Annotated in this window: 40 protein-coding genes and 2 riboswitches; of the genes, 16 read left to right on the top strand and 24 right to left on the bottom strand. The window is 45.6% G+C overall.

Translation table 11 applies throughout. From position 1 onward, the window contains the following. Positions 1–193: 193 nt before the first annotated feature. Together DCW36_RS00260 and DCW36_RS00255 are read right to left on the bottom strand one after the other, a co-directional pair. Complete coding sequence (locus DCW36_RS00260) at positions 194–769, bottom strand: protoglobin domain-containing protein (RefSeq protein WP_114783845.1); 576 nt, start codon at positions 767–769, stop codon at positions 194–196. 359 nt (positions 770–1,128) lie between these two features. After that, a complete protein-coding gene (locus DCW36_RS00255; RefSeq protein ID WP_114783843.1) occupies positions 1,129–2,121 on the bottom strand; it encodes an acyl-CoA synthetase family protein in 993 nt (330 codons plus the stop codon). A 74-nt stretch (positions 2,122–2,195) separates the two neighbouring features. Between DCW36_RS00255 and DCW36_RS00250 the strand changes: the two genes are divergently transcribed. Then, positions 2,196–2,747 (top strand): hypothetical protein, encoded by a 552-nt coding sequence (locus tag DCW36_RS00250; protein WP_114783841.1) that lies wholly within the window; start codon positions 2,196–2,198, stop codon positions 2,745–2,747. Between the two features lie 83 nt (positions 2,748–2,830). On the opposite strand, the gene DCW36_RS00245 is transcribed toward DCW36_RS00250, so the two are convergent. After that, positions 2,831–5,239, bottom strand: coding sequence for an alpha-ketoacid dehydrogenase subunit alpha/beta (locus tag DCW36_RS00245; protein WP_114783849.1), 2,409 nt, complete (start codon positions 5,237–5,239; stop codon positions 2,831–2,833). A 185-nt stretch (positions 5,240–5,424) separates the two neighbouring features. Between DCW36_RS00245 and DCW36_RS00240 the strand changes: the two genes are divergently transcribed. Further along, positions 5,425–6,207, top strand: a complete 783-nt coding sequence (locus DCW36_RS00240; RefSeq protein WP_114783839.1) for a DUF1573 domain-containing protein — start codon at positions 5,425–5,427, stop codon at positions 6,205–6,207. Between the two features lie 205 nt (positions 6,208–6,412). Further along, complete coding sequence (gene ald / locus DCW36_RS00235; RefSeq protein WP_114783837.1) at positions 6,413–7,525, top strand: alanine dehydrogenase; 1,113 nt, start codon at positions 6,413–6,415, stop codon at positions 7,523–7,525. Between the two features lie 207 nt (positions 7,526–7,732). Here the strand turns inward: ald and DCW36_RS00230 are convergent, their stop codons facing one another. After that, positions 7,733–8,185 (bottom strand): type I restriction enzyme HsdR N-terminal domain-containing protein, encoded by a 453-nt coding sequence (locus tag DCW36_RS00230; protein ID WP_114783835.1) that lies wholly within the window; start codon positions 8,183–8,185, stop codon positions 7,733–7,735. A 69-nt stretch (positions 8,186–8,254) separates the two neighbouring features. On the opposite strand from DCW36_RS00230, the gene DCW36_RS00225 reads away from it, so the two are divergent. Further along, the gene (locus DCW36_RS00225; protein WP_114783833.1) at positions 8,255–9,028 is read left to right on the top strand and encodes an AMP nucleosidase; all 774 of its coding nucleotides are present in this window, start codon (positions 8,255–8,257) and stop codon (positions 9,026–9,028) included. A 175-nt stretch (positions 9,029–9,203) separates the two neighbouring features. On the opposite strand, the gene DCW36_RS00220 is transcribed toward DCW36_RS00225, so the two are convergent. Genes DCW36_RS00220 through DCW36_RS00210 form a run of 3 tightly spaced genes read right to left on the bottom strand, consistent with a single transcriptional unit; the run spans position 9,204 to position 13,625 of the window. Next, positions 9,204–10,532, bottom strand: coding sequence for an MFS transporter (locus DCW36_RS00220; RefSeq protein ID WP_114783831.1), 1,329 nt, complete (start codon positions 10,530–10,532; stop codon positions 9,204–9,206). 53 nt (positions 10,533–10,585) lie between these two features. Beyond that, positions 10,586–12,091 (bottom strand): hypothetical protein, encoded by a 1,506-nt coding sequence (locus DCW36_RS00215; RefSeq protein ID WP_114783829.1) that lies wholly within the window; start codon positions 12,089–12,091, stop codon positions 10,586–10,588. 49 nt (positions 12,092–12,140) lie between these two features. Continuing rightward, positions 12,141–13,625, bottom strand: a complete 1,485-nt coding sequence (locus tag DCW36_RS00210) for a hypothetical protein (RefSeq protein WP_114783827.1) — start codon at positions 13,623–13,625, stop codon at positions 12,141–12,143. Between the two features lie 312 nt (positions 13,626–13,937). On the opposite strand from DCW36_RS00210, the gene DCW36_RS00205 reads away from it, so the two are divergent. From DCW36_RS00205 to DCW36_RS00185, 5 genes are all read left to right on the top strand, one after another. Next, a complete protein-coding gene (locus tag DCW36_RS00205) occupies positions 13,938–14,141 on the top strand; it encodes a hypothetical protein (protein ID WP_125185500.1) in 204 nt (67 codons plus the stop codon). A 79-nt stretch (positions 14,142–14,220) separates the two neighbouring features. After that, complete coding sequence (locus DCW36_RS00200; protein WP_240675980.1) at positions 14,221–15,936, top strand: ABC transporter substrate-binding protein; 1,716 nt, start codon at positions 14,221–14,223, stop codon at positions 15,934–15,936. A gap of 10 nt (positions 15,937–15,946) precedes the next feature. Beyond that, complete coding sequence (locus DCW36_RS00195) at positions 15,947–17,332, top strand: ABC transporter permease (protein WP_114783825.1); 1,386 nt, start codon at positions 15,947–15,949, stop codon at positions 17,330–17,332. Further along, positions 17,329–18,420, top strand: a complete 1,092-nt coding sequence (locus DCW36_RS00190) for an ABC transporter permease (protein WP_114783823.1) — start codon at positions 17,329–17,331, stop codon at positions 18,418–18,420. The genes DCW36_RS00195 and DCW36_RS00190 overlap by 4 nt, the downstream gene beginning before the upstream one ends. 240 nt (positions 18,421–18,660) lie before the next feature. Continuing rightward, on the top strand, positions 18,661–18,909 hold the full coding sequence (locus DCW36_RS00185) for a hypothetical protein (protein WP_125185499.1): 249 nt from the start codon (positions 18,661–18,663) through the stop codon (positions 18,907–18,909). 99 nt (positions 18,910–19,008) lie between these two features. On the opposite strand, the gene DCW36_RS00180 is transcribed toward DCW36_RS00185, so the two are convergent. Then, positions 19,009–19,350, bottom strand: a complete 342-nt coding sequence (locus DCW36_RS00180) for a hypothetical protein (RefSeq protein WP_125185498.1) — start codon at positions 19,348–19,350, stop codon at positions 19,009–19,011. 556 nt (positions 19,351–19,906) lie between these two features. On the opposite strand from DCW36_RS00180, the gene DCW36_RS00175 reads away from it, so the two are divergent. From DCW36_RS00175 to DCW36_RS00155, 5 genes are all read left to right on the top strand, one after another. Further along, complete coding sequence (locus DCW36_RS00175) at positions 19,907–20,626, top strand: hypothetical protein (RefSeq protein WP_114783819.1); 720 nt, start codon at positions 19,907–19,909, stop codon at positions 20,624–20,626. Positions 20,627–20,949: 323 nt separating this feature from the next. Next, a riboswitch (SAM riboswitch) is annotated at positions 20,950–21,054 on the top strand. Positions 21,055–21,572: 518 nt separating this feature from the next. Beyond that, the gene (locus DCW36_RS00170) at positions 21,573–22,292 is read left to right on the top strand and encodes a phosphoadenylyl-sulfate reductase (RefSeq protein ID WP_114783817.1); all 720 of its coding nucleotides are present in this window, start codon (positions 21,573–21,575) and stop codon (positions 22,290–22,292) included. 38 nt (positions 22,293–22,330) lie between these two features. Continuing rightward, positions 22,331–23,239 (top strand): sulfate adenylyltransferase subunit CysD, encoded by a 909-nt coding sequence (cysD, locus tag DCW36_RS00165; protein WP_114783815.1) that lies wholly within the window; start codon positions 22,331–22,333, stop codon positions 23,237–23,239. A 2-nt stretch (positions 23,240–23,241) separates the two neighbouring features. After that, entirely contained in the window at positions 23,242–24,519 is a 1,278-nt protein-coding gene (locus DCW36_RS00160; RefSeq protein ID WP_114783813.1) for a sulfate adenylyltransferase subunit 1, read from the top strand. A 157-nt stretch (positions 24,520–24,676) separates the two neighbouring features. Further along, entirely contained in the window at positions 24,677–25,117 is a 441-nt protein-coding gene (locus DCW36_RS00155) for an OsmC family protein (protein ID WP_114783811.1), read from the top strand. A 176-nt stretch (positions 25,118–25,293) separates the two neighbouring features. Here the strand turns inward: DCW36_RS00155 and DCW36_RS00150 are convergent, their stop codons facing one another. From DCW36_RS00150 to DCW36_RS00140, 3 genes are all read right to left on the bottom strand, one after another. Further along, complete coding sequence (locus DCW36_RS00150; protein WP_114783809.1) at positions 25,294–26,460, bottom strand: trans-sulfuration enzyme family protein; 1,167 nt, start codon at positions 26,458–26,460, stop codon at positions 25,294–25,296. Between the two features lie 86 nt (positions 26,461–26,546). Continuing rightward, complete coding sequence (locus tag DCW36_RS22975) at positions 26,547–28,082, bottom strand: TSUP family transporter (RefSeq protein ID WP_114783806.1); 1,536 nt, start codon at positions 28,080–28,082, stop codon at positions 26,547–26,549. A 234-nt stretch (positions 28,083–28,316) separates the two neighbouring features. After that, entirely contained in the window at positions 28,317–30,440 is a 2,124-nt protein-coding gene (locus DCW36_RS00140) for a HEPN domain-containing protein (protein ID WP_114783804.1), read from the bottom strand. Positions 30,441–30,813: 373 nt separating this feature from the next. Continuing rightward, a riboswitch (SAM riboswitch) is annotated at positions 30,814–30,919 on the bottom strand. A gap of 452 nt (positions 30,920–31,371) precedes the next feature. Between DCW36_RS00140 and DCW36_RS00135 the strand changes: the two genes are divergently transcribed. Together DCW36_RS00135 and DCW36_RS00130 are read left to right on the top strand one after the other, a co-directional pair. Further along, entirely contained in the window at positions 31,372–33,819 is a 2,448-nt protein-coding gene (locus tag DCW36_RS00135) for a TonB-dependent receptor domain-containing protein (protein ID WP_114783802.1), read from the top strand. Between the two features lie 271 nt (positions 33,820–34,090). Further along, positions 34,091–35,746 (top strand): right-handed parallel beta-helix repeat-containing protein, encoded by a 1,656-nt coding sequence (locus tag DCW36_RS00130; protein ID WP_114783800.1) that lies wholly within the window; start codon positions 34,091–34,093, stop codon positions 35,744–35,746. Between the two features lie 37 nt (positions 35,747–35,783). Here DCW36_RS00130 and DCW36_RS00125 read toward each other — a convergent pair whose 3' ends face one another. From DCW36_RS00125 to DCW36_RS00065, 13 genes are all read right to left on the bottom strand, one after another. Next, positions 35,784–36,617 (bottom strand): hypothetical protein, encoded by an 834-nt coding sequence (locus tag DCW36_RS00125; protein ID WP_114783798.1) that lies wholly within the window; start codon positions 36,615–36,617, stop codon positions 35,784–35,786. After that, positions 36,614–36,793, bottom strand: a complete 180-nt coding sequence (locus DCW36_RS00120) for a hypothetical protein (protein ID WP_114783796.1) — start codon at positions 36,791–36,793, stop codon at positions 36,614–36,616. Before DCW36_RS00120 ends, DCW36_RS00125 begins: the two co-directional genes overlap by 4 nt. Next, complete coding sequence (locus DCW36_RS00115; RefSeq protein ID WP_114783794.1) at positions 36,793–37,878, bottom strand: toxic anion resistance protein; 1,086 nt, start codon at positions 37,876–37,878, stop codon at positions 36,793–36,795. The genes DCW36_RS00120 and DCW36_RS00115 overlap by 1 nt, the downstream gene beginning before the upstream one ends. Before the next feature lie 12 nt (positions 37,879–37,890). Continuing rightward, positions 37,891–38,328 carry a hypothetical protein gene (locus DCW36_RS00110; RefSeq protein WP_164890988.1) on the bottom strand — a complete coding sequence of 146 codons (438 nt, stop codon included), beginning with the start codon at positions 38,326–38,328 and terminating at the stop codon, positions 37,891–37,893. A gap of 473 nt (positions 38,329–38,801) precedes the next feature. Further along, a complete protein-coding gene (locus DCW36_RS00105; RefSeq protein WP_114783790.1) occupies positions 38,802–39,167 on the bottom strand; it encodes a DUF2200 domain-containing protein in 366 nt (121 codons plus the stop codon). 1 nt (position 39,168) lies between these two features. After that, complete coding sequence (locus DCW36_RS00100) at positions 39,169–39,561, bottom strand: DUF1801 domain-containing protein (protein ID WP_114783788.1); 393 nt, start codon at positions 39,559–39,561, stop codon at positions 39,169–39,171. Positions 39,562–39,621: 60 nt separating this feature from the next. Continuing rightward, complete coding sequence (locus tag DCW36_RS00095) at positions 39,622–40,206, bottom strand: hypothetical protein (protein WP_114783786.1); 585 nt, start codon at positions 40,204–40,206, stop codon at positions 39,622–39,624. 276 nt (positions 40,207–40,482) lie between these two features. Continuing rightward, positions 40,483–41,631 (bottom strand): Wadjet anti-phage system protein JetD domain-containing protein, encoded by a 1,149-nt coding sequence (locus tag DCW36_RS00090; protein WP_114783784.1) that lies wholly within the window; start codon positions 41,629–41,631, stop codon positions 40,483–40,485. Beyond that, positions 41,628–44,978 carry an ATP-binding protein gene (locus DCW36_RS00085; protein ID WP_205702843.1) on the bottom strand — a complete coding sequence of 1,117 codons (3,351 nt, stop codon included), beginning with the start codon at positions 44,976–44,978 and terminating at the stop codon, positions 41,628–41,630. Before DCW36_RS00085 ends, DCW36_RS00090 begins: the two co-directional genes overlap by 4 nt. A 47-nt stretch (positions 44,979–45,025) precedes the next feature. Further along, positions 45,026–45,610 carry a DUF4194 domain-containing protein gene (locus DCW36_RS00080; protein WP_114783780.1) on the bottom strand — a complete coding sequence of 195 codons (585 nt, stop codon included), beginning with the start codon at positions 45,608–45,610 and terminating at the stop codon, positions 45,026–45,028. Continuing rightward, on the bottom strand, positions 45,607–47,067 hold the full coding sequence (locus DCW36_RS00075) for a DUF3375 domain-containing protein (RefSeq protein ID WP_114783778.1): 1,461 nt from the start codon (positions 47,065–47,067) through the stop codon (positions 45,607–45,609). The genes DCW36_RS00080 and DCW36_RS00075 overlap by 4 nt, the downstream gene beginning before the upstream one ends. 400 nt (positions 47,068–47,467) lie before the next feature. Next, the gene (locus DCW36_RS00070) at positions 47,468–47,686 is read right to left on the bottom strand and encodes a DUF2905 domain-containing protein (protein WP_114783776.1); all 219 of its coding nucleotides are present in this window, start codon (positions 47,684–47,686) and stop codon (positions 47,468–47,470) included. Positions 47,687–47,733: 47 nt separating this feature from the next. Then, a complete protein-coding gene (locus tag DCW36_RS00065) occupies positions 47,734–48,606 on the bottom strand; it encodes a glycosyltransferase family protein (protein WP_114783774.1) in 873 nt (290 codons plus the stop codon). Positions 48,607–48,814: the final 208 nt, after the last annotated feature.

The raw sequence follows: 48,814 nt of genomic DNA, 5'->3' as shown, positions 1-48,814 counted from the left end.
ATACAGGAAGGAGATTCCTTGTGGTCCATATCACCAAGTGTATGTAGATTCCCTATAGTTACCTTCCTGCATCTGTCTTTTAAAAGTATATAAAATTTGTACTGTATACGCTTGTGGTAAAGGTATGAGATCCCTCCCGGATGACAGGAGAGAAAAATAGTTATATGGAAGCAACTAAATATTAATATCAGGCTTAGAATTCGCCTTTGTTGATATAAGGATGAGTCCAGAGAATGGCCGTAAGGGTAACTGCTTTAAACCAGGCATCGTGCATTTTAGCGACTGTTTCTGCATCGTGTCCTTTTTTGGAGAGGAAGCCTTTGATGGTGGCTGTAATAGGATAGATAAACGCGACGATATAGCGGTAGTGCACGATGGGAGCAGTATCGACATGATCAGTTTTGTTCTTCCTGGTGCTGTGGTGCCGCAAGGCGATCTCATGCTGATAGTTCAGCCACTCCTGGTCGTAGGGGCGGTTGCACAGGTCCAGGATCCACTGCTTAAACCTGGCCCTGACGGCATCCAGGTACTGCGTGTTGGGCTGCCCGTCTTTTGAAAAGTAGTACAGCAGGTGTTCGTTGCTGCCAACGTAGTTATACCACAGATCCAGCACCTGGTCCGTCTGGTCCTTGAGCACGTCACCTGCCATCCGCAGATACTTTTCGTCCTCTTCTGTAAAAAGAACCGTCTTTTTGAGCAGGTTCAGGTCTTCGAGTGTTACGGGGGAGGTACCTACCTGCCCGTATGCATATCCTTTAATCTGATCCATAGTAGAAAATTTTACCGGTTATACCAGATAGTATATACGTGGTTCCATAAAACTATTCCTCCCATTGTCATTCCCGTAGGGGATCTTGTGGGCGAACTGCAACTAAGCTAGCTACTGAAGGCCTTTTAACGGAAGGTACATTTTACTATTTGGTATTACATGCTTTAACTCATAAATTACTGAATAATACGCAGAAAATATTCAGCAGATCACAGAACAGCAAAGAGATTTTTTTAATGTTCGGTAGCACGCCGAGCAGCTGCAGAGGGTGTGGAGGCAGGTACAGCAGAACCTGAAATGCTGCTGTACCCCTGGAAGCAGCTGCAGAGGGTGTGGTGGCAGGGGCTGCAGAAAAAATCTCAGGCAATAAGTAAATTACAGCCCCTGATGTCGGAGTTATCAAACCTTCCCAGCACCTCAAAGCTGCCATCCGGGTAGAGCCGCCCGATGTCTTTTGTCTCTACAAAGGCGCAGGAGTCCACGTTGGCCAGGTCGATCACGTTGATGCCGCCGGAGCGCATGCTGTTGCTTACCTGGAACGGGTCGTTGAGCTCGCGCAGCAGTAGGCGCATGCTGAAGCCCGGCCTGAAAATGCCTTCGCCCAGGGAGTAGCCCTGCGATAACAATTCCGTCATGCCGTATTCGGAGCAGATGCGGCTCACGCCAAAGCCCTGTTTGAGGTGTGCGTGCAGCTCCTCCCGTATCATTTCGCGGTGGCGCCCCTTCATGCCACCGGTTTCCATAAAGATCACATCCGATAAGTTCTCGCTACCCTGCAGTTTCCTGGCCCAGTCCAGCAGTGCATAAGATACCCCTATCAGCAATACCTTCTTTCCTTGCTGCTGCGCCTGCCGGATAGCCACCAGCAGCTTGTTATAATCGTGCAGGAAAAAGCCTTCCTCCCGCTGCCCCGTCAGCTTCATGAAATGAGCCGCCATGGTTACGAGCGAAGAACCGCCCTGCACCAGGTAAGATGGCAGGAGCGCCAGCACCTCGTATTGCTGGAAACTGCCAAAAAAGTCTTCAAAAATAAGTTCGGCCGTGCGCGTGTACCAGGCCAGGTGCGACACATGGTGCCTGCTGCGCGTGGCTTTGGTGGTGCCACTGCTCAGGAATGTTTGCTCCGGCTTAAACGTACCGGTTACAACGGCATGCGATTTAAAAAACTCGATGGGCAGAAAAGGAATCTGCTCCAGGCGCGCTACCTGTTCCGGTAGTATGTGCAGATGAGACAGGTACTCTTTGTAGACCTCGTTGTGCTGTGCCTGGAAGCGGAAAAGTTCCAGCGCCAGTTGCTCAAAGTCGAAGTCTTTCTGGTGCAGCCGCCGGATATGTTCGGTTTTAAAATCCATCCAAATTTAGTTATAACAAATACGACATCTGTTCGTTTGAATTAGTAAATTTAGCTTCAATTTTAGACAACCTCATGAAATACCTTGTAAAGTATTGCGCCTTCCTGGTGTTGTTGCTTGTGCTGGCCGGCACGTCCTGCCGTAAGGAGCCGAACTTTGATCTGAAGCCCCATATCAATTTCGAAGAGATACAGGAAACTATCTTTGTTGACGAAAACAGGCTCAAGCATCACCAGATTACGATCGTGGTTTATTTCCAGGATGGGGACGGAAACCTGGGTCTTTCGCCTGAACCGCCTGCCCCCTTTAACAGTCCGCCCTATGATAAAAACTTTATTGTAAAACTCCTGGTAAAAGAGCCACAACCGGATGGTACAGCTGCGTTCGAGGAATACCAGTTCCCGGTGGCAGGTTTTGATCTCAGTGGCCGTTTCCCCAGGATATCGAACGACGACCGCCCTGAACCCCTGGAAGGTAAAATCAAATATACGTTCGACATCACATCAGAATTCCCGAACCTGGCCGGTAAGGTCGCTAAATTTGATATCTTTATTTACGACAGAACACAGCCTGTTCCGCTTAAAAGCAATACGGTAACAACAAACGAAATTACGTTACTCCGGTAATACGCGTTGGCACTTGAAATCATAAAAAAATCCCTGCAGCAATTCGTTACTGCAGGGATTTTTTTTGAAAGGGTAGCTATTCATCAGTACAGAGCCGGATACGTTTTTGGGTCTGCTTCGTGCATCAGCGAATAAACATATTCAAACACATCCTCTACGTTTGGTTTCGAGAAGTAGTCGCCGTCGGTGGAGTATGGCGGACGGTGTGCCTGTGCCGGCAGGGTTAAAGGCTTGGAGTCCAGGAACTTCCAGGCATCCTGCTCATCTATTACCTGCTGCATCATAAAGGCCGTGGCACCACCGGGCACATCCTCGTCGGTGAACAGGACGCGGTTGGTCTTTTTGATAGAATCGGTGATGGTGTGGTTGATATCGAAAGGCAGCAGGGTTTGTACGTCTATCACCTCGCAGGAGATGCCGAACTCTTCCAGCTGACTCGCAGCCTCCAGCACAATGCGGCACATGGAGCCATAGGTAACCACCGTTACGTGCTCGCCCTTCCGCAGAATTTCCGGCTGGCCAAGCGGTACGGTAAACTCTCCGATGTTGCTGGGCATTGCCTCCTTTAAGCGGTACCCGTTCAGGCATTCGATTATCAGCGCCGGCTCCTCCGCTTTCAGCAGGGTATTATAAAAGCCTGCCGCCTGTGTCATGTTGCGGGGCACCAGCACATGAATGCCACGGATGCTGTGCAGGATCATACCGATAGGCGAACCGGAATGCCAGATACCCTCGAGGCGATGGCCCCTGGTACGGATGATAACCGGCGCTTTCTGGCCCCCTTTGGTGCGGTAGTGCAGCGTAGCCAGGTCATCGGACATGATCTGCAGGGCATAAATCAGGTAATCGAGGTACTGAATTTCGGTTATGGGCCGCAAGCCACGCAAGGCGGCGCCTATCCCCTGCCCTACAATCGTACACTCCCGGATGCCGGTATCGGTAACGCGCAGTTTTCCGTATTTTTCCTGGAGCCCGGAGAAAGCCTGGTTCACATCACCGATCAGTCCAACATCCTCGCCGATAGCAAACACCCGCGGGTCACGCGCCAGCATGGCATCAAAACAGGCCTTCAGTACTTCCCTGCCGTCGACCATAGGCGGCTCCTCGCTGTATTCGGCTTTCACTTCATCCACCAGCAGCACCGAGTCTTCGGACTGGCTATATAAATAAGAGTTGTATCGTTCGGCATTTTCGCCCAACGCCTGTTCCAGCCAACCGGTGAGCTCGCGTTTTGCTTCGTTCCGCTCGTGGGTTACGTAGCGCAGTGCTTTGCGAACTGCTCTTACAGCATCGCTCCGGATGGGGTTAAGGGTTTTGCGCAGCTCTTCGGCAATGGTAGCCAGGGCCGGTATGTGTTCGGAGGCAGCAGCCAGGTTATCGAGCAGTCGCAGCGCCTCTTCATGATCAATTTTTACATCACTGGCAAAAGCATTCCAGGCAAGGCCGCGGGCGGTGCGTACGGCATCTTTGGCTTCGGTTTCAATCTGGTCGAGTTCCTCTACGGTAGCAAAGCCGTTTTCGAGAATCCACTCGCGCATTTTTTTAAGGCAGTCGTACTCCAGCTCCCACTCCAGCCGCTCTTTGGATTTGTAGCGTTCGTGCGACCCGGAGGTAGAATGCCCCTGCGGCTGCGTCATCTCCTCTACGTGCACCAGCACCGGCACATGCTCTTCGCGGCAAAGCCGCACGGCTGCTTCGTAAGTTTCGCACAAGCCGATGTAATCCCATCCTTTTACCCGGAAAATTTCATAGCCCTGCTCGTCGCGGCTGTGGCGCTGAAAACCGGAAAGCACTTCGGAAATACTTCCTTTGGTGGTCTGGTATTCATTTGGCACGGAAATGCCGTAGCCATCGTCCCAAACCGAGATAAGCATGGGCACCTGCAGCACACCGGCGGCATTGATGGATTCGAAAAAAGCTCCTTCGGAAGTAGAGGCATTGCCAATGGTGCCAAAAGCCACTTCGTTTCCGTTTACCGAAAACTGGTGCAGGTGCTGCAGTTCCGGGTTCTGGCGGTAAAGTTTGGAGGCATAGGCCAGGCCCACCAGGCGGGGCATTTGCGCAGCTGTGGGAGAAATATCGGCACTGGAATTTTTAAGTTGACTCAGGTTTTTCCAGTTCCCGTCCTCGTCGAGCAGTCGCGTACCAAAGTGGCCGTTCATGGCACGACCGGCAGTAGAGGGATCAGCCTCTACATCGGTGTGGGCATACAATTGTGCAAAGTATTGCTGAAGTGTAAGCTCACCAATGGCAAACATAAAGGTCTGGTCGCGGTAATAGCCTGACCGGAAATCGCCTGGCATAAAAAACTTAGCCATGATCAACTGCGCCAGCTCTTTCCCGTCACCAAAAATACCAAACTTTGCTTTGCCCATAAAAACCTCTTTTCGGCCAGTCAGGCTGGCCTGCCGGCTCTCCCACCCGATGCGGTAGTCGTTAAGAATCTCCTGGATTGTTAGTTTCTGAGTTATAGACACTTCAGCAGTATGCATGTTTTTCAACTAAGGGCTGTACAAATGTTTGTATCAAAAGTAACTAAATTTACCTTCATTTCAAATCAGGGCCTTTTCCTGAAAAATTGGCATGGTTATGGAAACTATTTTTTTGTAAAAAGTTTTTATATCTTTGTTTGTGTATCACAGGATAAAATAGTATTTTACTATATAAAAAATAAAGTATGAGAAAATCATTATCCCTATTGTTTGCACTGTGTTTTTTACTGGCCGGTTTCAGCGCCAGCGCGCAGGGCGAGCTTAAATTTGAGAAAGAAACCCACGACTTTGGAACAGTACCGGAGGGTGTGCAGGCAACTTACGAATTTAAGGTAAAGAACGTAGGCAACCAGCCGGTTGTGATCGCCAATGTGCAACCCTCCTGCGGCTGTACCACCCCGGACTGGACCAAAGATCCGATTCTACCCGGCAAAACAGGCGTGATCAAGGCTGTATATAATAGTGCAGGTCGTCCGGGCCCATTCCATAAGGCCATTACCGTTACCTCGAATGCGGCTACTCCCAGCACCATTCTTTATATAAAAGGAGAGGTTGGACCAAAAGATACAAAAACAAGTTACACCCCGGAACAAAAGGCAAACTCTCCGCGTTTGGCTGTTGGAACCACCACTTACAATTTCGGAAAACTTGAAAAAGGACAAAAAGCAGTAGCCAAGTTCACCATCAAGAACACCGGTAAATCGGACCTGGTGATCCAGGGCATTAAGTCTGCCTGCAACTGCGTAAGCTACCGTATTTCGGAACAGGGATTAAAACCAGGAAAACAGGCAACGTTGGAACTTATTTATGTACCAACCATGTTAAATGAGCAAAACGAGGTAGTAAATATCTTTTCAAACGACATTATAATGACAGACCTGAAATTTACATTAAAAGCAAATGTAGTTGAGAGTCTGGCTTCAAAAAATATGCTAAGGGAAGGCAATCAGCCGGCACCTTTCAGATAGTTTTTTTCATAGTTTTATTTTGTACTAATGGCAGTGATTATATCGCTGCCTTTTTTCATTTTACCCCCTCCCACTTCTGCCCCCCTTCTTCTTCCGGTACAATTTGCCTGTAAATGTAGTATGCATGCACACTAATTTAGTTAAGTGCCGAAGTTGTGGTATATTTGCACCACTCGAAAAAACTACAATCTACACGCTACATTTTATGATTATTGGTATTCCAAAAGAAGTTAAAAACAACGAAAACCGGGTAGGTGCTACTCCTGCCGGGGTGATCGAGCTGGTCCGAAATGGCCATACAGTGTATGTGCAGTCGGAGGCAGGGGAAGGAAGCGGCTTTACAGACGAAGCTTATGTAAAGGCAGGCGCCCATATTCTTCCTACCCTGGAAGAGGTTTACGCCACTGCCGAAATGATAATTAAGGTGAAGGAGCCTGTGGAGGTGGAATATAACCTGATAAAAGAAGGCCAGCTGCTGTTTACGTATTTCCATTTTGCTTCGCATGAGCCGCTTACCCATGCCATGATCGCCAGCAAAGCAGTTTGCCTGGCCTACGAAACCGTAACCAAAGCCGACAGAAGCCTGCCGCTGCTGGTGCCCATGTCGGAAGTTGCCGGCAGAATGGCGATACAGGAAGGAGCTAAATACCTTGAAAAACCGTTGCTGGGACGTGGCATTTTACTTGGAGGCGTACCAGGCGTGCGCCCCGCTAAAGTACTGATACTGGGTGGCGGTGTGGTAGGTACCAATGCCGCAAAAATTGCAGCAGGCATGGGAGCCGATGTCACGATAATGGACACGAACCTGCAACGCCTGCGCTACCTCGACGACATCATGCCAGCCAACGTAAACACCTTCATGTCCAATGAATATAACATCCGGGAGCTGCTGCCCACCCACGACCTGATTATCGGAGCCGTGCTGATACCGGGAGCAAAAGCGCCCCACCTGGTTACCCGCGACATGCTGAAACTGATGCGCCCCGGAACCGTGGTGGTAGACGTAGCAGTAGACCAGGGTGGTTGTATCGAAACCTGCAAACCGACCACGCACCAGAACCCAACCTATGTGATTGACGATGTGGTACATTATTGTGTGGCAAACATGCCGGGAGCAGTGCCTTATACCTCTACCCTCGCGCTGACCAATGCCACTTTACCTTACGCCATTGAGTTGGCCAACAAAGGCTGGAAACGCGCCTGTGCCGAAAACAGCGAGCTAAAAGCCGGGCTTAACGTAGTACACGGGCAGGTAGTATTCAAAGGTGTGGCCGAAGCTTTTAACCTGGAGCATGCAGACATCGAAAAAGTTCTTTAGCATTTTGATAGCATCATCCTGTAAAACAGCCTGTTGAGATTTATCAGCAGGCTGTTTTTCTTTAAATGTTTATCCAGCCCGGGAGCAGCGGGTGTGGTGGCTGCTGCAGAAGCGTTTTTCGTCCGTTTTTATGCCTGCCAGGGGCTAACTTGTTTTCAGCTGCTGCCACCATTGCCTCTGCAGCTCCACTTTCAAAAGGAAATAATATCAAAGCACCTGATCGTAAGCTGGAATCTCCTGCAGCGGCACAAACCGACGGGTTTCGAAATTAACTTCCCAGCAATAATGCTCCTGCCCGTTTGTGATGACGACGTATTTGGCCCGGAGCGTCTGGTTGTAGGTAGAAACCTGTTTTACGACTTCCTGCGTGATGGGTACATGCGCCGCTTTGCACTCCACGAGCAGGTGCGGGGTGCCTGAGTTATCGTAAATGCAGATATCAGTGCGTTTCTGGAGCCTGTTGTAAGTTGCGCCTCTTTCCACGCTGATGAGGCCTTTCGGGTAATGCAGGCTGTTCCGTAAGTAATGAATAAAATGCTGCCTCACCCATTCTTCCGGCGTTAGTACCACATATTTGCGGCGCAGCTCATCAAAAATCAGGGAATCAGGACCGCTTTGTTTCAGTTTATAAGCAAACGGAGGCAGATTTAACGTATACATATTTCAAAATTACAGGATTTATAGCAGCTCCCCTACTTTTCACGTAGTAACTGATTAGACAAAACTGCCATGAAAACGAAAGAAGAAATTGTGAACGACTGGCTCCCCCGCTACACAGGTGTGCCGCTGAACGAGTTTGGCGAATACATTTTGCTGACCAACTTCATCAACTATGTCAGGATGTTTGCCGATAAGTTTGGGGTGGAGTTGCGGGGTATTGATAAACCTATGCAAACGGCAACAGCCAACAACATCACCATCATTAACTTTGGTATGGGAAGTGCCATGGCTGCTACGGTGATGGACCTGCTGTCGGCCATAAAACCCAAAGCGGCGCTATTTCTGGGCAAATGCGGCGGCCTGAAAAAGAAAACGCAGGTAGGCGACCTGATCCTGCCCATTGCCGCAATCCGGGGCGAAGGTACCTCCGACGATTACCTGCCTGCCGAAATACCGGCGCTTCCCTCATTCCGGTTGCAGCGTGCAGTTTCGTCTATGATCAAAAAGCACGAAATGGACTACTGGACGGGCACCGTTTACACCACCAACCGAAGGGTGTGGGAGCACGACGAGGATTTTAAAGAATACCTGCGCCAGATCCGGGCGATGGGTGTCGATATGGAGACGGCCACTATTTTTACCGTAGGTTTTGTAAATGAAATTCCGCACGGAGCGCTGCTGCTCGTTTCAGACAATCCCATGATACCCGAGGGTGTCAAGACCTCCGAAAGCGACAAACTGGTAACTTCCAATTACGTGGAAAAGCACCTGCTGATCGGCATTGATGCCCTGCTGGAGCTGATCAATTCCGGCGAATCGGTAAAACACCTTCGGTTTGAATAAACTTCAGATGCTAGTGACTGGCTAAGGAGGAGAGGCTCTGGTGGCAGTGGGTGCAGAACAAAACAAGGCAAAAACCAGCTGATATATGCTGTACCCACTGCCACCATTCCTTTACCTGCTGCTCAAAAAAATCAAGCAAACAAATTCTGTTTCAGCAGACTTGAAAGCAAACTTTTTACACCTTTTGCTTCCTTAGCTCATGCTCGCCCTGCCCCTTCACCTGCTTTCCCCGCACAAAAAACAGGAAGAGAAGCCCCACCACGAAAAACAAGCCTAAGGCCAGCACACTGTTCCGCATGTTGCCTGTGTACTGCGCTATAGCACCGTACGCCAGCGTACCTAACACGATAGAAACTTTTTCTGTTACATCATAAAAGCTAAAGTAAGAGGCGTGGTCTACGGTGGTAGCCGGAATAAACTTGGAGTAAGTTGACCGGGACAAGGATTGGATGCCTCCCATCACAGAACCAACAACAGCCGCCAGGATATAAAACTCCTGTTTATCAGAAATAAAATAGGCCCCCACACAAATACCCACCCAGATAAATACAGCCAGAATAAGTGCCCGCACATTGCCAAAACGCTTCGACAAAGCGGCAAAAGCATAAGCACCAGCAATGGCCACGAGCTGTATGATCAGGATAGTGATGATGAGCGCATCGCTGGGCAGGTTGAGTATCTCGATTCCAAAAATGGTGGCAACGTACATGACCGTCTGCACGCCCATGTTATAAAAGAAGTAAGCAACCAGGAAGCGTTTGAGCACCGGCAATTCCTTTACCTGGTTCAGCACTTTCTTCAGCTCCGTAAAGCCGTTCAATATCCAGCTGCCCTGCGGGTTGCGCCTGTAGATGTTGCCTGGTAAATGATAAAAGGTGTACTGCGCAAATCCAAACCACCAGAGCCCCGTCGTCAGGAAAGCAATGCGCGGCGGCAGGCTTTTGTTATCGGGCGCAATGGCAAACCACTCCGGCTTCTGGATCATGGCCAGGTTAAAGATGAGCAGGAGCACGCTGCCGATGTAGCCCATGGCAAAGCCCCGCGCACTCAGGTGGTCGTACTTATCTTCGGTTGCAATCTCGGGCAGGTAGGCATTATAGAATACAATGCTGCCGCTAAAGCCAATCGAAGCCAGCACAAACAGCATAACCGACATGGTAAAAGTTTCCCGCGTAAAAAAGTACAAGCCAATACAGGAAACCGAGCCCAGGTAGCAGAAAAGCTGCATAAACAACTTTTTTCTGCCGCTGTAGTCAGCAATAGCCGTCAGAAACGGACTTAGCGCAGCAATTATCAGGAAAGACGCTGATACGGCATAGGAATATAACACCGAACTTTCCAGCGAAAAGCCAAGAAAATTCACAAGGCTCGTCCCATCCGGTTTTTCAGCAACAGCACTATAATAGATAGGAAATATAGTGGACGTGATGACCAGGGAATAGACCGAATTTGCCCAGTCGTAAAAGCACCAGGCTCTTGTTACAGTTGGATTGTTCTTTTGCATGAGGAAATTTAGTAAAAATCCTGCTGACTGGGCATGGCAGGTGCAAAGATTACCTAAGATTGCAGCGAATTTCGTTCTGCCTTTACCATCAGGCTTAGCGCCAGTTCCCAAAGCTGCTCATAAGGTACTATTTCGACTTCGGCAAAGGCATCTCCCGGAAGAGGGGTATTCTTTAGTTTTTGTAACAGGTAACGGCTTTTTTTCCGGCAAGCACTTGCATCCAGGTTCTCGCGGAACATGAGCAGCACTAACTTAAAAAACAACCGGGGACGCTCTGCTTCCTTTTTAGTAAGATACTTTTGTATGTATTTACGTATCCGATCGCTGTAGTGGCTGGTATCTTCCCACTTGTCCGGCTGTTTTAGTAATTCAAAAATTTCGAGGATGACAATTGATACGTTAAAGCCCTCCTTGTCTCTGATCGTTAGTTTTAATAAGCTTTCTGTTTTTTTGCGTAATGCTTTCTCAGGACAAAATTTTTCACCTGTTATAAGATTATAAAAAGTAATGTAAAGGGCCCATCGCTCCTTCGCGGGATTATTAATTGTATAAATAGCATCAGAAGCAGCAAACTTTTGTAACAGGCCGGCAGCTAACTGATAGTCTTTACTCTGAAGGGCCAGCAGAAAGTAATTTTCCATAAAGGCCGACCAGTTTTTAGAGCCGAACAAAAATTCACTTTCAATATCCTGTGCATATGCCAACCCTACAGTGTATTCCCGTAACTGTAAGAAAGCAAAAACTTTTATGAATTTATTATACCTTAAATCAAACCTGTTCTTTGGTATTACTCCCTCTGCAATGAATTTTTCGGTACTATCTGCACTTTGTATAAGCTGTTTATAATTCCCGATAAATTCATAGTACTGCATTCTGAGTATATGCAGGTATTCATAGATCAGTGGTGAATTCGATTCCTTCCATTTCTTTTCAAGCAGCTTGATGGCAGTTGGCAGTTGATTTAATGCTTCATTACGACCAGCGACAGCCTGTTTTAAACCAAATCTTGCTTTGCGGTAAATGATCAGGGAATCCAGTTCCAGGTTTCTTATATGTCTGTATTTTTCCAGTTCATGCTCACAAGCAAAAAAGGCATCGTTCTGATTGCGTTCGTACAGCATCGCATACTTTAATTCGTAACAACGCAACAGTAATGCAGCCATTTTATATTCCTCTGCAATAGAAATAGCTTGTGAGATTACTTTCAGAGCCAAAACTGTTTCTTCAACCTGGTATAAAATATAGGCTCTGTTAATCAGGTTTTGGCACTGTTGTTCTTCAAATAAATAAGGCTTCAGTAAAGTATCTTTCAACACAATGGTATCAACAATTGCGTAAAGCTTCTTCTTCAGCCGTGACTTTAGCATTTTATATCGTTTCGGATCAGCAGCGGAGCCGTATAAAGCTTCCAGGGCAGCAGCATCATTTTCCACGAGCTTGTCTTTAACTAACTGATACAGTTTTGCTTCTAGACTATCTTGTGAGAAATCAATAAAATTATTTAAAGACTTTTTAGCGCGCTTCTCTACTGTCAGAACCAATCTCTCTAACTCGTTCATTCTAAGAATCAATTTTTATTATACCCCCGCATTCCTGAAATATCGGTAATTATACCTCATCCTTCTCCAGTATGTCCAGTACCAGTTTCCACAAATGTTCATAAGGGATAATTTCAATTTCAGCATATGCGTCACCAGGAGGAGGAGTAGTGATTAGTTTTTCATAGTATTTGTGTCCTTTGAGCCTGCAGGTTTCTGCATCGAAATTTTCTACAACGGTTAAAATCAATAGTTTTAGAAAAAGTCTGCTTCTACTGCTAAATGAGTCTTTTAAATGTACGAGCACATATTTTTTGATGCTTTCTATTCGGTAAAGCAATGCCTCCGCATCCCCTTTCTGCAAATAGTACATGAATTGAAGCACAAGAATGGCAACATTGAAACCCTGCTTGTCTTTGCTATAATCCGGAACTTTCGCTGCAAACTCATTAAATTTGAATGCTTCGCCCAAAAAGTTTGTCGGATGAACAAAGTTCAGATAAGCCCTGTATAAAGCCCAGCGTTCGCGCGCTGCCTTCATAATCTTTTGTAAGGCCGTGTTGTTAAATACTTCTGAAATTAGTTGCTGTGCCTGTTCATACTGATTCGCATGAATGGCCAAAAGAAAGTAATTCTCCATATAAGAGAACCAGTTAGGGAAATTTGGATCAAAATCCTGTTTGTATAAACCTGCATATTTCAATCCATCCTCCAGAAGCTTAGCGCGAAGATGTGCGTATACGATTATAAATTTATGATATCTTAAATCGAACCTAAACTTATTGATCAAACCCTGCTGTAGCCAGGATTCTGTTTTATCTGTTATGGTTATTATTTGTTTAAAATCGCCTGTAAGTTCATAAAACCATAAATTAACTTTATAATACATCTCGAAAGCCACATACGTGTGTGTTGTATTCCACAACTCCTCCAGGCGTAAAAGCATGTCAGGTATTAAGGGCAGAAACTGTTTTCGGGCATTTACAGATTTGTTTAAATTTAATTTAACGGTATAAAATAAGTTCTGAGCTTCTGTTTCATTCAACAATTTTAAATTCCAGTCATCGAGCTCTTCCTTTGTTTTAAGATAATCTTTGAATGTTCCTGTCTCTACTTCAATAACCATCCTGGACCTTAAAATTGAAACCACCAGGTTCGTAAATTCCAGCCTTTTCGAGATCAGGAGGGCTTTGTTTAACAATCGTTTTGAAATCTGGTACTCCCCTTGCCTTATTAACACTTCAGCATGATGCATGAAATGCTTACACTCCTGTTCGTCACGAAAATATCCCTTCAGTTTAGTTTTTGTAAAATCAAAGAAAAAAAGCATTTTGAATAACTTTTTCTTTAACCGATGTTTCAGCATCTTGTACCTAACATCATTCTGATCAGCATCATACAGATCCTGAGCTGCATCAGCATCTGTTTGATATTTACCGGCTACGATATTTGTAATTAAAGTACTTTCTTTTCCTGATTCCTTAAATTCAAAATCTGTGAAATCATTTTGCTCACAAAATGTTACTATTTCCAATAATTTTCTTAACTCTTCCACAGGTTATTTTAGCTATTCGGCATTTAAATAAGCAAATTACAGTTTTTTAACTTTATAGCAAAAGTTACTTTTTAAGTAAAATTTTACTTTTTTTTGAATAAAAAAAGAGCAAACTTTCAAAAAATAAAAAAGCTTTTTTATTTTGCTTATCAGCTGCTACAAACAGCGTACTGGGATATGCTTTATTTTTTTGAAGGATAAATAAAGAGTTCTTTTTGGAATTCCTTAGTCCATTTTCCTTCCGAACAATAAATAAAAGAAACACTAAAAGAAAAACAGAAACTAAACCATAATTTTTTATTATCACGAAAGATGGAAGCAATAATCCTTTATTTACTTCTTTTATTTGGCCTGCCTGTAGGTAATGCTAATCAAGCGTCTCAACAGCAGCAAGAAAGCACAGCTGCACAAGTAGAAAAAACCAAAGGAAAGACCTCGAATGATCCTATTCTCCACATGCAAGGTGGAACAGGAACCTGGGGAGAAAACGGTGTTATATCTGAACCAGGTAACTAACAAACCAAAGTAGTTATCTGGCGATAAAAAGCTTTTTTTCTCTATCTTGCCTTTAAGTAATAAGCGCTTAATTGTCCTGATGAGAAAATTTTCAACGCTGGTTTGTTTTTTTTTCTTTTTTCTATTCTTCTGTAGTCAGCCACGTCGCCAGCCAGGCGAAGTACGGGTTCGTCTGGTTGGTGACCCTGAAACCTTAAATCCGGTTAATTATCAGAATGCAGGTGGTCTGCAGATAATCAATTTATTGTTTCAGAGCCTGCTTACCGTAGACCTGGCTGACGAAAAGCTTAAACCTGCCCTTGCCGCCCGTCTTCCCGCTGTAGAACGGCAAGACTCCGTAACCCTTTTTACCTACCAACTACGCGATGAGGCAGAATGGACGAATGGCAGCCCTGTAACAGCTGCTGATGTTGCTTTTACCCTGAAAGTACTGAAGGCTCCTCTTGTAAACAACGAACACCTAAAGCCTCAGGTAGCTTTTATAAAGGACATTGTACTTTCCGGCTCTAAAACCTTTACACTCGTATGCGAAGGCTACACCCCGGAAATGGAATTACTGACAGGCGATTTCTTTATACTGCCTGCTTACCTGCTTGATCCGGAGGAGTTACTTACATCTTTCTCGTTGGCAGAACTGTCCGGTAACCAGGAGAAACTTGCGGAAAACAAACAGCTCCAGCAATTTGCAGCCCGGTTTAATAACGCAGATTTCGCACGCAACAAAGACCTTTTAAAGGGTAGCGGAGGCTATGAACTTGAACATTGGGCAACCGGACAGTATATTACCTTAAAACGAAAAGAAAACTGGTGGGGAAAAGCAACCGGCGCTGCCTCGTCATATCTTACAGCCAATCCGGAACGCATCAGTTTCCAGGTCATTCCTGATAATACCACCGCTTTACTGGCCCTGAAAAACAGGCAACTGGATGTATTGGAAAGTATAGCGGCAGCAGAATTTGACCAGCTAAAACAAAATGAGTCTTTTAAACAGGACTACGCCCTGTACACTCCCACCATTTATGACTACACGTTTGTGGGCCTGAATACGCGCCTGCCAAAGTTACAAGATAAACATACCCGCCAGGCCATCGCCTACCTCCTCGACCCAGACAACCTGATCAAAGTTACTTTAAATAGTTACGCTACCCGTACAGTCGGCCCGGTCCCACCTACGGTGCAGGAGTTCTATCATCAGGAACTGCCGCTCTACAGCTACAATCCGGGTAAAGCAGTAAAACTTCTGACTACAGCCGGATGGGCAAGGGAAAAAGAAGGCTGGTTTAAAAACATCAATGGAAGAAGAGAGCAGCTGACTCTTGATGTTATTTTCAGGGCAGGCAATACGGTGTATGAAAATTCAGCCTTGATTTTCCAGCAAAATGCTTCTAAAATCGGTATTCCCGTTACGGTCCAGGCAATGGAAAACAGCCTGCTGAACCAGAAGCTAAAATCCCAGGAGTATGACATGTTTTTCCGTTCGCTTTCGGGGAACCCGTTTGTATTTAACTTCAAACCCTTATTTCATACCTCTTTTGCGCATAGTGGCGGCAGCAACTACACCGGATTCGGTAACGCAGAAAGCGATGCTTTACTTGATGCTATCAATACAGCGGGCAACAACACAGAAAAAGCGAAGTTACTAAAGAGGCTTCAGGAGCAACTGCACGAGGAAGCAGCTATAGTTTCGCTCTACTACCAGAAAGGACGAATTGCAGTTCACCGGAGATTTACCAATACAAAAATTTCAGGGCTGAAACCGCATTATGATGTCAGTTCTTTTTTAATCAAAGACTAGCACATCGCGTATGTTTTTTTTCCTGTTAAAACGGTTACTCCTGGCATTGCCATCCTTGTGGCTCATTGCTACCCTGATCTTTTTACTCAGCCGGCTGTTGCCCGGCACTTTCGGGGCTGAAAATATACTGAAGGAAAGCGGTGATTTCTATAGTACAGGTACAGCTGCTGCCCGTAAAGCTGCATACGCTTCTTTTCTGCACAAAACCTACCAGGATTTACCTCTCTTCTATTTTAGCATACAAGCTGCAGCGGAAGCAGGTACACCCGCTGCCAACCTTCCGGAACAGGAGCGTAAGCTGCTGAAAAAGCTAAGCTGGCACTATGGCAACGAAGAGGCAGTGGCAGCCTACGTGAATTGTATTAAAGAACTCCGGCAGGAATTGCACATCCGGGATAACGCTGGCCATCTGGCTAATATCGAGAAATTGTATACCGTTACAGAACCGGAGGCTTTACTGGCTACCGTAAAAGAAACCGTTTCTAACATGGGTAATACTGCCCCCTCCCTGACAAGCAAGCTGCAAACGTCTGCAGCCACGCTGGTGCGCCGGCAACAGCCTTACAGGGCATTCCTACCGGCAATCTACTGGCACGGCACACAAAACCAGTACCACCAGTGGCTGACGAAGCTCCTGCAGGGAAACCTGGGAAACTCCTTTCGCGACAACCGCTCTGTTTTTACTATTCTTAAAGAGGCTATCCAGGCCACTATCCTGCTTCTGCTGGCAAGCATGCTCCTAACAACGCTACTTGCACTGGAACTTGGTATCTTTTTGCAAAAACAAAGCGGCAGGCGTTGGCGCAGGATCATTCTTCCGTTTCTTTTTTTTACCGATCGAATTCCTGTTTTTCTGCTGGCACTGCTGCTCCTGCTGCTGTTCGCAAGCCCGGATTATTTTCAGCTATTCCCGGTTTATGGCCTTGGCTACTACACGGGTGCTGAAGAGAACCTGCTGCAACGCATCCTTTTTATGGCACCCTACCTGGTGCTGCCCATAATTTGCCTGGTTTTTGTGAACCTGCCCTACCTCACAAACCAGTTTTACCGCACAATGGCTGATATTTCGCATACAGAGTATATTAAAACAGCAAAAGCCAAAGGACTTGCAGAAGGCACAATCATCCGGAGACACATACTAAGAAATGCTTTACTCCCCATTATCACCCTTTTATCAGACTTTATTCCAGCCCTGGTAGCCGGAGCGGTGGTTATAGAAACGGTATTTGCCATTCCGGGCATGGGTAGCCTGCTGGTGCAGGCGGTGCAGGCAAGAGATTACCCTGTTATGGTGGGCATTGTACTGGTAGTGGCGCTGGCAAAAATTATATCACACCTGGTAGCAGACTTTTTTTACACTTTAGCAGATCCGCGCCTCCGGCTCACCGCATCATGAAGCAGCTGTTGAACGATATCATGTTTTTGTGGAGTGCCAAACCCATCTTCCGGGTAGCTGGTCTATACCTGGTCTTGTTCCTGCTGCTGGTGTTACTTTTGCCCTGGTTGCCTCTTCCTTACAACCCGACGGCTCTTCACCTTGACCAGGTTTACCAGCCGCCTTTCAAAATAAGCTTAAACGAACCTTCAAAGCCTGCACATTGGTTTGGTACGGATGCGCTCGGCCGGGATGTGCTGGCCTATACGCTCTATGGCGCCCGTACCGCCGCTTTCATCAGCCTGCCTGTTATGCTACTTACCACCGCTATTGGTTTGGTGCTGGGCACCTGTGCCGGCTATTTTGCAAATACAGGATTGAAAACAAGCAGGGGGCGTTTGTTACTATTTGTGCTGTGTGCCGGCATTTTTCTGTACCTGGGGCTCTACATCCCGCTCCAGGTGGTCAGTTTAAACCTAAACCAGCGCATTATTTTTGAAAGCCTGGGTATGATGCTGCTGGCCGTGTCTCTCTTGTGGCTGGTTGGCCTCCGGGTAGTGGAGCAGGTCCCCTTACTACGTTCCGGCGTTGCAATTCCACTCGACCGCCTGGTGCTTTGGCTCATAGAAACCTTTACCAGTATACCAAAGCTTGTTTTTATCCTTGTTTTAGCTTCGTTTATGCCGCCTTCGGTTGTGTTACTTTCTGCTGTTTTAGTTGTCACCTACTGGACGGGAACAGCCCGGCTGGCACGTGCCGAAATTCTGAAGATAAAGCAACTTCCTTACATCGAAGCAGCCTCCAGTTTAGGTGTACCCACTGTCCGGCTACTGTTTTATCATGCTGTGCCTAATCTGGTTAGCCCTGTACTGGTAACATTTATCTTTGGCCTAGCCGGGCTGCTGGCATTTGAATCAACTTTGTCCTTTTTAGGAATAGGCGTACCAGCCGACCTGGTTAGCTGGGGAAGAATGATGGCAGGCATCAGAAACAACACGGCAGCCTGGTGGCTGGTGGTCTTTCCAGGTGCTTTCCTGGTCCTTACGGTGCTGGCACTCCAGGTATGTAGTTATTACTACCTCGAATTATTGAAGAAAAGAAAAAATTAAGATGTTACTTTTTAACCTTTTTAAAATATTCTTAGATAATTAAACCGGCAATTATTTAATCAAAAATCCTTTAAAATTTGTTTTACAGCCTACCCCGGTAGATCCTGCACCTGGCTCAGCGATTTACATGTGAAAACAAGCTTCAAAACTGAATGTTACTTTTACACCTATACTTTCCTGTTTTGTAAGGAGCCGCCTTTCTATATTTGTTTAAGTTAAGAACCTAAGCACACAATTGATATGAAAACGTGTTCATATTTAGACGGCGAAACATTGTTTGGAAGCATGCATGCTTATTCTTCCTTCTCATCAAACCTAACTTCAGGTTCTGAGGTTGCTGAATATTCCACGATTGATGGAAGAGTAATTACCCACACAGCTTGTGCGCATGCCGTCAGCAATGGTTCAGGTATATTTATAGGGGACTATTTTGTTGGCCTGACAGAAAGTAATACGCTTTTTGGAAATACTCATTTTATCCGATATTAACGAGCTGACCGGAACAGCTTGTAAGATTTGTAATTTGGTTAGTTTATTGTTTGTATTAAATTAATTTATTGGATTGGCTCAATACACCCTGCAGGTTTCCTACAGGGTGTTTGCCGATAAAGAAATATCGTTTAGCAACCACTCCAGCGCATCGTCACGATCGTAAAAGCTTTGCAGATCAAAGCTGATCTTCTCATTTTCCTGCACCAGTTTTACAAAATCACCTACAATTACCTGCGTAAAAATATCTGTATTGGTAACACGGGTAAGTTTTTTCAGGCCACTGGCCGAAAGCTCCGGGAAGAAATTATTTTTTATCCAGGTTTGATCCGAAGCTTTCATGGCATTTAACCGTTTGGCGTCTACCAGTAAGTACAACGCATTCTTTTCACGAATAACAGCAGCTACATGCTTCAGGCCGTCATGGAGCTGCTCAGACAAAGTATAACCATGCCAGGTGATTTCAACAAGGCTTAAGTGTTCACTATACCTGATTGTATAGTTGGAGTTGTTACAAACCAGCATAATTAAACAGTATCACGACACAACCTAAATTTTTTTTGACGGACCTTTAACCCAAAAATCTGAATTTAAACGAAGTGTAGGTTTAGTCATCAAAACACCAGCCAGCTGCAATCCAAATAATAAACTTTACGATCTGCTTAATTCAATAATATCCTTCGCGCATCAATTCAATGGAACACCTGTTTTTAACTGGCAAGCTTAAAAACAGGAAAATTCTTTTCTATGCAGCCTTCGCTGGGAATGAAAAGCAATAGTAGATAAAATTTCATTTACAGAAAAACAGTACAAAATCTTTCATACCTAACACACCTGTACAACTTTGTAGCATACCTGTACGCACAGGTTAAAGTATAATTTTACCTGCAACCTTCCTTCTGTTGAGGTCGTTAGATTTTGCTGAATGCTTCGTGCTTTCAAACCTTTTTTGTTAAACGAAAAATAACCGGCATGGGGTGAAAATTGTTTTACGGTTATGAAAACGCTACCTGTACACTGGCTAACCGAAGGCCTGATCGATTTTGAATACAAGAAGTACCTCCTGCTTGCCTACCTGCAGGAAGCCAAATCCGAATTCCAAAACCAGCGCCTCTACCCGGTGTTCTCAGATCTTATCATGCATTACCAGAACCTGCTGCAGGTAAAGGAGCACAAGAAGCTGGTGTACGAGCAGTTTCCGCAACGCATCAGCCAGGCCGATTTCGAAAAACTCGAACTGGTGTATGAGAAGATCGTGGAAGACGACGAAACCATGCAGCAGATAGAAGAAATCATTCATTTTGCCGCTCCGCTGTTTGGAAAGGCACTCGACGAAGGAAAAGAACTGTATGAGTTTATTGAACGCCACCTGGAAATAAGTCCTGTCGGGATTACGCCGATGTACTTTGATGAGGGCTACCTGTTCCTGGATATTTTTCCCGGGCACGAAACGCAGGTGTACCTGTACCGGATGTCGGTGTTCCAGAACAATTTCGAAAAGTACCGGGGAATTCATACAAGGCTGCTGAAAACGATCCGGCGGGGGCTGGTGCTGACGCACGAAAACCTGAAGGTGCAGTTGCTGAAAGAAAACCAGGAACTGCCGAACCCGGCAACGTTTCTGGCAGTACCCAAAGTGCCGGTTCCGCTGGAACAGTCGCTCCTGCCGATTGCCAAACGTTCGCTGGTAAAATATGTTGCTGCCATGGCTGCTTAGCCCTCCGGAGTTTGCACCTGCCTGCCCTTGCCCTCAGCGCCAGCATGAAGAAATTTGTGCAGCGGCAATGGTGAGAGGGGCAGCAGAACTTTTTCTTGTTTACTACCTCAGTTTATTCTGCTGCCGCCGTCACCATTCCCACTGCACCTGCCAAACCAAACAGAAGAAAGCAAAATGGCACTACCTCCCCCTCCGGTAGCCTGGCTCCAACACTTAATTTTAATAATTATGAAATATTTCTAAACATTTTAACAGAAAAAGCAATTATAAATTAAAAAGTTGTTAACTTTGCAACAAAAAAAGCCGTAGTACGCTTTTTTGAAAATTTATAGAAGAAGAGGCGAGAGACTAGGCTCGACGACCCTCTGGCAACCACCCCACCGGGGAAGGTGCCACTTCCTAACCCGAAAGCCGGGAGAATATAAATTTTTTATGGCAATGATGACGAATTTCAACACCTTCCGTTCCGATAGCAGTAATATTGCTGCTTCCCCTTTCTCTTTCCCAAAAGCTTCTACCGGCATGTTTGCACGTTGCTGTTGTTGCATGTGCTAAGTGCTCCACCTCCGGCATGTTTTTGTACCAAGGCTGTTCCTTACTGCTGCGGTATCCATCCCTGCTGTCATGCTCTGAATGCCTGCATGACTTTGGTTTAGACTTGTCAGACCTCTTAGCTCCTCCCCTTTTCAGGCGCTTTTTTGTCAAAACCAAAAACTTTACCCGGACTACGACAGGCATTTCAGAAAAGGCTGTAAATTTGCAGCTTCAGACAGATGGAGAAAAATCTGGCAGTTACCGGGAGTTTTTCTTTCCTGTTTTATGTTAGCTATAATTAAACAGGCTACTGAAAAGCCCTGATAATAAAATGATTACGAGACAACTTGCTGCCAGACGCGATGACAGCCGGTTTAATTCTCCAAAAACTAATTCATTTACAGTAAATAAAATGAGTCAAATAGAAGAAGTTAATATAAATGTAGCCGATCTGACAGCTGCCATTGCCGGAAAGTCTATCGAAGAAAGCCTGGCTTTTCTGGCAGAGGTTTTCCCCGGGCAGATCGCTTTTTCGTCCAGCCTCGGCATCGAAGACCAGGTAATTACCCACTTCATCTACAGCAACAACCTGCCGATACGCGTTTTTACACTGGATACCGGCAGGCTTTTCAACGAAACCCTTACCCTGCTGCACAACACCAACAAGCGCTACGGCAAAAAGATAGAAGTATTTTTCCCGCAGACCGAAGCGGTAGAGAAGCTGGTGAACGAGAAAGGTCCGATGAGCTTTTATCAGTCCGTGGAAAACCGCAAGGAGTGCTGCTACATCCGCAAGGTGGAGCCGCTCAACCGCGCGCTGAAGGGCGTGAAACTCTGGATTACGGGTATCCGTCGCGAGCAGTCTGATAACAGGCAGTCGCTGGCGCCAATCGAGTGGGACAACAACATGCAGCTGTTCAAATACAACCCGCTGCTGGAGTGGACTTTCGACGATGTAAAGACTTTTGTTAAAGAGAACCACATCCTCTACAACCCGCTGCACGACCAGGGCTTTGTAAGCATTGGCTGCGCCCCTTGTACCCGGGCCATTGCCGAAGGCGAGAATTTCAGGGCCGGCCGCTGGTGGTGGGAAGACAGTTCCAAAAAAGAGTGCGGCCTGCACACACACTAAGTTATAATGAGTAATAGAAAGATTAGAAATACTGTAAAATGAACAAGTACTATCTCGATTATCTGGACCAGCTGGAAGCGGAGGCGATTCATATCATGCGTGAGGTGGCTGGACAGTTTCAGAAACCGGCGTTGCTCTTTTCGGGTGGCAAGGATTCTATCACCCTGGTAAGACTGGCGGAGAAAGCTTTCCGCCCTGGAAAGTTTCCTTTCCCGCTCGTGCACATCGACACAGGTCACAACTTCCCGGAAGCCATTGAGTACCGCGACCGTCTGGCCGAAAGACTGGGCGAAAAGCTGATCGTGCGCAACGTGGAAGACACCATCAAAAAGCAAAACCTGTCTGAGCCAACCGGCCGCTATGCCAGCCGCAACGGTCTGCAAACCTATACCCTGCTGGAAACAATCGAGGAGTTTGGTTTTGATGCCTGCATTGGCGGCGCCCGCCGCGACGAGGAAAAAGCCCGCGCCAAAGAGCGTATCTTCTCGGTACGCGACGAATTTGGACAGTGGGATCCCAAGCGCCAGCGTCCGGAACTGTGGAACATCTACAACGGCCACATCAACCTGGGCGAAAACGTACGCGCTTTCCCAATCAGTAACTGGACTGAGCTGGACGTATGGAACTACATCAAGCGCGAACAAATTGAACTGCCAAACATCTACTTCACACACGAACGTGAGTGCCTTGTGCGCGACGGTAAACTGATGGCCTGGTCTAACTTCATCCACAAAGATCCGGAAGAAGAACTCGTGACAAGAAAAGTTCGCTTCCGCACCGTAGGCGACATGACCTGTACAGCAGCTGTGGAGTCTGTGGCCTACGACATAGACAGTGTGATTGCTGAAATTTTAGATTCAAAAATAAGTGAGCGTGGCGCTACCCGTATCGACGATAAACTGTCAGAAACAGCCATGGAAGACCGTAAAAAAGGAGGGTATTTTTAATTATGGATATATTAAGATTTATAACTGCAGGTAGTGTAGACGACGGAAAAAGTACCCTTATTGGCCGACTGCTTTACGATACCAAACAAATTTACATTGACCAGCTGGAAGCTATCGAAAGCTCCGGTCGTGTAAACGAGGACGGTGAAGTAGACCTGTCGCTGCTTACGGACGGTCTGAAGGCAGAGCGTGAGCAGGGCATCACGATTGATGTGGCGTACAAGTACTTTAACACCGGAAGACGTAAGTTTATCATTGCCGACGCTCCTGGTCACATCCAGTACACGCGCAACATGGTGACGGGTGCCTCTAACTCGAACCTGGCAATTATCCTGGTTGATGCCCGTAAAGGAGTACAGGAGCAGACGCGCCGTCACTCCATCATCTCCTCGCTGCTCGGTATCCCGCGCCTGGTGATCTGTATCAACAAAATGGACCTGGTTGGTTTTGACCAAAATGTCTACAACCAGATTGTGGAAGATTACAAGCAGTTTGCACAGAAGCTGCGCGTAAAGGAAATTACTTTTATCCCGGTTAGCGCCCTGAAAGGCGACAACATCGTATCGCAGTCAACTGAAATGGACTGGTACAATGGCCCCAGCCTGCTGGACCACCTGGAGCAGGTGCCGGTTTCTTCTGACTTTAACCTGGAAAATGCCCGTTACCCGGTGCAGTACGTTATCCGTCCGCACACGCACGAGCACCACGATTACCGTGGCTATGCCGGTAAAGTGATCAGCGGCATCTACCGCAAAGGCGATGAGATCTGTGTGCTTCCGTCTGGCGCAAAATCTACCATCAAATCGTTGGAACTGGGTGGAGAAGCGCTGGAAGAAGCATTTGCTCCGATGTCGGTTGTAATGCAGCTGGAGACGGATATTGACATCAGCCGTGGTGATGTGATTGTAAAAACAGACGAAGACCTGGAAGTATCGAAGGAATTCGAAGCGCTGGTGTGCTGGATGAACAACAAGCCCCTGAAGCCGGGTGCCAAGCTGATTCTGCGCCACAATTCAACTGAATCGCGTGCCGTGGTGCGTAAGATCCAGTACAAAGTTGATATCAATACCCTGGACAACAACGAAGATGTAGACCAGGTAGAGCTGAACGATATCTGCCGTGTGTTCATCAAAACGGCCACGCCTTTGCTGCTGGACCGCTACGACAAGAACCGCGCAAACGGTGGTTTCATCCTGATCGACGAAACATCTTACTCCACGGTTGGAGCAGGTATGGTGGCCAGTATTTCACACGAGAGTGAGCTTAACTACATGATTTAATCCGGTTCGGAAAATCAATAACAGGTAAAATCCCACTCTCAGCTTAATGTGTTGATTGTGGGATTTTACTTTATAATAACAGCAGAGGCAATGGTGGCTGCGGCAGCAAAGTTCCAGCCTCTATTTTTCACACTTCAATCCTTCTACCTAAATCCATATGCAAGTAGAACTTAACCGCGTAAACGACTTTTATCATTTCGAAGCCAAAGGCACTGCCGGTGTAACCATACACATTGATGGTTCTCCCGAAATAGGCGGCGTAGATGCCGGAGCACGCCCCATGGAACTGCTCCTGATGGGCCTCGGCGGCTGCAGCGCTATCGACATTATCCAGATACTGAAAAAGCAGCGTCAACAGGTTGAATCCTTTAAGATCTCCGTTGATGCCAGCCGTGTGCAGGGACAAGTTCCTTCCCTTTTCGAAAACATTGTGATCACCTACCGCCTGAGCGGCCCGAACCTGGACAAGGAGAAGGTAAGAAAGGCTATCGACTTGTCGATGGAAAAGTACTGTTCTGTTTCCGCCATCCTCGAAAAAACCGCTTCTATCAGCTACGACTTTGAGGTGACGCAGACAGCTGCTGATGTGAAGGAGTAAGGTATCTGCCGATAAGCTTATAAAACAAAGCGGCTCGCAGCTAAATAAGCTACGAGCCGTTTCTGTTTATGTGATACTGGTTTCACGAACTGTCATCTCGACCGCAGGGAGAGATCTGATAGATAAATGTACTCAGCTAGTCCAGATCTCTCCCTGCGGTCGAGATGACAAAAAGTCTACACCTTCTCCAGCGCCTGCGTAATATCGCCGATAATATCATCAATCCCTTCAAGCCCGACAGAAATACGGATCAGCCCGGGCGTGATGCCTGTTGCCTGCCGCTCCTCTTCTGTTAACTTGGAGTGCGTAGTAGAGGCTGGATGTGTCACGATGGTGCGGGTGTCGCCGAGGTTGGAGCTCAGGCTGACCATCTGCAGATTGTCGATGAACTTTTTGGCCGCGTCGAAACCACCTTTCACGGCGAAGGTCACAATGCCTCCCCCCTTTTTCATCTGCTTTCTGGCCAGCTCGTACTGCGGGAAGGATGGCAGGAACGGGTAACGTACCTGCTCCAGTTTGTCGCTTTTCTCCAGCACCTCGGCCAGCTTCAGGGCATTGTCGCAATGGCGCTCCACCCGCAGGGCCAGCGTTTCGATGCTTTTGGAAATGATCCAGGCATTAAACGGCGACATGGCTGGTCCGGTATGGCGTGCAAAGAAGCGAATCTCGGCGATCAGGTCTTTTGGACCCACCACCATCCCGCCTAACACGCGCCCCTGCCCGTCCATGTACTTGGTAGACGAGTGGATGACCAGGTCCGTGCCATAGTCGATGGGTGTCTGCAGGATTGGGGTGGCAAAGCAGTTGTCTACCGCCAGGATCAGGTTATGCTTTTTCTTTAGCTGCCCCAGCCACTCCAGGTCGATCACTTCCAGGCCCGGGTTAGAAGGCGTTTCTACAATGATCATTTTGGTGGCCGGTGTAATCAGCGCTTCCCAGGTTTCGGGGGCGTTGATGTCGGCATAGGAATGCGTGATGCCCCACTTCGAGAACACTTTGGTGAGCAGCTGGTGCGTAGAACCAAACACGGCACGGGCCGCCAGCACATGGTCACCGGATTTGAGCAGGGCTGCCATACTGGAAAAAATAGCTGCCATACCCGAGGCAAAGGCAAAACCGTCTTCGGCGCCTTCCAGGTAACAGACCTTTTCCAGCAGCTCGTCTACGTTCGGGTTGGAGTAACGGGAGTAAATATTGCCTTGCTCTTCATCGGCAAAAACGGCTCTGGCTTGTTCTGCATTCTCAAACAAAAAGCTTGATGTTAAGTACAGCGGCACGGAGTGTTCGCGGTTGTGCGAGCGTTTTGCCTGAATCCGGATGGCTTTTGTTTCTTTATCTGACACGGATGTTCGTATTATTATCTTTAAAACAGTTGCAGCGCCTCAACAGCTACTGCACTACAAATATACCCAAATAGTAACGTCTGAAGCTAAAAGATTGCCATGAAAATAAGCCGCAGGCTCATGCTGATCACCACGATCCCCACAATCAGCATCATCGTTTTAACAGGCAGCTTACGAGCCAGGAAAGCAGCAATCGGGGCGGCAATCATACCGCCGATGATCAGACCGGCAATTACCATCCAGTGCGTTAAGCCAATCAGCGTGATAAAGGTAACGGAGCTGGCCACCGAAACAAAAAATTCCGCCAGGTTAACCGAGCCAATGGTGTAGAGCGGGTGACGGCCTTTGGCAATCAGCGTGGACGATACGATCGGGCCCCAGCCGCCGCCGCCTATGGCATCCAGGAAGCCGCCAACCGAGCCCAGCAAACCAAGCCGTTTTACAGGACGCTTTTTCACTTTCCGCCCTACCACTTTCCGGATAATCATCACGCCCAGGAAAAGCGTATAGCAGGCCACCACCGGCTTGATAAAATGAATGTACTGCTCCAGGCTGTAGATCAGGAAAGCACCGATGATAGCGCCTATCACCCCCGGGAATACGATCGTTTTGAACAGCTTCGTGTTCACGTTACCAAACCGGAGGTGCATCAGCCCGGAAACACCGGAGGTAAAAATTTCGGATGTGTGCACACTGGCACTGGCTGCTACCGGGCTCACGCCAAAGGACAACAGGAAGGTAGTAGCGCTCACGCCATACGCCATCCCCAGCGCCCCGTCTATCATTTGGGCCACAAAACCGGCCAGGATGTAAATCAGGATCTCTTCGTCCACCTGCGCCAGCGTATCCATGGCAAAGCCGCCGATCACGCTGAAGGGGATGTAGCTGAAGAGCAGGTGCCCCGTCACCATTAGGGCGATTGCGGCAAATACCTGCAGCAGGATGTACTTCAGGGATGTTTTGCGGCGCTTGACAGGCGGCTGCTCCACCGGTGCATCCGGCTTTACCAGTATTTCCGTAATCTCGTTGAGCTTGACCACTTTGGCAGCGAAATCGCCGCTAAGTTTTTTGCGAATATCCGTCAGCTTCGTCAGTACGCTTTCCAGCTCATCCGGAAAAGCTTCGTTCAGCACTTCGCGTATTCGCTTGGCCACCGTCGGCGATTTTCCATTAGTCGAAATCGCCAGCTTCAGGCTCCCCTTCTGCACGATAGAGCCCAGGTAAAAATCGCAGATGGCAGGCGTATCGGCAACGTTGGTCAGAATTTTATGCGCTTTGGCTAAATCCCGTATCTCCCGGTTCAGCTCCTTCAGACTGGTGGCAATCAGCACAATGTCTTTTCCTTCCAGGTCTGCCTCTTCAAACTTGCGCTGGTGCAGCGTCAGGCCGGGGTATGTTTCGGTCAGGGCAAAAATTTCGGGCAGGATATCGGGGGCAACGAGGTCTATATTTGTGGCAGGCGAATTCGCCAGCAGTGCCGACATCTTTTCCATGCCTATCGGCCCGCCGCCTACTACGAGTACCCGCAGCTGTTCCAGTTTCAGAAAAACCGGGAAGAGCGGATTAAAATCCTTTGGTTTTGCCGTTTCCTGTGGTGCTGCTGATGCTAATTGGTTACTCATAGCCGAATACGGATAAATTTTTTGCTCGTGTGTTGTTTACGGTGCACGATTGGGCAGGTGCAAGACCTGCCCCTACTGTTATTGGTGCACGTTTGTTTGGGTGTGTGACCTGCCTGCATTACGCCTGGTTGAATGCCTGGCCTGGTTAACCTTCTTCACTGCCTTAAACAGCAGCAGGTCCGGAGCGTCCGGACCTGCTGCTAGGAGAATGATACATTACATGCTAAATCCAGCTTATAGCTTGTTCTCAGCAAACGCATCTACCTTTTCCTCTCTGTAGCTTTTCGCTTTTTGGAGGAAGTCAAGGGCAGTCGCGATGTATTGCTTTGCAAAAGCTTCTGTAGGCTCGTTCTTGTTGATCTGCAGTACAACGGATGCAAAATCAGGCTCGAAAGCGAAGGTACCTTCCTGTACGAAGTGCTTATCGAAATCAGCGATTACGCCAGCTTGTGTATTGCAGCTCACGCCTTTGTCGAGCAGCAGCGCTTTGGCAGTGCTTACCAGCACGTTGTAGCTGTGATAAATGGCATCGGCAAAACGTTTCTCTTCCAGCGCCTCGGTTGCCCAACCAAATTTCTCATCCGATTCGAACAACAAGGTAGCCACCAGGTCAATCATTACGCCGGCACATTCGCCTACACCAATGGCAGTAGCAAACTGCTCGCCTTCGTGTCCCCAGTCCACAAAATCCTCGTTTTGCAGGGTAGTCAGGTCAGCCAGCGGCTTTAGTAACTGGTAGAAATAATCTTTGCCCTGGCGGTCGAAGTAAGCGCTGAAATTTTCACCTTCCTGACCATTGGCCTGGAAGTCGCCCAGGATGTAGCGGATCACTTCCGGACCACGCTTGCTTGGCACTTTAATTACTTTTTGCGCAATACGACCTTCGCCATTACCTATTGTTCCACCACCCAACAGCACCTGCAGGGCAGGCAGTACGCTCTTGCCGCTTTTCAGCGAAGAACCATGGAAGCCCAGGTTGGCCATGCCATGCTGGCCGCAGGAGTTCATACAGCCACTGATCTTGATCTTGAAGTTCTTTTCGTAAACAAAATCAGGGAACTCCTCGGTAATCACGCTCTCCAGTACTTTTGTTACATCGGTACTGTTCGAGATCGCCAGGTTACAGGTATCGGTACCGGGGCAGGCGGTAATATCGGCCACACTGTCGAAGCCCGGCTCCGCAAGGTCCAGTTCTTCCAGTTTGCTGTACAGGTACGGCAGCGCCTCTTCCCGCACATACTTCAGCAGGAAACCCTGGTTCACCGTGATGCGCAGTTCATCGGCAGCATAGTTTTTCACCAGGTCGGCCAGCAGCCTGGCTTTATCGGTTTTGATATCGCCAATCTGGATTCTTACACCTACGCTGTAGTATCCCTGCTGCTTTTGCGGGTACACGTTGGTTTTTGACCAAACTTCGTATTTCAGCGAATTCTTTATTTCGAAGGCAGGAATTTCCTTTGGCTCTGGAAGCACTGGCGCTGGCACCGCATCGCGGTCTACTTTGAAAGTTTTTGATTTCAAAGCAGTTGCTTCTTCGTCTACCAGTCGCAGGAACTCTTCCAAACCGATCTTATTGATCAGGTATTTCAGACGGGCTTTGTTGCGGTTGTTACGCTCGCCATAGCGGTCGAACACGCGGATCACGTTCTCGATGTACGGGATCAGCAGGTCTTCGTGCAGGAACTCGTGCACCAGGTGCGCCAGTACCGGCTGAGCACCCAGGCCACCACCTACTACCACGCGGAAACCACGTACTTCCTCCCCGTTCTCGATTTTGATCTTCGGAATAAAGCCCAGGTCGTGCATGTACGCCAGCCCGGTATCGTCGTCGGTAGAAGAGAAAGCGATCTTGAATTTACGTCCCATTTCCTGGCAGATCGGGTTGCGCAGGAAGTAACGGAATGCAGCATCGGCATACGGCGATACATCAAATATCTCGTTCGGGTTGATTCCGGCATCAGGCGAAGCGGTGATGTTACGCACGGTATTACCGCAGGCTTCGCGCAGTGTAATATCATCCTCTTCCAGTTTTGCCCAAAGCTCAGGCGTTCTGTCGAGGCTCACGAAGTGAATCTGGATGTCCTGGCGCGTGGTCAGGTGCAGGTTGCTTGTTGCATACTCATCAGAGATATCGGAAATACGCAGCAACTGCTTGGTCGTTACTTTACCAAAAGGCAGCTTGATACGCACCATCTGCACGCCCTGCTGGCGCTGACCATATACCCCACGAGCCAGACGCAGGCTGCGGAATTTTTCTTCTGCTATTTTACCCTCACGAAAAAGCCTGATCTTTTTTTCAAGATCGATGATGTCTTTTTGTACCAGAGGATTTTCAATTTCGGATCTGAAGCTTTGCATATATTGTTGGTAATACTAATTCGATATTATGTCAGGTAGTGCCAGCTCAGCACTTGATAAAGATTCTTTTGTCACCCTTTCAACCACTCCTCCACAGATTGTGGTCTGCGCTCCAGCAGTAGCTATTAACTTGCTGCCAAATCTTTTCCAGAAAAAGGGTTTTTTTAGTTCTTCCTAAACGAAAGGTAGCACCGTTTCAGTTCAGGAAAGCGGGAAGCCGGGTTATTTTTTGGCCAAAAGCTTAGCTGAAGCGCTAACAACAGCAACAACAGCAGGTGACTGGTTGTAGTGTGCGAGGAGCAAACAAGGAAATGAGAGAGTTGATCAACTCTTCGGCGAAAGAAAAAATGTTGTTGGTGTTCTTCATTATCGTAATTTATATTTCCCCACTATTGGTTGGGCAGGATTTGGCACCTTTCCGTTAGGATGGTTGTCAGAGGGTCCCGGAGCCTGTTCTCTCACCTCTTCTTCTATAAATTTCTCACGCGTTTAGTTGGGAGAATAGAATTATCCTGTAAAGTTATTAAAAAATATTCAATTTAATAGCAATTTCCAATTTATTTTAGTTCCTGATTGCTGATTCTTCATTCCGGACCGTTGCTGGTAGGATGAAATGATAAGTGTGATTTTATACTTGTCTGAACCACGGATTCAGTTGATTACACAGATTGCACGGATTTTTTCACATTTAATCAGTGTAATCCATTCATCCATTGAATCCGTGATTTAGAATAGCACACTTATCATTTCATCACTCCCACCAACGGTCGACTAAAGCCCGCTTTTTACCGACGAACTGCTAATAGACCTGCAATACCGCTTTGTATAGGAATAGACAGCCTTGGTATATTCCGTTTTTCAGCTTCAGAAAAGAATATTTCCTTTGTAGCACTTAAATGAACGAATTACCTGATACTACACTTTTACAACTATGAAAATAAATATTCTACTGATAATACTGGGGCTAAGCACTTTACCGGCGCTTGCACAAGGTCCCGGAGCACAACAAACTTCCTCTCCATTACAGGCTGTTACTGCCCCAAAAGGCAATGCTAAAATTAGCGGCGTGGTGCTGGATGCGCAGACAAAGCAACCGGTGGAGTTTGCCACTGTCGCACTGATAAATCCTGCCACCAACACGGCCATGGATGGCACGGTAGCCGACGACAAAGGCCGCTTCACCCTGTCCAACGTGGCGGCAGGCAAGTATAAAATCAACATCAGCTTTATCGGCTATCAGCAGCTGGTGATGGAGAATGTAAAAGTCTCGTCCGACAACGCTTCTGTCAACCTGGGCACCATCTCCCTCGGCTCCAACGCACAGAACCTGGGCGAGGTGGTGGTGCAGGGCGAAAAGCCGCTGGTAGAGGAGAAAATTGACCGCACTGTTTACAATGCCGATAAAGATATTACCAACGCAGGCGGAAACGCAGCCGATGTGCTGCAGAAAGTTCCTTCGCTTTCAGTAGATATCGATGGCAACGTGCAGCTGCGGGGCAGTTCCAATGTGCGGGTGCTCATCAACAACAAGCCTTCGTCTATCATGGCCGGCAACATTGCCGATGCGCTTAAACAAATTCCTGCCGACATGATCAAATCGGTAGAGGTCATTACCAGCCCTTCTGCCAAATACGATGCGGAGGGTAGCGCCGGTATCATCAACATCATCCTGAAAAAAGACGGCATGCAGGGCATCAGCGGCAGCGCTTCGCTTTCGGCGGGAACGCGGTCCAGCAACGGCAATGCCAGCCTGAGTGTGCGCAGGGGCAAATTTGGTGTAAACGGCAACTTCGGTTCCAACATGTTCTACAACCGCGGCAGCATCAACAGCACGCTCTCCATTCCGGATTTAGTCCTGGAAAGTTCTCAGTCCGGCGATACCCGCATCAATGGCCTTTTCCGCAACGGGCAGCTTGGATTTGATTACGAACTGAACCAGAAAAACAGTTTTTCGGGCGGCGTACGGCTGAACGGCGGGCAGTTTAAGATGCGAAACGGACAGGAATTTACGGAAACCAAAGCCGGCACCACCAACGATTACCTCAACGACATCGAGAACCGCAACAAGCGCCAGGGCATTGACTATAACCTGGATTTTGTGCACACCTTTAAACCGCAGCAGGAACTGACCATCCTGTCGCTCTACTCCACCACCGACACCGACACCCGCAACTTCCAGGACAGGTACCAGCCGGGCGAAGCGCCTTTCTACAAACAGCGCAACGAGAACGACGGCGCCAACGATGAACTGACCTTCCAGGTGGATTACACGCATCCGTTCAAAAACAAGACCATGCTGGAAGTAGGCGCTAAAAGCATCTTCCGCAACGTGAAAAGCGATGCCTTGTATAACGTTACAAAGTTTGGCCAGGTAGAAACAAAACGGAATATTTTCGACTACGGGCAGGATGTCTATGCCTCTTACCTGACCTACGGCTTTACCTTAAAAAAACTGCTGAACGTAAAACTGGGTGGCCGCTACGAGTACACCGACATCAACGTCGACCGCAATACCTTCACCGACAACTACGATAATTTCATTCCGAGTGTGGCTTTGTCCTACACCCTGAAAGAGAAGCACACCTTTAAGGCAAACTATACGCAGCGCATTCAGCGTCCTTCGCTGTTCTACCTGAACCCGTACCGCCAGGTGCAGACGTCAAATATCGCCGTTCAGGGAAACCCGGATCTGGAGGCCGAACTAACCAACCTGTATGAAATTGGCTACAGCACCTTCGCCAAAACGACTTCGTTCAGCACCTCCTTGTACATGCGCCAGACAAATAATGCCATCGAAACAGTAGCCTCTGCCGATGCAGAAGATAATTCCACGACCATCTCTTTCCGCAACATTGCCAAAAACAAAACCTACGGCATCAGCCTCTCCGGCTCCACCAAACCGGTAGCAGCCTGGACGATAGGCGGCAGCTCCAACATCTATTATGTAGACCTGAAGAGCAAGAGCAACAGGAACAGCGGCGTGATGTACAACATCAACGCAAACTCGTCCTACAACTTTGGCAAAGGTATCTCGGCCCAGTTCAACGGGGGCTTCAACTCGCGCAGAATTCAGCTGCTGGGTCACTTCGCGGCTTTCTCCTACCACTCGCTGGCAGTTAAAAAAGAACTGTTTGGCGGTAAAGGAGGCATTGCGCTTGGCCTGGACAACCCGTTCCGCCGGAACATGCTGATGCGCAACAACATAGCTGCAACAGACCCGGTTGCCTACGAGCAGAACATGATCATCAACAACTACAACCGCGGTCTGAAAGTTACCTTTAACTACGCCTTTGGTAAAATGCAGCAGGCGCCGCCAAAACGTAAAAAGTCAATCCGCAACGACGATGCCAAGCAGGGCGACGGCGGCAGCGGAATTTAAGCTATCACTCCATCTACAAGAACGGCCTCTCCGGTTTGGAGGGGCTTTTTTGTTTAACCTCTTCTTTACGTGAGTTTTGGCGGCTCAATGAGCTGAAAAACTGATCTGCTCCTGCCACCACAGCCGCTGCTCCCTGCACTTATACCAAAACCCAAACAAGTAAATTGGAATTATCAGCTCCACGAACTACCTTGCGCTTTTTCAGCTACTTAACCGGTTTACCCGGAACAAATGTTCATTTTCATTTTATCCAGCGTAAAACTTTACCTGCATGCAGAACACCTTTACAAAACAACTTCTGTTCACCCTCCTCCTGGTACTACTGTCGACCGCTTCCTTTGCCAAAATATACTATGTAGCCCCTGATGGCAACAACTCCAACGCCGGCACCATAGAAGCTCCCTTCCTGACAATACAACGCTCACAAGTTGATGTATCACCAGGCGACACGGTTTATATCCGCGGGGGTTTATATACCATGACGGAAGCGCAGATTGCTAACTGGAATACCCCACTCAGTGGACTTTGGGTATATGTAACCGACCTCACCAAAAGCGGCACCTCCGGTAAACGGATTAACTACTGGGCTTACCCGGGTGAGCAGCCTGTGTTCGATTACCAGCACATCATACCGGCTAACAAGCGTATTAATGCTTTCCAGGTGAGTGGCTCCTGGATTCACCTGAAAGGGATCGAAGTGATAGGCGTGCAGGTTACGATCACGACTTCCAACACCCAATCCATCTGCTTCGCGAACGAGGGCAGCAACAACATTTATGAGCAGCTGAGCATGCACGACGGGCAAGCCATTGGCTTTTACCTGACCAAGGGCGCCAATAACCTGATTCTGAACTGCGATGCGTACAACAACTACGACTATACCTCCAAAGCAGGCGGTGGCATTAACGGCGGTAACGTAGACGGCTTTGGCAACCACCCCAACAAAGGCGGCGTGAACAATGTGTTCAGAGGCTGCCGTGCCTGGTTCAACAGCGACGATGGCTACGACTGCATCAGTGCCCATGAATCAACGGTATTCGATAACTGCTGGGCCTTTTACAACGGCTATTCGGTTGGCTTTGTAAGCCGTGGCGATGGCAACGGGTTTAAAGTAGGCGGCTACGGCTCTGCAACGCTCGACAAAGTACCTAACCCTGTTCCGCGAAACACCACCCAGTTCTGCCTGTCGGTGCGTAACAAAGCCAGCGGCTTTTATGCCAACCACCACCTGGCCGGCGGCGACTGGTACAACAACTCCGCCTACTATAACAGCGTGAACTACAACATGCTCAACAGGAAAGCCAGAACCACCGAAGACTACCTGACGGACGTACCCGGCTACGACCATGTGATGAAAAACAACCTGGGCTTTGCCGCCCGCAGCACCGAAGTGAGTAACCTGAACCAGGCAGCATCCGATGTGAGCAACAATTACTTTACCCTTCCGGTTACGGTTACCTCCGCTGATTTTGTAAGCCTGGAGCAGGCGCTTTTAACCGCTCCCCGCAAACCCGACGGCAGCCTCCCCGACATCGACTTCATGCGCCTTGTACCTGGCAGCGACTTAATTGACAAAGGTGTCGACATTGGCTTTCCATTTCAGGGTGCAAAACCCGACCTGGGCTACCGCGAGTACCAGGCGGCTCTCGGTATTAAACCGGGCGCCTCTCCCCTGGCCCGGACGGTTATTTACCCGGTTCCGGCAGACCAGGTAGTACATATTTATTTACCCAACCGCTCGCCCAAACCAGTGCAGCTCACCCTGTTCGATTTGCAGGGGAAAAAAGTAAATAGCAAAGTAATGGCAGCCTCCGAAGCGTTACAACTCAGCATCAGCAACATCAGCAGCGGGGTTTACTTTTTGGAAATGAGCTATGCCGGTACAAACGAGGTCATCAGCCGGGGGAAATTTGTGAAGCGGCAGTAAGCAGTAGCCTCACGAAACCAACAGACTTTCAGAAAACTTAGAAGCTTCTTCTGTAAATTTTGACCGGGTACAGGCGGTAATCGCTTAAACTAAGGGCGTAGGTAAGGCCGCGCCAATGCAGGATGGGCGCATATGCTGCGCTGGGAGGTCCGCTGTAGGCTGCAGGCAAGGTCAGCATGGCATTGCCAACGTAGGTCACATCGCGCCTGTACATTCCCACCCGGGAGGCCACGTGCGCCAGAAAAGCTTCTTTTTCTTCCTGAGACGAGGTAAATCCGATGGCTTTTGTGGTGGGGATACCTTTTTCATCTTCGCTGTTGTACCGGATGCGGGAAGACGTGTCGATGGAAACCTCTGGTAACGTGGCTGCGGGCGCATCGGCTACAGCAGTTCGCGCCGGTTCCTGGTGCCGCTGAATGGCCGGCTGCCTTGCCGGTTCGGTAACCGGTTTTGTTTTGCCAGCCAGCGTTGCTGTTGCTGATTTAAGGTTCTTGAAAAAGCTTTCCGGTTCGGGTGCAGTGGCTGTGGTGGCAGGAGCAGTGTGCTTTTGGTGCACATCCAGGATGATGGTGAAGGTGTTCAGGAAGTGGTCGGTGTTCTGGAGGTGAAATAGCTCCAGTTCGTGCACCCGTTTTTTGTGTACCAGGTGCACGTGAATGTCTTTCGTTTTGGTATACACCTCTTTCAGTTTCGCCTCGTGCGGCGTGCCTTTGTAGCGGGTATACAGCTGGTGCAGCGCGGCGATCCTGAGATTAGAATCTTTGATATACTGCACCTGCCTGGCATCCACGCTCACCGGACCACCGCCTACTACGGTTCTGTTCCCGGTCACATCGCTGAGGCCAAAAAGGGAGCGAAGAAATTCGATCATTTCGTCAGCAGTCGTTTCAGGTGCAGCGTTTCGATTTCTACCTGTATCTTTTCAGACGTTTTCACATCCTCAAAAAACTGGTCCAGTTTCTGGATGTACAGGTCCAGCAGCGCTTCCTGCTCGGAGGAGAGTATACGCTGCTGGGATGTATTTTTATCGTGACTGCTTTCTGCCATTATTCTTCAATCTGTTTCGATTTGCCAAAGGTGCCGATGATTTTGCTGTTCAGCTCTTCCTGCACCGCTGCCAGCTCTTTCACCGCTTCCGCCCTTTTCTTGCTACCTTCTTCCGAAATCTTCATCACGGCATCGAGCGTTTCCACCATGTCGCGGTTTACTTTTTTGAGCGTTTCCACGTCCACGATACCGCGTTCGTTTTCCTGCGCTGCTACCACCACGTTGGTCTTCAGGAGCTGCGAGTTTTTGAGGAGCATTTCATTCGTAGTGTCGGTTACTTTTTTCTGAATCTCGAGGGCTTTGCGCTGCTTCTCCAGCCCCAGGGCAATGGCCACCTGCTGGCGCCACACCGGAATTACCGTCACAATAGAGTTCTGTATCTTCTGCGCCAGCACATCGTTGGTGGTCTGAATCATGCGTATCTGCGGCATAGACTGCGTGGCGATGGTGTGGGAAAGCGTGAAGTCGTGCACTTTCTTTTCCAGCCGCTCCTTAAAGGCAATCATGTCGCTGAGCCGCTGTACGGCCAGTTCGTCCTGCCCGCTTGTCTCTACATCTACCTGCAGCTTCGGAATGATGTCGTTTTCAATCTCCTCGATCTTCATCTTACCTGCTGCGATGACAGACCGGATTTCATGAATGTACTCCACTGCCTGGTTAAACATCACCTCCAAGCTGGTCGAATCCTTTAGTACGCTCTGCCGCATTTTCTCGAGCTTCACCACCACATCGTCCACGTTTTCGGAAATGGTATTGTACTGGCTGGCCAGCTTCTTCGATTTATCGGCAAACTTCTTCAGGAACGGGATGCGCGACAGCATGCCCGGCTTCTCCGCCTCGTCTATCTTCACCATGTTGATCTGGTGCAGCAGCTCATTAATGGCAGCGCCTGCATCGCCGGAATCTTTTACCCGCACCTTGGTCAGGAGCTCGTTGGAGTAGTAGCCCAGCTTGCGCTGCGTTTCCACGCCGAAATTGCTCAGCGATTCGGGTTTGGTCGGGTCGATGGATTTGGCAATGGATTCTGCCTTCTGCTGGATCAGCTCCTTGTTTTCGGCAATAGTAATGTTGTTCGGGTTTTCCATGTTTTATCTTAGCTATAGCAGGTGGTTGTGGTGTTTCAGGGTGAGGTCGTTCATGTATTTTTTTATATTCTCGTGGCGCTCGTTTTTCTCGTACCACTCAATTTCATTCATGGGCAGGTAATCGCCCAGCAGGGCCTGCACTTCCTTGAGCAGCGCCTCCCCTTTTTTGTTTCTGAATTCCGGGTTTTTATAGTACGCGTTCAGGTACTGCACTTTCACCTGCCCCTGCTGCGTAACCGCCAGCTCTTTCACTTCCGCCACCAGTTCCGACGATTTATTATCCTCGGTCACAAAGGTTTTGTACACGCCCCGGTTCCCTTCTTCCAGCGCCGCCATGCATTTTTCACGCACCTCCCGGATGGCTTCGCGCAGGCGGTTGTTTGGTCTGATGTTGTGGCCGTAAAAATAGCCCAACACAAACGCTATTACGAATGTCAAAAAAACTAACATATGCTCTCCTTCTTTTTCCTAAATATACAAAATTATTTCTTTGTATACGCGGGAAACTACCCTGCTGACTGTTGTAATCGAGGCTTATTAGGCAAGTTTTGGAATTGTATTGGCGAGAGGGGTGCTTGTGTCGGTTAACGTGAAAATTTTTCCGGAGCTGTTTAGTCAGGTTCTAGGGGTTAATGTGAGGTGCAGTGGGTGTGGTGGCGGGAGCAGTGGGCACCGGCATCAGGGATTGATAAGAAAATGAGGTTGCTGAACTTACATTACACCCAAAAAGTAGGGTCGTTTCATTCTAACAATTTTTGTCATTTCGACTGCAGGGAGAAATCTGAATTAATAGAAAAATTGTAAAATATTCCAGATTTCTCCCTGCGGTCGAAATGACAGTAAACTTTTTGTTGCTCATTTCTAATGATGAAAATTTGAATGAAACGGCTTTACCCAAAAAAGGTTTTCTGGTTAACTTCTCTTCAAGCGCTTCTTAAAATTTTTTCCATCTTCTTCCCTTTCGCCAGTTCGTCCACTAACTTATCTAAATACCTTACCTGCCTGGTTAAGGCATTTTCAATTTCTTCTACCCGATAGCCACAAATTACGCCTTTAATCAAATGTGCGTTTGGGTTTACTATCGCTTTCCGGAAAAACGTATCGAATGATGCTTTCTCGTCAATCAGTTCTTGTATTTGTTTATCGTCAAAGCTTGTCAGCCAAGTTATTACCTGGTGCAGTTCGTCTTTTGTCCTGCCCTTTCGTTCCACTTTGGCGAGGTAGTGCGGATAAACCGATGCAAATGTCATTTTTGCCATTCGGTCATGGTGTTCAGGCGTAATGTTCATGTTAGGCGAGTCGTTCTAAGGCACCTTTTCTTTTCACGATGTTTTTATAATCCCATTGGAATTCCCTTGATTTTTTCAGCCAGCGCCTTAAGTCTGTGGTATTCACTTCAGAAACATGAGTGTAGAAAACAGAAGCATCTTTAAATTTCTCTCCCCGAACGCTTAGAATTTCTTCATCAAAATCTTGCCCGCTCCAAAACATCAGTCTTATTCCTTTTTTCTGTTTGCTGTACCCAACAACCGGATTATTCTCTAAAAACCAAACAGGATGGCCGTGCCATATTTTGCCTTCTGATTCGGTGAGTTCACTAGCAATAATGGTCGCAAGTTGGTTACAAATTTCCTGGTCGGCAGAATTCTGAGTTTGGTTATATGTTTCGATTGCCTGGTTCATCGTGAGCTTGATTTGTGTTGAATTGGATGGTGTAACGGCTTGGCTATGCACTTTAATTCACTATAGGTGTGGTTGGCGTCTGTTATACCTCCTATGTATCTTCTTCAGGTAAAAAGTGTCATCCTTCACTAAATAAGTTCTTGGAATCCTCTCTTTAATATAGTGGTAGTAGCCTAATTGTAAGGAATCTAAAAAAGCAGCATTTTGTACCTCATCAAATTCTCTAATTGATGAATTCATATTGCTTGTCTTTATTAACCTGCTCTGTGGATTACCAGTTACCCCAGTTTCGAAATACTGGATTATCAAATTTTCACTCCTGTCATTTTCATAAATAGCAATGTCTGTATGAGCAGGTTTCAAGTCATCTAATGCCATATAAAACAATAAACCTGACATTGACATACTAAAAAATATAATTGAACTTTTTAAGACTTTTCCTGCTTTAGCACATTTAAAAAGTAATATAGATAAAGCTGCTGTAAGGGCTCCCCAAAACAAAGCACCTTGGTCAAGTGCAATGAAAAACTTACTTCTCGCTTCTTGACCACTATATCCGATATAAATTACGGGAAAACAAAAGCCTACAATCAGAGCTATAACAAAAATCCCAGCAATAATCTGATTAACATTTCCTTTCTCCATAATTTATAAAAACGCCAACGGTTTTCAGCTATACGTCAGGCAGGGATTTTTACTACTGAACTTCCTACGAAGAACTGAACTTTAAATTTACCACTTTCCTGTCCTACGAAGCACGAAACCCCTGCTTACGTATAGGTAATGTTACCGCTTAGTGCTTCTTTTTCTTCATCCGTTTGTCGGCCAGTCGCGCGGTTGGACAGACACACTCTTTGCCAAGTTTTGGCTTGCGTGTCGGCTGGTGCGACTTGGCAATGTGTGTGGCTGTGAAGGGGTGGATTATTCATTGTCAAAGTATTTGTTCACATAGTTAAATGGAATTTTCTCTTGTTCAAGTCTCCAGTTGTTTGTTTTCAAAATGTCGTAAAGCTGTTGTTCTTCGTCTGTCAAGTTTAGTCTTGTTGATATGTTTGTCGGTGTTCCGTTGTCGTCTTCAAAAAAATTGTCAAAGGTTTGCTTGTCCATTAATATACTTTTTGTCTGCGGAAAGTAAGTCCTGAATTGGGATATAATTTCAAAACCTTGAACATCTATGTCACCCCAATAAAGTAATTTAAGATTGTCAAACCAACGCACATTTTTGAGATTGAAAACACTAAATCCACTACCAAAAATTGCAATGGTGTCATTCATTTTTGGAAGTGTCAAAGTGGTGTAAAGTGTTGTCTTGTTTTCTACGACCAATACTTTTTTGATAGGTAAGTTCAGCTTTTCAAATTGGCTAACTGGTATTGCAATATCATCAATTCCCGAAAAAAATCTGTCCGATAATGTTTTGTCAAGAACTTTAAACCGAATTTGAGGTTCAGCGTATTTTAAATTAAATCTATTTTCAAATTCTTTTTCTTCACTTTTTACGTGATCCGAGATTAGAACATCAAGTAGTTCTCTGATAATGCTTTTATTTCTCTCGATAAATTTCGTGTGGACTTTTATCGGCAATTCTCTGATGTAGAAATTTGGTTTTGGATTTTGTTTGAAGTATTGACACACTTGCAAAATGTTATGCCATTCGTTAGCATTGTTAATTACCTTTTTAGGATATTTTATTATCCAATCTTTGAGTTCAGGGAATTCCCGAAGGATTATTTCAACATTTGATTTGAAAGAATTAACTTCATTCTCTTTGCCTAAGAATATTAAAAAATCTTTTTCATTGTCAAAGTAAATTGAAATGGGTAAATCTTGAACTCCTAAATATTTTGTCTTTACTTTTTGAAAGTCTAAAGCATAGCCAAAACCTTTTTTCACCTTTGAATGGCTGTGAATTAGTTGAATTTCTCTTTCAAATTCCGACAATGAAGATTTGGTGTATGATTTATCTCCACGAATAACCAATCTCTCAAAAGGTCGCTGTTCAACCAAAGATTGAAGAAAGGAAATATACTTTCTTTCTGTTTTGTTCTTTATTTCCTTTGGAGTAATCATTTATTCAAATAATTCGCTTTTTCTTCTTTGAATTGTTCAATTGGCATATCATATAGCCACGAATGTCTTTCTTCCTTACGCTCAACAAAGTGAACAAATGAAATATCGTTTTCAACAATGTGAATATTGTCGCTTGGTGTAACGACCAGTAATTGCAAATGAAGTTGTTTACAAAGTGTAATCAAGTACCGTGCTTTGTCTTCATCTTGTGCTTTGAATGCTTCATCAATGGCAATAAAGCGAAAAGATTTAGATTCTAAACCTTGATTAAATCTTGTTAAGCCAAACTGATAAGCAATAGCGGAACCTAAAATAGTATAGGTAAGTTGAGCCTTTTCACCACCTGATAGCTGTCCCATTGCTTCATAAGTCTTAAACTTTTGACTTGTTTCTTTGTAAAATTCTTCGGCTTTGTAACTAAACCAAAAACGAACGTCCATTACTTTTTTTCGCCATTCTTCTTTGTCTAATCTTTCTATAAATGGTTGAATGTGATTATTAAAATGATGCTTCCTACCTTCAATATTTTTTTCCATTTGGTAAACATTGGGAACGGCTTCTTCTAAAAGTTTTCTAAACTCTTTCACTTCATCATTAATCTTGTTCGGTGCAACAAGTTGAATGTAGGTTTGTGGTTTATTTTTGAAGTCAATCTCTTTTAAAGATTCGTTCAAATGTTTGATGTTTTCTTTGATTGAATCTGACCAATTTTCAAAGAACATTCTAAAGTCACCAACTTTGTTGGTAATTGTTTCTTGCAAATAATCGTTGAATTTCTTTTCAAACTTTGGTAGATTATCATTCTCCAAACTGGCTAAGAAATTTTGATATTCACTTATTAACTCTAAATGTGTTGAATCTGGTAGGGAATTAACATCAGAACGCCAATCTTTGAATTTGCTAGATATTGCTTCTGAAGGCTGTTTGAAAACGTTTATATTGATGATTACTTCTCTTTCTTTTCTTTCCTTTTGTTCTTGAAGTTCTCGTGTTTGTCCTGAGTTTTCCTTTTGGAATTTCTCACGACTTGTTTCAAAGGTTGCGTATTCTATATTCAGCAAATCAGGATGTTGCTTTTCAAACATTGAGACATCTACAACTCCCAATGGCTCATAAATAGATTTGTTACTCCTGATTGATTGTTCAATCGTGCCAACTTCATTTTTTTTGGTAAATATTTCTTGTTCTTTGTCGAAAATTTGAACTTTTGAAAGTTGATTTAATGCGTCTTGAACCTTTTTTAAATCTTCTTGAAGTTGCTTTACACGATTGTTTGTTTTTTCTAATTTATCTATCTGTTCCGTTTTTTCTTGTATTTCATTAGAATATGATTGCCAGTTTATATCATCATATTTTTCAAACTTTGAAAACAGATTATGGCATTCATCCTTGAATAAACCTAAGTTTTTTATCTCGGTATTTTTGTTTACAATCGCTTTCTTATTTTCAGTTTGTTGAGTTTGAAGATTACCTAACTCTTTCTTTAAGGAGGAGAGTTTTTCTTTATTATCCCACCCTAAAACAAAATTTTCTTTTCGAGTAATATGTGGTCGGTCGTCTTTTTCGTGTTTGCCCCTTTTGAATTTTATTAAGCCATTTTGAGTAATGGCCATTTCGTGGAATTGCTCAAACTCCGTAAGATTATCTACGCAAGTAAAATCAAATTGAGATTCCAAATAGTTCTCAATCCAATCATAATATTGTGTTATGGGCTTAATTTCAATTTTGTTGATTAACGACTTCTCATTAAGTATTTTGTTCTTAAAATTTTTAAGATAGTCTTGACTTTCATACTTGTCGTAACGAATTCTACCTTTCAAATTATTGCTGTTCACATATTGATTCACTGATGAATAATACTTGGGTGGAACAATCAAACGTAAAGCAAAATTATGCAACACTTTTTCAATAGATGATTCCCATTTCATTTCATCATCTTTTACCTTAATGAGTTCGCCAATGAACGGAATTTCTTCTCTGCTTGCTCCATTGTGTCCAATGATTTCATCTCGTATTTCGGCTTCACGCCCGGCAATGTTGTTTTTATTTTCCTGGAGTGTTTTTATAGTCTTTACTAAATCTTCGGTGTCTTGTTTTAGTTTATCTTCTTCATTTTTCAAGGCTCGAAGATTTTCATTTTCTTCATCAATGTTTTGTTGAGTAATTTGTTTTAATTGCTTCGCTCTTTCTCTGTTTGTAATAAATATTTCTTCACTTGGGTTGGTGCTGAACTTTAATTTTTGGGCAATTTTATTGTATTCATCAAGTTTTCGGCTTCTGTTGTATGTTAAGGTTTGAAGATTTATAATATCCTTCTCTAAATCTTTGATTTTACTTCCAACTTCATCTTTTTCTATAGAAATTGAAATAGTTCGTTCTTCTTGTTTTAGTTTTTCTTCCTTGTCACGTAAATCAATCAACTCATCATTCAATCGTTGCAATTCTTCTTTACATTTCTCCAATTCTTTTTCACCCAACTCAACACCTTTTTTGGCAAACCAATAAACTGCCGTTTCTTTTGACTTTTCTAATCGGAACAAATCTGCTTTGATATTGGTCAGTTCTATAGCAATTTCATTGATTGGAGTCAATTGTTTGATTTGTTCTTTAGCCTTTTCAATGTTGGTTTTAGCATCCATTAAAGTCAGGAAACTTTCTTTTAGTTGAATGAACTCTGCTTCAGCATCTTGTTCTTCCAACATATTGGTTCTTATGAAATCATCTAAGTCTTCCAGTACTTTTACCCCAACAACTTGATTGAACAAAGTCAACGCCTTTGTTGAACGCATTCCAAATAAGTCCGCCAATCTTTCTGCATAAGCAGTAGGACCATCTATTAACTCAATTTTCTTTTTTGTAACATTCGAGTTATACTTATTATCTAAAACCTTTTTCCAATTTCCTTTTGAATCGAATTGACCAAAATCAGATTCTACTTCTAGAGGAACGTGAGCAATTCCGAATTGCCGTCTTAATTCATTATTAGAAAACCAACGTACTTGAAAAAGTGTAATTTGTTTTTGGTCGGCATTGGAGAACGAAGCAAGAATTACTGAATATGTATTTGTATCACGCAATTTTTGTGTTGATGTAGAAGTTTTTCCTTCTTCTTGAATGTTTCCGTAATGTCCCAACACATATGTTTCTTCGGTGCGGTCGCCTTTTTTTTCAACGCCCGAAGATTGATTGTAAAAACGGTCTTTCTTTGCAGGAACAATTAGAGTAAGCAATGCGTCAATGTATGTACTTTTTCCTGATGCGTTTGCACCTGTCAAAAGTGAATTATTTCCTTTCGGATTTATTCTAAAAACCTTTTCGTTAAATGTTCCCCAGTTGTAAACTTCCATATATTGAAGTCTGAACCCCGCTTTGTCGGAACTTGTACTAAACAGACTCAACATAATCTAGACTCAACATAATCTTTTAACTTATTTTCAAAATCTTGTAAAATATCAAGAGTTATTTTTTCTTTTATAATTCTATGAATTTGGTATTTTGTTTCATTGTCTTTCTTGCTGATTTCCTTTAAGTAGCCCAAATCAACAGCCGCATTGATATACCTATCAAGTTCTTTTATAAACTTGACTCTATCATATTTCTCAGGGAGAAATAATTCTAACTCGTCCTTTATTTCTGTATTTGTGATAAATTTTTCGGTTGCTAACTGTGTTGGATTGCTGTCAAAATCTTCAAGGCTTTGCCTTAGAACAACAAGCACAATTGACGTTTCAAAACCGATTTGTCGTCTTTGAACTAATCCGAGAGTGCTACCTTCATTATCTTCAAGTTGCTTTACGAAAGCAAATCCATCATCTTTCTTAACGATTAGCTCTAAACCAATTTTGCCAATGTAATCCTGAATTTCGTTTTGATAATTAATTACATCATCCCAAATACTTGAGTTTCGTTCAACGGTTGATTTCAGCAACCTTACAATGGCTTTGCTATAAGGTGTAATATGTTTTTCTAAACTGCTCATTTGGTCAAAATAATTTCAGGAATTTTAATTTGTTTGCGGTTGTCCGCATCAAAAATGATACTTTGTGTTTTATCAGGATTGATAACGTGTTTGAATTCTTTCACAATGCCTATATAACCGAACAACTCAGGCAATCCTTTTTCAAGACCACCATAATTTTCTACAACATCTAAAAGTGTGGTCTGCGACTTTTCTCTAAGTATATCTTTTATCCTTTTTCTCAACAATTCTTTATCAATGTTAGATTGTGAAAACAACCTACCTAATTGATTAGATGATGTAATGTCTTCGTTGGCAATTTTAGGTCTGTTAGTGTATGTAACTTCTTCGGATTGCTCTTTCGTGAGTTTGCGTTCAAATGGAATATTTATTTCCGTTGCTGTTTCTAATTCAAATGAAATATCAGGTTTGTTCTTTGATTTACTGATTTCTACAAGTTGTTTCTTGATGTCTTGAATTATTTTTTTCGTGGCTTCTGATTTAGAACTTTCATTCTCACGAATTATACGGCTTAGTTTTTCAGCCATTTTATCATTGGCTTTGTAAACTTTTTGTCCTGAACTATGGAGATGCCTTTTCATTCCTATTAGGAATGTGTCACTTATAGGGATTGATTTTTCTTCTAAAGTCGTGTATAAATCTTTGGTCAAACTTTCCCATTTGTGTTGTAAATCTGGATTTAATATGAATGACCAAAAAGCGTAAAAGCTTTTTCCTTGTTGGCTTTCTTTCAATGATTCAAGTGCATCAAAAGTGAATTCCAGTATATCACTTTTGGATAGACTTCCGTCAGCGTGTTTTTGATAAATTCCTTTAGTAATTTCTTTAAAGTTGTCTTCAACTTCTTTAAAGTCAGATAACAATTCTTTAGCGGATTGATTGAGTTGATTGAAACGGGGTACAATTTCAAATTCTTCAAATACCTTAACGTCTTCTCCAATTTTTATTCGTTGAATTTGTTGTTCAATTTCTAATTTTTTCTCTTCCAACAACTGAATACGCTTTTCGGCATCTTCATTAGTAAACTCAACCAACTCTTTCAATTGATTCAGTATGTTGTTAAATTTTGATTCAGTCCCGACAAATTCTTCCTTTTTCAAACTTGCCAACCAATCTATGGTTTTGCTTGAATGTGAAGAAAGTTCATAAAAAACTTCACCTTGTTCATCAGGATAATTTGTCAAAAAGCCATTATTAGTCCAGTTTTGAATATATTTTTTGGCTTTTTCTTCATAGGTGTCGAAAAAATTGATTTCACTTTCTTCATCTATTTCAATTCTCTGTCCTTCTAAAAAGTCCGCTAATTGTGAGTGAATATTTTCGGACGAAATGTAGCCTTGTTTGTTTAAGAAAGTTCTTACTAGAAACTCAATAATCATTTCTCTATTTCTTAAACGCAACAAACTAACACTTGGAGAAGTGTCGAGAGTATTTAGTATTTGAGAAATGTCTACCATTTTTAATTACTTTCTGTGCGTTGGAAAAAATTCAGGCTCTTTTGCTTGCGAAGCGGCCGCCAGAGTGTAGGGGCAAGCAAATGTTGCCTGAATGTGCGGTTGGCATTTTATTTCTGTCGTTCATTTTGTTCACTATCGTTGTCTTTTTTGCATTGGCAGTAACTTACTTATAAAAGTAACTACTACTGCTATTCTCCCCATATCGGAGGATAAAGATAATAGCCCACCTCTAACCTACGCTTATCAGCACTTTGGCTGTAGGTCGTATACCTGTTTACTGCAGGGGCTTTTTCAATAGATAGAATACAGAAAAGTTAATATTTACTGCTATTAATGTAGCACTTTCCCCTAAAATATTCAAAAAAAGCAATACAAATTTAAGTTCCCCCAACACACCCCCTCAAAAAAACCTCCTAATCACCCACAACAGCAACGACAGCAGGATACTCAGCAGAATCATGCTCGTAATCGGCATGTAAAACTGAAAGTTCTCCCGTTCCACCCGGATATCGCCGGGCAGATGGCCGAACCAGTTGAGCTTATCGCCCAGCAGCCACACCGCCAGCCCGATTAAAACAATAACGGCACCGATTATGACAATCAATTTTCCTGTCTGCATTGCTTACTGAATTTAAAAAAGTTTGCTGCACCTGCCACCACAGCCTCTCATACTATTTTATAGTTCCGGTACTCGCCGGGGCGGTAACCGGTTAGCTTTTGAACAGCTAATTTAAGCCGGTCCTTCAGCTTTAAGCGGTTTCTGCTGAGATCAAAATCAAACTTCCAGTTGCGCTTTTGTATGCGGGGCTGCATCACGGCGGGATGGGTGCCGGTAAAACGGCCTAGGGCATCGATGCCGGAGTAGTCGAATGCCTCTGCCTTTACAACTTTCTTCTCCAGCGCCGCATCAGAATGCCACAATTTGCCGAACGACTCCTGCTTGCCCTGCATCGCTTTGGGCTCCTTCACCCAACCGTAATGGTAAATGTAGGCGTCGATCAGCTTCACCCGCAGCTTCTGGTTATCGCCTTTCCGGAAGCCCTGCGCGTCGCGATACGAGTGGATGCCTTTGCGGTTTCGCACCACCCGAATCTCGCGCCGGTACCAGTTCAAGGCCTCCCCTACGTAGTCGTACGAACCATAAAAGTGCTTGTAATGGAAAAGTAGCCCGTCTACCTGCTGGTCGTCCTTATACTGCTCCATCGCCTGCTTTATCACCGGCAGGTACTGTTCGTGCACCACCTCGTCGCCCTGTATGTAGAAGGCCCAGTCAGCATCTGGTGCGATGGCAGCAAAGGCTTTGTCGGTTTCCAGCGCCAGCACGCGCCCCCCCTCCCGTACGCTGTCGTCCCACACGGTTTCGATGATGCGGATTTTCGGAGAGCCGATGCCACGGATAAGGCCAAGCGTATCGTCGTCGGAGTTACCCACGGCCACCACCACTTCGTCGCAGAGGGGCAGGATGGATTGGATGGCTTCCACCACCGGGTAATCGTATTTAATGGCGTTGCGCACAAATGTGAAGCCGCTTACTTTCATGCAATAATCAGGAGTTGTTCTGATGGCAAGATAACTATTTTCTTCCGGACAAAAACCCGGCAGGTTTTAAAAACATTGTTGTCCGAAACCTGCCGTATATTCTATAGTTATCAATTAGTTACTGCTATGGACACAAAAGGTATCCGGGTAAAGAAGTTATTAAATTACCTGCCCGACAAGTTACTTGATGAGTTGGCCGTAGAGACAC

The organism is Botryobacter ruber, from assembly GCF_003347595.2.
Lineage (GTDB): Bacteria > Bacteroidota > Bacteroidia > Cytophagales > Hymenobacteraceae > Pontibacter > Pontibacter ruber_A.
The sequence above is the reverse complement of the archived record's forward strand: the minus strand, read 5'-3'. Positions and strand labels throughout refer to the sequence as shown.

Coding starts and splice junctions, on each gene's coding strand:
- DCW36_RS00225 (WP_114783833.1), top strand. CDS start 8,255: ATGAAAACGAAAGAAGAAATTGTGAACGACTGGCTCCCCCGCTACACA.
- DCW36_RS00170 (WP_114783817.1), top strand. CDS start 21,573: ATGAGTCAAATAGAAGAAGTTAATATAAATGTAGCCGATCTGACAGCT.
- cysD (WP_114783815.1), top strand. CDS start 22,331: ATGAACAAGTACTATCTCGATTATCTGGACCAGCTGGAAGCGGAGGCG.
- DCW36_RS00105 (WP_114783790.1), bottom strand. CDS start 39,167: ATGAACATTACGCCTGAACACCATGACCGAATGGCAAAAATGACATTT.
- DCW36_RS00115 (WP_114783794.1), bottom strand. CDS start 37,878: ATGGAAAACCCGAACAACATTACTATTGCCGAAAACAAGGAGCTGATC.
- DCW36_RS00175 (WP_114783819.1), top strand. CDS start 19,907: ATGAAAACGCTACCTGTACACTGGCTAACCGAAGGCCTGATCGATTTT.
- DCW36_RS00125 (WP_114783798.1), bottom strand. CDS start 36,617: ATGATCGAATTTCTTCGCTCCCTTTTTGGCCTCAGCGATGTGACCGGG.
- DCW36_RS00065 (WP_114783774.1), bottom strand. CDS start 48,606: ATGAAAGTAAGCGGCTTCACATTTGTGCGCAACGCCATTAAATACGAT.
- DCW36_RS00230 (WP_114783835.1), bottom strand. CDS start 8,185: ATGTATACGTTAAATCTGCCTCCGTTTGCTTATAAACTGAAACAAAGC.
- DCW36_RS00110 (WP_164890988.1), bottom strand. CDS start 38,328: ATGTTAGTTTTTTTGACATTCGTAATAGCGTTTGTGTTGGGCTATTTT.
- DCW36_RS00090 (WP_114783784.1), bottom strand. CDS start 41,631: ATGATTACTCCAAAGGAAATAAAGAACAAAACAGAAAGAAAGTATATT.
- DCW36_RS00135 (WP_114783802.1), top strand. CDS start 31,372: ATGAAAATAAATATTCTACTGATAATACTGGGGCTAAGCACTTTACCG.
- DCW36_RS00240 (WP_114783839.1), top strand. CDS start 5,425: ATGAGAAAATCATTATCCCTATTGTTTGCACTGTGTTTTTTACTGGCC.
- ald (WP_114783837.1), top strand. CDS start 6,413: ATGATTATTGGTATTCCAAAAGAAGTTAAAAACAACGAAAACCGGGTA.
- DCW36_RS00250 (WP_114783841.1), top strand. CDS start 2,196: ATGAAATACCTTGTAAAGTATTGCGCCTTCCTGGTGTTGTTGCTTGTG.
- DCW36_RS00215 (WP_114783829.1), bottom strand. CDS start 12,091: ATGAACGAGTTAGAGAGATTGGTTCTGACAGTAGAGAAGCGCGCTAAA.
- DCW36_RS00075 (WP_114783778.1), bottom strand. CDS start 47,067: ATGGTAGACATTTCTCAAATACTAAATACTCTCGACACTTCTCCAAGT.
- DCW36_RS00260 (WP_114783845.1), bottom strand. CDS start 769: ATGGATCAGATTAAAGGATATGCATACGGGCAGGTAGGTACCTCCCCC.
- DCW36_RS00220 (WP_114783831.1), bottom strand. CDS start 10,532: ATGCAAAAGAACAATCCAACTGTAACAAGAGCCTGGTGCTTTTACGAC.
- DCW36_RS00100 (WP_114783788.1), bottom strand. CDS start 39,561: ATGAACCAGGCAATCGAAACATATAACCAAACTCAGAATTCTGCCGAC.
- DCW36_RS00085 (WP_205702843.1), bottom strand. CDS start 44,978: ATGGAAGTTTACAACTGGGGAACATTTAACGAAAAGGTTTTTAGAATA.
- DCW36_RS00080 (WP_114783780.1), bottom strand. CDS start 45,610: ATGAGCAGTTTAGAAAAACATATTACACCTTATAGCAAAGCCATTGTA.
- DCW36_RS00205 (WP_125185500.1), top strand. CDS start 13,938: ATGGAAGCAATAATCCTTTATTTACTTCTTTTATTTGGCCTGCCTGTA.
- DCW36_RS00095 (WP_114783786.1), bottom strand. CDS start 40,206: ATGGAGAAAGGAAATGTTAATCAGATTATTGCTGGGATTTTTGTTATA.
- DCW36_RS00190 (WP_114783823.1), top strand. CDS start 17,329: ATGAAGCAGCTGTTGAACGATATCATGTTTTTGTGGAGTGCCAAACCC.
- DCW36_RS00155 (WP_114783811.1), top strand. CDS start 24,677: ATGCAAGTAGAACTTAACCGCGTAAACGACTTTTATCATTTCGAAGCC.
- DCW36_RS00070 (WP_114783776.1), bottom strand. CDS start 47,686: ATGCAGACAGGAAAATTGATTGTCATAATCGGTGCCGTTATTGTTTTA.
- DCW36_RS00195 (WP_114783825.1), top strand. CDS start 15,947: ATGTTTTTTTTCCTGTTAAAACGGTTACTCCTGGCATTGCCATCCTTG.
- DCW36_RS00120 (WP_114783796.1), bottom strand. CDS start 36,793: ATGGCAGAAAGCAGTCACGATAAAAATACATCCCAGCAGCGTATACTC.
- DCW36_RS00160 (WP_114783813.1), top strand. CDS start 23,242: ATGGATATATTAAGATTTATAACTGCAGGTAGTGTAGACGACGGAAAA.
- DCW36_RS00255 (WP_114783843.1), bottom strand. CDS start 2,121: ATGGATTTTAAAACCGAACATATCCGGCGGCTGCACCAGAAAGACTTC.
- DCW36_RS22975 (WP_114783806.1), bottom strand. CDS start 28,082: ATGAGTAACCAATTAGCATCAGCAGCACCACAGGAAACGGCAAAACCA.
- DCW36_RS00185 (WP_125185499.1), top strand. CDS start 18,661: ATGAAAACGTGTTCATATTTAGACGGCGAAACATTGTTTGGAAGCATG.
- DCW36_RS00130 (WP_114783800.1), top strand. CDS start 34,091: ATGCAGAACACCTTTACAAAACAACTTCTGTTCACCCTCCTCCTGGTA.
- DCW36_RS00245 (WP_114783849.1), bottom strand. CDS start 5,239: ATGCATACTGCTGAAGTGTCTATAACTCAGAAACTAACAATCCAGGAG.
- DCW36_RS00140 (WP_114783804.1), bottom strand. CDS start 30,440: ATGCAAAGCTTCAGATCCGAAATTGAAAATCCTCTGGTACAAAAAGAC.
- DCW36_RS00200 (WP_240675980.1), top strand. CDS start 14,221: ATGAGAAAATTTTCAACGCTGGTTTGTTTTTTTTTCTTTTTTCTATTC.